Here is a 48,468-nt window from a genome sequence, read left to right as displayed (position 1 = left end):
CACAACCTCTCGAGGCGACTCATATAACTATACAGACCCGTAAACCCTGACGCAACCCAAAACAGGGTGTACTGAGTCACAGTTTAGGGTTTCTCTACCCTAAAACCCCCTACTTCCCTGTAAATACGCGGAACTAGGGCTCAAAATTTCTTTATTATTCTCTCTTCTAGACCCCAAAACACTTCAGAGACTGCAAAAACGAGGTGAACATGCCAATGGCGACGCCCTCAAGACGTCGCCATTGGAAGAAACACCTCGTCCTTACGTCAACACACAAGGCTGCCCTTCAGTACATGAAGGCTATACAGTCAGCACAGGAGAGGAAGCAGAGAAGTTCTCCGAAGCATCAATCGCACGCACCGCATAGCGAGCGCCTTCGCGATGATCCACCGCATACTCCGTTCCATCCACCGTGGCAATCACACGATCATTACGCAGCACCTGGTAGCGCACACCCGACTCCCCCACAGAATTCCACCGCAAAACATCGCGCCCATCGGCAGAAGAAATCTGTGCATTACTCGGAGTAGACGGCGGGGTCACATCGCGCGCAGCAAAACGAGCAAAACCAACAGTGCTCTGCTCACCATAAGCACCCAGGGAACGGTTAATATCGCCACCCACCCACAGGTTACCTCGGGAATCCACAAAAGATTCCCACACGCCAAAGCCGTGCTCGCCCTTCAGCACCGGGTTAAATTCACCCACCACACGGCCGCTATCCTTATCGAAAGCTGCAACCAGACGGATATTATGCACCTGATCGCTATCCTTCCAATAGCCGTGGTAGCTGCTGGTACCCTCAAAAATCACGTCACCACAATGGCAGGCACCGTAAATGGTATTACCGGAGAGGTGCAGATCCTGGAAGTCTCCGCCGTACTTGGTAATGGAGGAATAAATACGCTGGTGGTTATCCTTGCGGTAATTAGAAATCAGATGGTCAGCACCTGCGCTCCAGACGGTATTGCCCGCATCCTGCACATCAAATTGGAAGGCGTAAACAATCTTGTCGGTGATCGCCAGCTGCAAGGAGGGATCCCACTCCCAGTTCAGGGAGGATGCGTCCTGACCGCTCAGAGCAGCCAGGCGGAAAGCACGCTGATTATTCAGCTGGGTGAAATAACCCGCCGCATGCACCACGGAATTATCCTCAGCGGCACTAAGCCCATTGACGGTACCGTTGAAAACCGGACGCCAGGAACGATCCACCAAACCGGTGGAAAGCTTAATACGGGCAGCACCTCGAGAATAAGCGTGGCTCTCGCTGCCCTTACCCTTGACATGGGTAAAATTACCGCCAATGTACAGGTAGTCGCCCTGTACCTGCAGGGTCTTGACCTGTGCGGGGGCACTGGTACTGCGGCGCTGAACCTCAATATTCCAGCTATTATCGATCTGCCCGGTGTGTGCATCCAGCACTACGAACTGGTTGACCTTCTGCCCGTTGACCTCGGTAAATTCACCACCGACCGCCAGACGATTACCGGGTAGCGCCTCCAGAGCCTTCACCTGACCGTTAATTTTCGGGGTGAAGGAGCGAACCAGCTCGCCCGAATCCACATTAAAACCTGCCAGGTTTGCCTGGGCAACCTTCTCGCCGCCGGCAGATTCCAGAGAGGCAAAATCACCGCCGGTAAAGACCGTATCACCCACCTGCGTAATAGCCTGAACATAAGTGTTCATTTCGTTAATCTTGCCGGAGTAAGTCTTCTCCGAAGTACGCCACTTCACGGGCATGGAATAGCTATTGGGCAGGGCACGGCGAGCGCTAGCAGCTGAACCATTGGCACCCAGCAGGTTAAAATTCAGATCCTTCTGAGTCAGCTTCGGGCGCAGGTATACCTGGGTAAAAGGCATAGAGTGGCCGACAGTACCCGCCTTCTGGTAGATATAGGAGTCCGCATTTTCATTACCGAAGGTCACCAGGGAACCGAACGCGAAACCAATCTTATAATCCTGCGCGGGATTGGCGAAGAACTTCACGCTCGAGGTGGTCCCGCCGGGTGCCATCTGCGTGGCGTACGCAGAGTAGGCGGTGCGGTTAATGCCGGCGCCGCTAAAGCGAATCTTGCCCCATTTCTGCGCGTAGGTCATCGCCCAGGACCACTGTTCGGTCTGCACGCGTTCTGCGCGGATCTCCTGCCAGGTGCGTCCATTCTTATCATGCGCGCGGCGCAGGCGCATACCGTCGGGTAGATCCTGAGGCTTAATGCCGTTCAGCAGCGCATCCACAGTATTGGAGGGCAGCTGCACGGGCGCAAATGCTGCAGGTCCGGTAGGGTTACGGTAAATATCTTTGGCATTGCCCATACCGTTATAGGAGTCGGTCCAGCCTTCGCGGCCGCGGGCAATCATAACCCAGCCGCCTCCATCGGTTTCCTGGTCGCAATAAAACTGCTGGGGCCCGGACATCTGCGGGGTGTAGAGCCAATAGGTTCCGGAGCGTGCGCTGCGGTTAATCTGTTTAATTTCGTAGCAGCTGGCTGCGGCGCGTTCGCTGCTGGTGCCGTCGTGAGGGTCTTCAGCTGCGCCTGCAGGGGCTGTCACACCCAGGGTGAGGGCGGTGGATAGTGCCAGGAGCGCACCTACTGGTTTTTTGATCAGGGATGCGTTCAGGATATTTTTCCTGAGATTAGTGAACATGTAGTGTCCTTATCGGTGACGTATTCACGCACGGCTGCGCGCGTGAATACCCTGTTCACTACACTCTATACGGAGATGGCACTCTTTCTCCCCGTGTACACATAGTCGTGTACATATCGGGGATGCTTCGGGTGCCCGGATAGGATTCGGAAGTGGTTTTCGCGCCTGTCGCGGTGAATATGTTTACGGTGACTTGCCCATAATATCAGGATTGAATATCAACCTAAGCTTGAATATTGAAGGGTGGTAGGAAATTTAGCTCACACTCTATAATGCGCGAGTCACCACCACCGCACCCCGTCACGTAGAACCGGGGAAAGATAAAGCTCAAGGGGACGGGATACCCCCGCCCCCTTGAGCTATAATTCATGACGCATCCGCAAGCTCAGCCCGCAGGGACGCATCACGCACTATCAAAATTTTAGGCATCAGCCGAGCGACGCTGGGATACCTCGTAGAGAGTAATACCCACAGCCATTGCCGCATTTAGCGACTCCATTGCCGAATCAATCGGAATGGACACAATCTGATCACAATTCTCGGTCACCAGGCGGGACAGACCCTTACCCTCGGAACCAACCACCAGGCACAGAGGCTCAGAAGCCAGCTCCAGCTGCGGCAGATCAATATCGCCGCCGCCATCCAGACCGATGACGAAAATACCCTGTTCCTTCGCCTGCTGGATTACGCGAGTCAGGTTGGTTGCCATAGCAACCGGCACGCGAGCAGCAGCACCGGCGCTGGTCTTCCACGCACCGGCGGTCACAGCAGCCGAACGACGCTCCGGAATAATCACACCGTCACCGCTAAATGCGGAAACGCTACGAATAATTGCGCCCAGGTTACGCGGATCGGTAATGCCATCCAGAGCCACAAAGAGCGGCGGGGTCTTCAGCTTGCCCGCATGCCAGCGTTCCATAGTATCCAGCACCAGGTCGGTTGCATCCGGGTACTTATAGGGCGGAATCTGCATAGCAACACCCTGGTGCACCGAACCATCGGTCAGACGATCCAGCTCGGAGCGCGGAATTTCCAGCATGGGCAAATTCTGCTTATTCGCGATGGTCATAATCTCGCGAATACGATCGTCCACCTCAACACGGCTCATAATGTACAGGTGCTTTGCCGGGATATCGGTGCGCAGAGCCTCCAGCACAGCATTACGACCGGTGACCAACTCATCGGAGACGCGCTTGCCGCCCAGACGGGTCTGGAACTTGCGGTTGGTGCCGGTTGCCGCACGACGCTCAGCCGCGCGCTTCATCTTATATGCCTTGTGGTAGACGCGATCCTCAGCCTTCGGGGTGGGGCCGCGACCCTCCAGAGCCTTACGGCCGTGGCCGCCCGTGCCCTTGGTTGCGCCCTTCTTCTTGTTCGTCGCACCCGGGCGATTACCAGCTTTAGCCATTACATAATCCTTACAGTAGTATCCCCGCCGCAGCGGGATGGTTCGGGCGGTCGCATTTCTCGCCCTCTATTAATACGCACTCTGTGCGCTTGAAAGTTCTAGGACTCAACGCTCCAGGAAGAACCCGAAGCACCGTCCTTGACGCTAATACCGGCAGCAGCCAGGAAATCACGCATACGGTCAGCGGTCGCCCAATCCTTCGCCTCGCGTGCAGCAGCACGCTCCGCCAGAACGGCCTGAATCAAAGAATCCAGAGCCTGATGCTCCACCGAGGAATCAACACCGCCGGTACCAAAAGACATTAGCTGAGCCAGACCCAAAACCTTCACCATCGCGTAGACGGCATTTGCCTGCTCGGCGGCAGATTCACCGGCAGCCGCAGCGGCATTACCGGCACGAGTGTACTCGTGCAGCACAGCCAGGGCGCGAGGAATATTCATATCGTCGTCCATAGCCGCCGCGAAATCCTCGGGAACGCGCGCATCCTCAGAAATAGAATCCAGGTGAGAAGCCAGGAAAGATTCCACGCGCTCAATTGCCACGCGAGCCTCGTCCAAAGAGCTCGGGCGGTAATCCAGCACCGAACGGTAGTGAGCGCTGCCGAGGTAGTAGCGTACCACCAGCGGGCGAGCCTGCTCAAGCATCTGGGAGGGAGAGATCGTATTGCCAATAGACTTAGACATCTTCTCGCCCTCAAACGTGACCATGCCATTGTGCATCCAGAAATTCGCAAAAGAATCTCCGGCAGCGGTGGACTGAGCCAGCTCGTTCTCATGGTGCGGGAAGCGCAAATCCAGACCGCCACCGTGAATATCGAAGTGGCTACCCAGGTACTTACCCGCCATGGCGGAGCATTCCAAATGCCAGCCCGGGCGGCCGCGACCCCAGGGGGATTCCCAGGAGGCGCTTGCCGGCTCATCCGCCTTGGCGCCCTTCCAGAGAGCGAAATCTCGGGGGTCACGCTTACCGCGGGGGTCAGCGTCCGGAGCGTCCTGCATATCGTCAATGCTCTGGCGGGTCAGGGCACCGTAACGTTCCCAGGAGCGCACATCAAAGTAGACATCTCCCGAGTCATCCAGTGCCGGGTAGGCGTGACCGCGGTCGATCAGGCGCTGAATCAGTTCGAACATTTCGGGAATATGACCGGTAGCGCGCGGCTCGTAGGTGGGCGGGTCAATACCCAATGCCGCATAAGCACGCGCAAAAACCTTCTCAAAACGGTATGCGAGCGCCCACCAGGGCTCACGCGGGTACTCGCCGGAAAAATCCGGGGAGAAAGAATCCGCGGACTTCGCCAGAATCTTATCGTCAATATCGGTCACATTGCGTACCGTGGTGACCTTCAGGCCGCGGTAACGCATCCAGCGCGCGAGCTGGTCAAAAACCAGTGCCGAACGAATATGGCCTACATGCGGTTCGCCCTGAACGGTGGCACCGCAATAGTAGATACGAGCCTCGCCGGGATGAACCGGCACAAAGTCACGAATCTCAGAAGTCGCAGAATCATAAAAACGCATAGTCACCCTTATAGTTTACGTGCCCGCCCGGGCAAAAACAGCTTTGGCTTGTATTCTGAGCCTAAAAGCACCCAGAACGTGCGGGATAGGCCTAACCTTCGGTCGGGTAGACCAGGGCGGTGGCAATGGCGGCAATACCTTCACCACGGCCGGTCAGACCCAAGCCGTCGGTGGTGGTTGCAATGACACTGACCGGAGCACCTGCAGCTTGGCTGAGCACGTGATTTGCTTCTTCGCGGCGGGGTGAGAACTTGGGGCGGTTACCGATTAGCTGCACGCTAATATTGCCAATCTCAAAGCCCGCCGCACGCACAATAGCTGCCGCCTCGGAGAGAATACGCACGCCCGAGGCGCCCGCCATATCGGGTCGGTCTACGCCGAAGTTGCTGCCCAAATCTCCCGTGGAGGAGGCGGCAAAGAGAGCGTCTGCGGCGGCGTGGGCTACGACGTCACCATCGGAGTGGCCGGAAAGACCCAGCGCCCCTTCCCAGTACAGGCCCGCCAGGTGTAGGGGCGTGCCTTCTTGGCCGTAGGCGTGGACGTCAACACCGGTACCAATGCGGGGAATAATCACAGCTCTCCTTATATAGAATAGTTATTCTTGAAAATTCTGTAGTTTATTAACGGTCTAGCGCCCTAGATGTACAGCGCGCGGGCAATACGCAAATCCATGGGAGTGGTGACCTTAAAAGCATCCGCATCTCCGGCAACCGTGAGAACCCTATGGCCGGCAGATTCCATAGCCATAGCATCGTCGGTAATCTTTTCAGCCTCGGCAGCCGGCAGGGTACGGCTATGTTCATGAGCAGCCAGCAGGCTCTCCAGTTCAAAGCCCTGGGGGGTCTGCACCGCGCGCATCTCCGAACGAGCCGGAGTACCGGTGACCTCCCCACTGCTATTGACGGTCTTAATGGTGTCAACCACCGGCAGCACCGGAATAACCGCGAGAGCACCAGCTGCCAGCGCCCGAGCCACACGCTCATAGACTGCCGCCGGGGTAAAGGATCGTGCGCAATCGTGAATGAGTACATGATCAATCTGCGCACCGGAATTTTTAAGAGCATCCAGCGCCGCCACGACCGAGGCGGTACGACTATCTCCTCCGGCGGTCACGAGGGCATTAAAAGAGGCGGCGTCTTCAAGAAGCTGGGGGCATACACTCGCGGCGTTTTCCGGGATAGTCACCACCAGATGATCAGCCACAGCAGATTCAGAGGCGCCCTGCAAAGCGCGGTAGAGCAGGGTTCGCTCCCCCACCGTGACCGCTGCCTTGGGGATAGGCTCGCCCAGACGGGTACCGGAACCTGCGCCGAGCACAATAATGGCGGTGCGCTGCGGGTCCAGACTATTGTGCTGATTAGTAGCGTTGAGTCGGGTGCGGGGCTGTTCAAAAGTACTCACCCTTTGAGGGTAGCAAAGATAGACAGAGCCGAGAAAAGCACACCCCGATATACAGCCCCCGACATGCAGAATAAAGGCTTAAAAGCTGTGCCGCCCGCACAATACGCGCGGGCGGCACAGTGTGAAGCGCCTAGGGCTTACTTACCCTGGTTAGCAACAGCGGCAATTGCGTCCTTTGCTGCTTCGGGGTCCAGGTATTCGCCGGGCTTGATGGGCTGGAAGTTCTCGTCCAGCTCGTAGTACAGCGGAATACCGGTGGGGATGTTCAGGCCGGCAATGTCCTCATCGGAGATGTTCTCCAGGTGCTTGACCAGCGAGCGCAGGGAGTTACCGTGCGCTGCGACCAGAACGGTCTTGCCCTCAACCAGATCCGGCTTAATGTCGGATTCCCAGTAGGGCAGCATGCGGCCCAGAACGTCCTTGAGGCATTCGGTGCGCGGTGCATTCTCAACGTTTGCGTAGCGCGGGTCGTTTGCCTGGGAGTAGGGGTCGTTATCGTCCAAGGCGGGCGGCGGAACATCGTAGGAACGACGCCAGGTCATGAACTTTTCGTCACCGTACTCTTCACGGATCTCGGACTTGTTCTTGCCCTGCAGAGCGCCGTAGTGACGCTCGTTCAGACGCCAGGAGCGCTTGACGGGAATCCACAGGCGGTCTGCGGCGTCCAGAGCCAGGTTTGCGGTGTTAATAGCGCGACGCTGCAGGGAGGTGTGCACAACATCGGGCAGGATGTTGCGTTCCTTCAGCAGCTCGCCGCCGCGTGCAGCCTCAGCGCGGCCCTTATCGGTCAGGTTCACGTCAACCCAGCCAGTGAAGAGGTTCTTTTCGTTCCACTCGGACTGGCCGTGACGCAGCAATACTAGTTTGTAAGTCATAGTTCTATTTTTTCACTTCCGACCGTGTTTGTCATGCCCTAGAGCGCATAAACACGGCTGAATTTTCAGCGATGCAAGAAAGCCTCTAGAAATTACGGTTACGCACGCTCGGGTACACGCCCGCCAGGAATACACCGGAAACCGTTGCGGCAATCAGCTGCAGCAGCATGGAGTTCGGGCCCACACCGCTAAGCGATGCCAGCAGACCCAGCACGGACACCACGGCAGCGCCGCCGGTCATAGCCATCCAAAAGCCCTTGGAGCGCTTACCGTAAAAAGTGTAGGTGCTATCGGCAACCGAGGATGCGCGCAGCAGAGCCATAACGCTCAGTACCGCGGCAATAATACCCAGCAGCAGGTTGACCGTCATCATGGCGTATACCAGCAGAGTATATGCGTTCATTATTCTCCTTCAGCCCACCCGCGCGACCGTATCTAGGCAGCGCGGGCGGGAGTCAGCTTTCAGGGTTCTTAGTCACCCAGGATAGCAAGAGCACGCTCAAAATCAGCGTATAGATCGTCCACATTTTCAATACCCACAGCCAGGCGCAGCAGGGATACGGGAATGGATTCGGGCTCGCTACCGTGGCGACGGCGGCGCTCCACCAGGGACTCCACACCGCCCAGGCTGGTTGCCGGGGTCCACAGCTGCAGAGCCTGCACTACTCGCTCGGTCTGCTCTGCATCAGCATCGAGCACAATGCACAGCACCGCGCCGAAGCCGCCCTTGAGCTGCTTCTTCGCCAATTCGTGGCCCTTATCGCTGGGCAGACCCGGGTAGCGTACCTCGCGCACCATCGGGTGCTTTTCAAAACGCTCCGCCAGTTCCTGAGCATTGGCTACGGCGCGTTCCACGCGCAGGGATAGGGTGCGCAGACCGCGCAGACCCAGCCATGCTTCCATGGGGCCGGGGATGGCGCCATTGGTAATGCGGTGGTGGCGCATTGCCTGGTAGAGCTCTTCGTGATTGGTGGCGGTAATACCCAGCAGTACATCGGAGTGGCCGGAGAGGTACTTGGTTGCCGAGTGAACCACCACGTCAGCACCCAGGCTCAGGGGCTGCTGCAGCAAAGGAGTTGCGAAGGTATTATCCACGGCGGTAACAATACCCAGGCGGCGCGCAGCCTGGCACAGTGCCGGCAGGTCGGCTACCTCAAGCATGGGGTTGGTGGGGCTTTCCAGCCACGCCAGTACCTTCGGAGCCGCATAGTTTACGGTTTCGGCGCTTACGCCAGCGCTTGCTGCCGCTTCTTCAAAGGCGCGGATGCAGCTATCGGTATCTTCAATATCCAGGCGAACCACGGTGGCAATACCGCGGCGTTCCAGGTCCTTCGCCATGGTCACCGACGCCATATAAGTGTGCTTGGGGAGCAGGATAATGGAGCCGGCGGGCACCAGATCAATCACGGAAGCAATAGCCGCCATGCCGGAGGGGAAGAGCAGACCGGGCTGGCTGGCGCCTTCGAGCTGAGCGACGATTTCTTCCATGCCGTCCCAGCTGGGGTTGGCAAAACGCGCGTAGACCTTATCGGTGGAAATATCTACGCTACCGGCGCCACGGAAGGTGGAGCTAAAAACAACGGGGGGATTGACGGGCGCGTCGTGCTCATGGGCGGGGCGACCGCCGGAGACAACGAAAGTATCGGGTGCATAATTCTCTGTCATGGTTTAACCGTGGCATAAATGGGGCGCGAGCGCATCTTTGAGGGGCTCTTTGTGATGGCTGCTAAAGCATAGAGAGTAATTTTTCATCATTACGCCTCTCGTACACTGCCGGGCGGTGGAAGACTCACCCTGGATAAAAGGGTACCCTTATAGGGTGAGTGATTCTTTGCGCTATAGCCCCGATTCTTCTGTATCTGTCTCTGCACGCCCCGGCCTTTTTATTGTGGTCGAGGGCGGTGATGGTGCGGGTAAAAGCACCCAGCTAAGCCTGCTGCACCGTGAATTGGAGTCTCGCGGTTATACCGTGATTTCTACTCGTGAACCCGGTGGTACTGAGCTGGGTGAGGCTCTGCGTGCACTGGTGCTGCACGGGGATCATCCGGTGGATGCACGCACCGAGGCGCTGATTTTTGCTGCTTCCCGCGCCGCTCATGTGGCGCAGAAAATTGCCCCGGCGTTGGACTCCGGTTCCATTGTGCTCTGCGATCGCTATATTGCTTCCTCTGCTGCTTATCAGGGTGCCGGGCGAGAGCTGGGCGTGGAAAGCATCGTGGATCTGAGCCGCTGGGCTACCAACGATTTTCAGCCGGATATGACCCTGGTTTTTGAGCTGCCCGATGAAGAACAGGCCCTGCGTCGCGCCGAGCGCGGTACCGTGGATCGTATTGAGGCGGAAAATAGCGAATTTAAGCAGCGTATTGCGGGCTTCTTTAAGGACTATGCTGTATCTGAGGATCCTTCGGTGCACCGTGTGGATGCCTCTGGAAGCATTGAGCAGGTTGCTCAGCGCGTATGGGCGTTGGTTGAGCCTGCACTGAAGCACGCGAGCCTAAGCCATGTCAACAGCGTTGAGGGGGAAAAATAAATTGAGTCTTTGGGATTCTTTGCTGACCTCCCCCGAGGTGATTGAGCGTCTGCGCCGAGAGGCTGCCGCGCCCTCGCCGGCTCATGCCTGGCTTTTCTGCGGTAGTGCAGGCGCCGATCCGGCGCGCGCTGCCTTGGTATTTGCTGCCTCCCTGCTGTGCGAGCAGACTGACCCGAATTCTCGCGGCTGCGGTGTGTGCAAATCCTGTGTCACGGTTCTGAACGGTTCGCACGCCGATGTGACTGATTTCCGTACCGAGGCGCTGAGTATCTCCATTGAGCAGGCGCGTGATTTGGTGGTCAAAGCTCAGGACCGTCCTGCGGTAGGTCGTCATCGCATTATTATTTGCGAGGATGCTCAGCGTATGCCCGAGCGCACCTCCAATGTGCTGCTCAAGGCTATTGAGGAGCCCCCGGCGCATACCATTTGGATTTTGACCGCTCCGGCACCGACCGATGTGCTGATTACCATTCGTTCCCGTTGCCGTACCGTGCTGCTGCCGGTGCCCGGTGTTGAGCGTGTGGCTCAGGCTCTGATCTCTCAGGGCGCCGATGAGCAGACTGCCGCGGCTATTGCGCGCATGACCCTGGGGGATGTCTCCTTAGCTCAGCTGCTACTTTCTTCTCCCGAGGCGCGGGCACGTTTTGAGCGTCTACCGCGCACGGTGCTTTCTCTGCGTTCTGTGGCTCAGGCTATGGATGCTGCCTCGAAACTACTGGATGCTGCTTCCAGCACGGCTGAGCAGATGAGTGCCGCCCGTAATGAGCGCGAGCGCGCCGAGCTGCTGGCGGTTCTGGGTATTGCTGAGGGTGAGCGTGTTCCTGCTCATATGCGTGCGCAGATTAAGCGTCTTGAGGATGATCAGAAGCGCCGCGCTAAGCGTGTGCAGACGGATTCCCTATTGCTAGCGGTCTCTCAGATTCTTTCGGTGCTGCGTGATGTGCTGGCTCTGCAGCTGGGTACCGGCGCTCCCCTGGTGAATGCTCACGCTCTGGAGCAGCTGCAGGCTTGGGCTGATGCGAGTACCCCGGCGGCTAATCTTGAGCGTGTGCATACGGTTGAGACGGCTCTGAAGCGTTTGCGAACCAATGCGCAGCCGCGTCTGGTCTTGGAGGGTCTGCTGACTCGTTTTATTCAGCACTAAGTCTATAGAAAATCACTGAGATAATAGCTCGCGGGGCGTGTATTAAGAACAGTTGTTCTTAATACACGCCCCGCGAGCTTATACCCGCTCAACTAGCAGGCTAATTCCTAAACCCGTGCACCGGCGAGGGAATACGACCGCACCGGGCAATAAACGCTTCGGAGCTGGGGGTGTGTACGGGCATGACGGGCGCGCGACCGAGCAGGCCGCCAAACTCAACCATATCGCCCACGTCCAGACCCACGGCGGGAATCACGCGTACCGCGGTGGTCTTGTGGTTCATCACGCCAATGGCTGCCTCATCGGCAATCATGGCTGCCAGGGTTGGCGCGGAGGTATCGCCCGGTACCGCCACCATATCCAGACCCACCGAGCAGATCGCGGTCATTGCCTCGAGCTTATCGAGGGTAATATGGCCGGCTGCTGCGGATTCAATCATGCCAATATCCTCGGAGATCGGGATAAAGGAGCCGGAGAGACCGCCCACATTGGAGCATGCCATCAGGCCACCCTTTTTCACGGCGTCGTTCAGCAACGCCAGCGCCGCCACGGTGCCGTGAGTGCCCACGGTTTCCAGACCCATTTCTTCCAGAATATGTGCCACGGAATCACCAATTTCGGCGGTGGGTGCCAGGGAGAGGTCAATAATATTGAAGGGCACACCGAGGCGCTCTGCAGCGAGGGAGCCGACCAGCTGACCCACGCGGGTAATTTTAAACGCTGCCTTTTTAATGGCTTCGGCGCATTCATCGAAGGAAGCGCCGCGCACTGCCTGCAGGGCGCGATGCACCACGCCGGGGCCGGAGACGCCCACGGAAATGGTCACGTCGCCTTCTTGCACGCCGTGGAAGGCACCCGCCATAAAGGGGTTATCGCTGGCTGCATTGGCGAAAACCACCAGCTTGGCGCAGCCAAAGCCGTGAGTTTCAGCGGTGGCGTCGGCGGTGGCACGAATGACCTCGCCCATGGTTTTTACGGCGGACATATTAATACCGGCGCGGGAGGAGCCGATATTGACCGAGGAGCAGACCACATCGGTTTCAGCCAAGGCGCGCGGAATGCTGAGCATGAGCGCCTCATCGGCGGGGGTTATGCCCTTATCCACCAGGGCGGAGTAGCCGCCCACGAAGTTCACGCCTACTTCTTTAGCGGCGCGGTCCAGGGCGCGTGCGAAGTCTACCGGGTCGGCGCCTTCGCTGGCTGCCAGCACCAGGGAGATGGGGGTGACGGCAATACGCTTGTTAACGATCGGGATGCCCAGTTCCGCTTCAATATTTTCGCAGACGGGTACCAGCTGCGCGGCGGAGCGGGTGATTTTGTCATAAATATTCTGGCAGGCGATAGCCGGGTCGGGGTGGGCGCAGTCGAGCAGGGAGATGCCCATGGTGACGGTTCGGATATCGAGTTTTTCGTGCTCAATCATGTGAATGGTTTCGAGCACGTGATTATCGAGAGTGTGCATTCTTATTCCTTCAAGCTATAGGTACGCTAAGAGCTGCGGGCTCTTTAGATGGCGTGCATTGCCTTAAAAATGGCTTCGGACTGAATGCGGATTTCCACCTTCTGGCTGTGCTCGACCGGCACAAAGGCTTCTTGCAAATCGATCAGGTTCAGCTGGGTTTCATCAAAGCTGCAGTGCATAATCATGGTGAAATATTCACCCATGAGGGTCTGGGATACATCGCGAATATTGACTTTAAATTCGCTGAGCTTGGTGGCAACGGCGGCGATAATGCCTTCGTGGTCAATGCCGGTGACGGTCATAATAATATCCATGACGGGGCCTCATTCTCTGGGGTCTTAACGGTTCTTTCGTTTGCTCCTGCGGGTGGGTTTGGCGCGTATATCGTGCAGATACGCCAAGCACCCGTAGAGCAATACTATCTAGTATTACTATACGGGTGCTTGAATAATTTATCTAGTTATGTCCAGTATACGGCTTAGAGCACGGGTTGCCCATCTACCGGATACGCGCCTTAGACATAGGCTGCAATATAAAGCTGTGCGGGCTGATCACCAGCTCGCAGGGTCACCGTATCGGCTTCACCGGCGTGCAGCAGGGACTCGGTACCCGCCAGTTCATACTCAGCAGATGCGGTAGCGACCTGCGCCTGACCGCTTACCACCAGTAGGGCGCTCGTGCCAGCAAAGGTGTACTCCAGCTCCTGACCGGCATTCAGGGCAATACGGGTCACGCTCATGCGCTCATCCCACATAGCATATACACCCACCGGGCCTTCCTCGGGCGCCGGGCGAGCAATAATCGGGGCGCTCTGCTTCTCACCGAGCACCTTAATGAGCTCCTCGCTATCAATATGCTTAGAGGTCAAACCCGCGCGCATCACATTATCCGAGGGGTTCATCAGCTCAATGGCGCTACCGGAGACATAGGCGTGTACCTGACCATCCGGGGTAAAGGCGGAATCGCCGGGAGCCAAGTGCAGCAGGTTCATGACAAACGCCACGAGAAGGCCGCGGTCACCCGGGTACTTAGCATGGACATGCTGTACCAGGCGTGCGGCGTCGGCAACCAGCGCATCCTCGCTATCAACTAAAGATGCGGCAGCAGCAACCAGTGCCTCCACGGCGTCATCAGCCTGAGTCTGTTCCATACGAATAATCTCGGTCAGCAGCGCCTTGGGCTCAAGCCCCAGACGCTCAGAGAGCCAATGCGCTTCAAAGAAACGAGCCAGTACGCGCAGCTGCTCGGTTTCACGCACGCCGGTCAGCACCTGCATATCGGTCAGAGCAATCACGGTCTCGGGCTTGGAGTAGCGATCCTTGTAATTACGATTCGGCGCATCCAGGGCAATACCGCGTGCCTGCTCATCCTCAAAACCGGCAATAGCCTGCTCGGGGGTGGGGTGCACCTGAATGGACAGAGGAGCCTCAATCGCCAGGATCTTAAAGAGGAAAGGGAACCAATCGGCGGCGCGCTCAGCCGGCAAGAAACGATCGGGCTGGTCCGCCACCAGGGTGTTCAGCGCCTGAGCCTGCTGGTCCACGGTTGCTACCGAGGGGGCGGCGGGGTGGGCGCCCACCCACAGCTCTGCTTCGGGCTGTTCGGTGGGTACGGATACATTACGCATGCGTCCCAGGATGGTGTGAGAGCCCCAAGCATAGTTCTGAATGGGGTTCTTCAGGGGAAATATTTCGCCCATATTGCTCCTTGACGGTTCGGCCATAGATTGGCTTAGTCTCTAGTTTGTATTTGATAAGTGATAGAAAACCCAATAATTTCCAGTGAATTTACAGGCAATATGTACCCATTATAGGGGCGTGAGCTGGGTGTTTACCCTAAAATAGATGCGTGACTACTATTAATTTGAATGATTCTTTCAAGGCGTACGATGTACGCGGTATTGTCGGCGAAACCATTACCGCCGAAACTGTTCGCGCAACCGGCGCAGCATTTGTTGACGTACTGGGCCTGGCTGGCCAGAATGTTCTGGTCGGTGGAGATATGCGCCCCTCCTCCCCCGAGTTCATGGATGCCTTCGCAGAAGGTGCAACCGCTCGCGGCGCAAACGTCATTAAGATCGGTCTGATTTCCACCGACGTGCTCTACTTTGCATGCGGCGTGGAAAACGCAGCGGGTGTTACCTTCACCGCTAGCCACAACCCCGCCGAGTACAACGGCATGAAGATGGCTAAGGCAGGCGCTGTTCCCGTTTCTTCCGAGACCGGCCTGTTCGATATTCGCGACCTGGCTCAGAAGTACCTGGACGAGGGCGTCATCCCCGCCGTTGAGAACCCCGGCACCGTATCCGAGAAGGATATCCTCAAACCCTACGCAGAGTACCTGCGCTCCCTGGTGGATCTGTCTTCCATCCGCCCCCTGAAGGTTGTTGTTGATGCCGGTAACGGCATGGGCGGTATGACCACCCCCGCAGTTCTGGGCGACACCCTGCTGGCAGGCCTGCCCCTGGAAATCGTTCCCCTGTACTTCGAGCTGGACGGCACCTTCCCGAACCACCCCGCTAACCCCCTGGAGCCCGCTAACCTGGTGGATCTGCAGAAGGCAGTGGTGGAGCACGGTGCAGACATTGGTCTGGCATTCGACGGCGACGCTGACCGTTGCTTCGTGATCGACGAAAAGGGCGAGCCCGTTACCCCCTCGGCTATTACCGCACTGGTCGCTGAGCGCGAGATTGCACGCGCCAAGGCAGAGGGTAATGAAGAGCCCGTCATTATTTACAACCTGATCACCTCCAAGGCTGTTCCCGAACTGGTGGAGCGCTTGGGTGGCCGTTCGGTCAAGACCCGCGTGGGCCACTCCTTCATTAAGAAGGTTATGGCTGATGAAAAGGGCGTCTTCGGTGGCGAGCACTCCGCTCACTACTACTTCAAGGACTTCTTCAACGCTGACACCGGCATGCTGGCTGCAATGCATGTGCTGGCAGCTCTGGGTGGTTCCCAGGAGCAGCTCTCGGCTATTGGTGCTAAGTACTCCCCCTACGTTGCCTCCGGTGAGATTAACTCCGAGATTGAGGACAAGGCGGGCGCCGTGGATCGCGTGCGCGCTTTCTACGCGCAAGCTCCCGTGACTGTGGAGGATTCCGACGGTACCACCTTCACCAACGCTGAAGAGGGTTGGTGGGCAAACCTGCGTCCCTCCAACACCGAGCCCTTCCTGCGCCTGAACCTGGAAGCACCCGATCAGGCAACTATGGAACGCGTTCGCGATGAGATCCTGGGCCTGATTCGCCAGTAGTCCACTTCTCTCGCTCAAGCACAGCAAAGACCCCGCCGCGTACTACACGTGGCGGGGTCTTGTGCTTGTGGGAAGTAAACGAGACCGGGCTAATAGCTTTACTCAGCCCGGTATCGCTCTCCTACGCTTACTTAGCGTTATCGTGCAGCATCCACTGATCGGGGCCGAAGATCTCGTAGTTAATATTCTTGCCCTCAAGACCTGCGTCCACCAGTGCCGAGCGCACGCCCTGCATAAAGGGCAGCGGGCCGCACAGGTAAGCATTGGCATTGGCGGGGACATTGAGCTTGGCGACATCCACGAAGCCCTCGTAGGTGCCTTCGCCGTTTTCGATGAAGGTGACCAGTTTGCCGTTCTTCAGCTGGGCAACCAGTGCCTGAAGCTCTTCGCGCAGGGGTACGGTGTCCAGGCGGCGGTCGGCGTGAACCACCACGACCTCGCGCTCGGAGCCGGCGTCTACCAGTTCCTTGACGAAGCTAATCATGGGGGTTACGCCAATACCTGCGGAGAAGAGGTACAGGGGTGCATCGGGGGTACCGAAGCCCTCCAGGGTCAGATCACCGTAGGGGTTGGAGAGCTCAACAATATCGCCCACCTGCAGTTCGTGCAGAATGGGGGTCATTTCGCCCGCCGGGTCCAGCTTAATGCCGATGCGGCGCTGGTTTGCTTCGCTGGGCAGCAGGGTGAACTGGCGTGCCTGACGCAGGCCGTCGCGTGCCGGGACGGTAATGGAGACGTATTGGCCGCTCTTTGCTGCGGTCATGGGAGTTTCATCGGCGGGCTCGAAGGTGTAGACCACAACGTTTTCACCGGTCTCTTCGCGAGCAACGACCTTAAAGGGTGCGCGCATGACGTCATTTGCCTGGGATGCGTACAGGCCCTTTTCAATCTTAATCAGGGCATTACCCATCAGCCAGTACACTTCGGTCCATGCGTCTACGATTTCCTGGGTTGCCAGCTCGCCCAGGTTCGCTGCAATAGCTTCGAAGAGGTACTTGTAGACGGTGGGGTATTCTTCTTCCTTCAGGCCCAGGGAGGCGTGCTTGTGCGCCACGCGGGAGAGCACCTCATCAGGGTAGGAGTCGGGGTGCTCAACAATGTAGGAGGCGAAGACAGCAATGGAGCCTGCCAGTGCCTTGGGCTGGGTGCCTTCCAGCTGGGAGGAGCGGGAGAACATGCCGTCCATCAGATCGGGGCGAGCGGCGAACATGCGCTTGTAGAAGTCGGGGGTGATGTCGTTAATGCGCTCGGCGATAATCGGAAGGGTTGCCTCGATAATGGGGCGGGACTTTTCGGAGAGCATTCTGTCCTACTTTCTTCTGTGTCGGGGTCGTCCCCGAGGGGTGATGCGGGATTGGAGCAACTACAGATTGTCACTAAAATCCTTACTTCATACCTTACCCGTATTCTGAGACTGTGAATAGCATTTTCCGGTGATTTTCGGGTGAAAAGTGAAAATTTTTCCGACTTTTATTTAGGGTCTTTATGACCTAAAACCCCTAGTCAGAGCGTAAAAAGGAAACGGACTACGCCTCTTTACCCTGTGAAGAAGCTACGCTGCACCCGGAATGGAATCCGGGCATAGAAAAATCCCCGTCAGCTTCTTTTCTCTGCTAGCTACCCAATCAAAAGAAGATAGTCCAGTCGAAAGAAGATAACGGGGATTCCCCTGTCCAATAGTCGCCTCTGGCGCCGATTTTAGGAGCTCTGCCTCGCCGGTTCAGCGCTGGCGGTACTCACAAAGGCTTCATCGCCTACCGGGCTTAGAGGCCCCAAACCAATTTCCACCGGTACGGGACCTGCCGGACGAGCGGGGCTTAGGGGCAGATCACTAATAATGACCGTATCTAGGGAGGCGTAGAATGCCTCGCGAGCGCGACCGAGCACATTGCGCAGCTTACAACCGCCATCGAGCGGGCAGTAGCCGTTTTCGTCCTCGCACTCGATCAGGGGAATATCGCCCTCTGCCTTGCGCAGCACCTCACCCACGGTAGCGGTGCGTCCCTTGGAGGAGAGCATGACGCCGCCGGAGCGACCGCGGGTGGAGTCCAGCCAGCCCATATTGACCAAAAAAGCAACGGATTTAGCCACGTGGTTATAGGGGGTATCTACCCCTTCGGCGATTTTCTGGGTGGAGAGTTTCTCCCCTTCGTCCAGTGACGCCAGGAGCATCATGACGCGCAGCGACACATCGGAAAAAGCTGTCAGGCGCACGATATCATCTCCCTTAGTTTCTCGGGACCCGCAATCGAGGGGGTCTAGGTGTATTCTACGCTCGTTGTCTGTCTGTTTATTTCAAGCGTGCGGGTATTTTCCCTGTCTGAGTGTATTTTACGCATTGCGCCCGAGGATACATAGGTTTACCTGCATAAATGATGCATATTTACACCTAGAGGCTTAAATCCCGGCTCTCAGCTCAAAAACACGACCGCTATTACCCCGGGATAAGGGGCAATAGCGGTCGTGTAACTCATAGCCCGCTGGGGGCTAGAGCATTAAATTATGCGAGCTTTTCAGCCAGAGCGTCGCGCTCTGCACGAATCTCTGCCGGCAGCTTATCGCCGAAGCGAGCCAGCCACTCGTCAATGCTGGGCAGCTCTTCCTTCCATTCCTCGGTGGAAACCTTCAGTGCTGCATCCAGCTCCGCCTCGGTAATCTCCAGGCCGGTCAGGTCCAGATCCTCGGGGGTGGGAACGGTGCCCAGGAAGGTCTGCTGACCGCCGCCCTTGCCGTCCAGGCGGTCGAAGATCCACTTGACCACGCGGGAGTTCTCGCCGAAGCCGGGCCATGCGAAGCCGCCCTCGGGGGTGCGACGGAACCAGTTGACGTAGTAGACCTTGGGCATGTTCTCGGTGCCGTGCTTCTTACCCATATCGATCCAGTGCTGGAAGTAATCCGAGGCGTTGTAACCGATGAAGGGCAGCATAGCCATGGGGTCGCGGCGGATCACGCCAACGGCACCCTTAGCTGCAGCGGTGGTCTCGGAGGAGAGGGTAGCTGCACGGAAGACGCCCTGCTCCCAGGTGTCTGCCTCAGCAACCAGGGGCACGGTGGTCTTACGGCGACCGCCCAGAACGATGGCATCCAGCGGCACGCCCTCGGGGTTGTAGTACTCGGGTGCGAGCATATCAACCTGGGCTGCGGGGGTGCAGAAGCGGGAGTTGGGGTGCGCTGCGGGGCGACCGGACTCGGGGGTCCAGTCCTGGCCGGTCCAGTCGATCAGGTGTGCGGGAACCTCGTCGGTCTTACCCTCCCACCAGACGGAACCGTCATCGGTCAGAGCAACGTTGGTGAAGATGGTGTTGCCCTTGGAGATTGCCTTCATAGCGTTGGGGTTGGTGGAGTAACCGGTACCCGGTGCTACGCCGAACAGACCGTACTCGGGGTTAACCACGTGCGGCTTGTCGTTTTCGTCGAATTCAATCCATGCAATGTCGTCACCAATCATTTCAGCCTTCCAGCCGTCAATGGTCGGGTCCATCATTGCGAAGTTGGTCTTACCGCAGGCGGAGGGGAATGCTGCGGAGATGTAGCGGGTCTTGCCCTCGGGGTTGGTGACCTTCAGAACCAGCATGTGCTCTGCCATCCAGCCCTCATCGCGACCGATTGCCGAGGCAATGCGCAGTGCGTAGCACTTCTTGCCCAGCAGCGCGTTGCCGCCGTAGCCGGAGCCGTAGGACCAGATCTCGCGGGTCTCGGGGAACTGCACAATGTACTTTTCGGGGTTGCAGGGCCAGGGCACATCGTCCTGACCGGGCTCCAGAGGAGCACCCACGGAGTGCAGAGCCTTAACGAAGAAGCCGTTGGTCTCGTTGAGCTTCTCGAGTACCTCAGAGCCGATCTTCGCCATAATGCGCATGGAGCACACCACGTATGCGGAGTCGCTGATTTCCACAGCGATCTTGGGGGTGCGTGCCTTCAGGGAGCCCATGACGAAAGGAATAACGTACATGGTGCGGCCGCGCATGGAGCCGGAGAAGAGAGGACGCAGAGTGTCCTTCATTTCCTTCGGGTCGCGCCAGTTATTGGTCGGGCCTGCGCCCTCTTCGGTTTCGGAGCAGATGAAGGTGCGCTCTTCGACGCGAGCAACGTCGTCCGGATCCGAGAAAGCTGCGTAGGAGTTCGGGAACTCGGGGCTGCTCAGGCGGGTGAAGGTGCCTGCATCGACCAGTTCCTGTGCCAGGCGGTCATATTCTTCTTCGCTACCGTCAACCCAGTAGATGCGCTCGGGCTGGGTCAGCTCCGCTACTTCGCGCACCCATTCGAGCAGGCCTGCGTGGGTGGTCGGCGCGTTCTTGAGATCTTCTGCCAGCTGTGCGGACAGAGTACCATTCAAATTGTCAGTCATTGACGTATCCCCTTGTGAGTTATGTCAGTGGATCCGGCACGTCTTGGGCCGTGTGGTGATACATGAAGGAGGGAAAACGTTAAAGTGCGTACAGCTCGGGACCATCCGAAAAATGCACGCACTAGAAGTTTTCACTTCCTCGTGTAGTACAACCATAACCCATAGATGCGAGTATGACGGGCGAAAATGGGCGTTTTAAGATGTCAGATTCTGAAACATATATGCCGATTGCTGATTTTTCGCCCCTGGCACACTTTTTCTTACGAGGCAGACCATGTTCTAGCCGGCAAGCACGATCCTCATAGAGCCGAGCGAGAGATCTTTAGGGAAAATCCGGGGCATCTATGAGTAGTTATATCTAGTTTTGTGCGAGCCCATTACCCCTCTTTGTGCACTCTTGGCACCCTTAAATGGGGCCTTTGGGAGGGAAAACTAGCTTTTTTCAAAGTTTTTTGAAGTTTTTTGAAAATTCTCTGTTCCTTGATTTTCCAGGGCAAAACGGGGCATTTTGGCTGCCCGAAACCCCTAAAAATAGCTATTTGAGACTCAGGTCACGCATTTTCAGCTTGCAGACGGTTCAGAAGGTGCGTATAGTTATATGAGTCGCCGGGACGAAGCGAAAAACTTCGGAACGAACGATATGCGCCTGTAGCTCAACGGATAGAGCATCTGACTACGGATCAGAAGGTTGGGGGTTCGAATCCCTTCGGGCGCACCACTCAAGCGAGGTGAAACATAATGTTTCACCTCGCTTTTTTTAGTATTCTATGCCATGCTGGAAGGTGCATAAACTTTCGTGTGCTCCCGCCTATGACCGAGGCGGCGGCGAAAGTCCATCCGAATACACAAAGGAGTTCCGCGTGGCAACACTGGATATACCCCAGGCTCTGACAGGCCCACTGATTGATATAGCCGACCTGGGCGATCTGACTATCTTCAAACCCACCGAACGCTGCCAGCACTGGGGCGTATACACCGCTGCCCAGGATGAGCTCGCCTGCCCCTGCGCCGGGGTTGATGAGCGTCTGCGTAAGGTTTTCTATCTGGCGAGCGAAATTCTTCAGGCGAATTTCCCCCTGCTCATTGCCAATCAGGTACTTAGCTTTAGTCAGGAAGAAGTAGCCCAGGCCTATGAGCTGGCTCAGGCGCACGCTGCCGGCACTCTGCCTCGTGATGAAGAGCCGGGTCATGAAGGACCGGGTGAAGAAGAGCCGCGCGAAGAGAGCGCAGAAGAAGCCGAAACTACCCAAGAACAGGCACCCAAGCCCGCTATTCCCTCCCCTGCCGCCTTTGCTGCGCGCTTTGCTCCGGCTGCCTCCACGCAAAGTGAGAGCGGCGCAGAAGATACACATGAGCAACAACAGCCTGCAGCTGCAAACGCAACGCCCAAGCCCGCGCCCGGTATGTTCGCCAAGATTAAGAAGAGTGAACTGACCTGGCGTAAGCCCGTGTATCTGCAGGAGGCCGAAGAGCGCGAAGAGGCCGCCGAGAGCGAGCGCATTATTCAGGCTCAGGAGCCCGCCGTTGTTTCCCCGGCTCTACCCACTCCGCTGACCGCTTTGCCCGGTGTTGCTACCCGCACGCAGAGCGATTCGCTGATTATTGCTGAGCCCGAGACGGATGATGCTCCCGTGCGTTATATTGTGCGCCCGGAGCTGCGCCGTATTATGGCGGATATTGATATGAGCCATGAGAAGCTGGTGGAGGTCATTGAAGAGGGCGAGCGCGAGGAGCTGACTCCCTGGTTGAGCCTGTACCGTCACGATGACTACCTGGTGGAGGTTAATACGGTCTCCCACGAGGTGATTTTGATTGTGGATGAGTACGAAGATGAGGAGGAGCTCTAAATGATTTCTAAAAACCTGACTATTCCGGTTGAGCTCTACTCCCGTTTGCGCGAGCTGGTTCATTTGGCTCCCTACCGTTATGAGGAGAAGAACGGCTCGGATTGGAATCTGAGCGCCGAGAATGCGCCCGATGTGCGCGATGAGTCCGGTCGCCTGGCTCCGGATGCTTTTGAGCTTTATTTTGAGCTGCTGCCGCATCTGGCGAAGCTTTTTGTGCAGCAAAATCCCCAGCAGGTTGCTGCCTATAAGAATGCGCCCAAGCCGGCGGCGGTCAAGCCCAGTGCCCAGTTGATTCCTCTGGAGAAGGTTCCTGAGGAGCACGAGAAGCAGGCGCGTGAGATTGAAGAGAAGTTCTATGCGGGTGTGCCCGAGTCTGAGCGTGTGCACCATGTGCTGCCGGGCGTGATGGATCATATGCTGCGCCATGATCTTTCTTATTCCATGATTCTGGATATTTTGCACGCTGAGGATACCGTGATGAGCTCCGAGAGCGCTGCGGAGAACCGGTATGGTCGTGCGGTGACTCTGTACTCCAATGAGCGTATTGGTTATGTGCTGGTCATGAATGCCAATGCGCCGGATTTGCTGTCCATGCGTCCCTGGCGTGCTGATGCTCTGATTCCCTATCATCTGACCGATGAGGCTCTGGCAGATATGGATCGTCTGGGTCTGACTATTGATATGGTGCGCCGTATTCCTCAGGAGGCGCAGGAGCGTTACCCCGTGCCGGGCACTGCCTATACCCTGTACTATTTCCAGGGTTATTCGGTGAAGTATCATCCGGCGGATTCGCGTATTGTCAGTATTTCTGAGGGTCTGCCGGGTGTGCGTAATCCCCTGGCTCAGCCGAAGATGCGCGGTGTGAAGCGTCAGCCGGCGCGTAAGATTCCCAGCGATGTGTCCTCTCTGAAGACTCTGTTGGAGGATCACGGTTTTACGGTGACTGTGGGTGGCAAGCATTACGATGTGCGCCATCCGGTGCTTGATCCTGCCCTGGGTAAGAAGGTAACCACCTCTATTACTCCCTCGGATTCTCAGCGCTGGCATTTGAATACGGCGCGTCAGATTCGTCAGAGTTTCGGTTTGGATTTGCGCTATGCTGACCCGGCGGATTCGCGTGCGGGTATTGTGCGTGATTCCAAGAGCGGTAAGGTGCTGAGCGAATTTTCTCGTGCCGATGCTGAGAAAAATCAATCGACTCAGGCTGATTCCTAGTCTTTCCTCGGCGGTTTCGTCTTTTCTTCAGGCGGGTACATGTAGTTGTGCCCGCCTGTTGGTTTTAGGCGAAGGCGTGAACGGTGAGCTAAATTATGTTCTCTTGGGCTGTAAATATAGTGAACCTCATCTGGATTTGCAGCCCTCGACCTTTACAATAGATAGAGCATCAGGCACGAGATTTATGCACGCAGGAAGGGGCGCAATGAGCATCACTATTAATGTGACGGACGAAGCGGGCGATAACCGCGATATTAGCTGGGAGGATTACCAGACTCTACTGGAGGCAGTTCAGGCTGCCGGCTTCCCCGTTCTTGCAACCTGCGGTGGTAATGCTTCGTGCGCAACCTGCCATGCTTTTATCGATCCGGCACACTATGAGGCTTCAGGTGAGCGCACCGAGGCAGAGTCTGACCTGCTGGATATGGTCGACGATGTGGCGAATGATCATTCTCGTTTGTGCTGCCAGGTAGAGTTCGCACCCGGCATGGACGGCGCCGAGATTCAACTTCAGGCGGCAATGTAATTATGGGTTCTTTGAGTCGTCGTGTTTCTGCGGGTGTAGTTGCAGCGGCTCTGATGCTAGCGGGTTGTTCCTCTGCATCTCAGACCAATAGTTCCGACCAGGCAGGTGCCGGTTCTGCCTCCACGGTAGCTCCCGGCACTGTTTCCTACGCTTCGGGTTCTGCCCACCCCTATAGCTCCTCTTCGGTGGCTCCGGGCGATATTACGGTGGATCCGAACTCTCCCGAGGGTCAGCGTATAGCGCGTGAACGCCGCGAGCGTCAGCAGCGTGCATCCGGGGCCAATGACTCCCAGGATTCTACTGAGACCGAGCAGGTGAGCCACTATGAGAAGGTGCTGCCCGATGGTAGCACCGTACGTACTCGCGGTAATGCTCGCCAGGGCGAAAGCGGTGTGACCGAGGCAGGCTCGGATTCCTCCAGCAGCAAGGAAACCCGCGCTGAAGAGCACCACTCGAGCGAGTCCTCTTCTGAGAGTTCCTCTAAGGATTCTTCCTCGAGCAATAACGGCAGCGGTTCGGATTCTTCCACGGATTCTACCGGTCAGAGCAATGACACTGTCACCCCGGCAACCGTGGTGCAAAAGTGCCTTGCCAATGACGTGGATATTACCGTCTCGAGCCTGCAGGATCTGCCCGAGGGTAATACCATGATTGTGCTGGATATCGTTAATACTTCGGCAGATCCCTGCCGTCTCTCGGGTCCGGCGAAGGTTACCTTCTACGATTTTATGTCCGCTAAGGGCGATCCTACCGGCTGGTCCACTCCGCACGCTCAGTGGAAGAACCCGGGCGGTGTGCTGCTGACTTCGGGCGCGCACACCAGCGTGAAGGTTCTGCAGATCGGCCAGGATTTGGCGACGTGCCCGGCGCACGATATTAGCCACCTGCTGGTGGAGCTCGCAGAGGGTAATCTTTATGCGGTGGAGTACGGTACGGTTGCCTGCCGCGGTGCGCAACCGGTGCTCTACGCGGGTGATTACGGAGCCTAGGCTCTACAGCTCCTGTCCCAGACATAACTAAAGCCCCGGATAGCATTGCTATCCGGGGCTTTAGTCTATGCGTTTATCTCTGTGGTGAGATGTAGCGAGGTAGATGAGTCGCTTTTATTCATCGCTTAGATAGAGCGGGTGACATCCTCAAAGCCAAAGCGGGGTGCACGGTCGTAGACGGGTGCTTCACCGTGGCCAATATTGACCACCATAAAGGACTGCTGCTCGGAGCCGGCGAAGAATTCCTGCTCAATACCGGCGAAATCTGCACCGGTCATGGGGCCGGCGTCCAGGCCCAGGGCGCGGATTGCGGTCATAAAGTAGCCTGCCTGCAGACCGGAGTTGAGGGTGCCTGCGGGAATACGTGCCTCTTCGGCTTCGAACATTGCTGCTGCCTCTGCCATGGGGGGCATGAAGGTCGGGAAGAGCTTGTGCCACTGCTTATCGAAGGAGAGGATTGCGGTCAGGGGTGCCGCTGCGGTCTTCTCGCGGTTGCCTTCCATCATGTGGGAGACCAGGCGCTGGCGTGCCTCTTCGCTCTCAACCCAGGTAATGCGCAGGGGCTGGCTATTGAAGGCGGTGGGGCCCATGTAGGTTAGTTCCTGGATGCGGCGCTTCTGCTCTTCGGTGACCGGTTCTGCGGTGAAGGCGCTGACGGTGCGGGGTTCGTGAAAGAGGCTGGTGATCTGTTCTTCGCTCAGGCGAGTCATTGTATTGTCCTTGTATTTGCAATCTTTTACTTTACTCGTAAAACATTACCCTCTTGGCTTTCCAGAGTCAAGACGCACAACCCGTAATACGAAACACAGCCCCTCACATTTACCCGAACTTCAGAGCACGCTTTAGAGCACCCGCGACCCTTCCTCAAAAGCAAAACGGAAACCACGCTCGCGCGCAGCGGGCAAACCGTGACCCACATTCACCACCAAGAAGGGCTCCTGATCCAGCCCCTCCAAAAACTCAGCCTCAATACCATCCCAAGCCGAGCCGGTCATCGGACCGGCATCCAGACCCACGGCGCGCACCGCAGCAATAAAGAAACCCGCCATCACCGTGGCATTAAGGCGACCGTAGCCCATACGCACACTCTCAGGCTCAAAAATTTTTTCCATATGGGCAGCATGGGGTGCAAAACGCTCAAAATGCTTCTGCCAATTGCGGTCAAAACTCAAAATTGCAATCACCGGAGCCGTTGCCGAATTTTCTCGATTACCCTCATTCAAATAGGGCATCAGGCGCTGACGTGATTCATCAGAGACCAGCCAGCTAATGCGCAGGGGCTGATTATTAAAACCGGTGGGAGCCAAAAAGGTTAGCTCGTGAATTTTCTCAATCTCCTCGGCACTGACAGGAGTCGATTCAAAGGCATAGGCGGTTCGAGCCTTATAGAAAAGAGTGTCGAGAGCTTCCTGAGATAAACGAACGGTCATTCTAAAATCCTTTCTACTGTCCGCACACGACATACCCTCTAAGCATACGCCCGCACCGAACATTTTCGCCCCGGCAACACAGAGAAAAATCAAGAGGCGATAATAGAACTATGAGCAATCCCCTCGCCCCCTTCTCACCAGAAACCGCCGCCTGGTTTAGCGCCGCCTTCGGCTCACCCACCGCCGCACAGGCAGGCGCCTGGGAATCTATTAGCCGCGGGGATAACACCCTCATTATTGCACCCACCGGTAGCGGTAAAACCCTTGCATCCTTCCTCTGGGCGCTGGATAGTCTGCATAAAGAACCCAGCAAGGGCGAGCGCACCCGCGTGCTCTATATTTCTCCCCTGAAGGCTCTGGGCGCCGATGTGGAGCGCAATCTGCGCGCACCCCTGGCGGGTATTGCCCGCTACCGCACCGAGCGCGGCCTGGAGCCCCTGGACATTAGCGTGGGTGTGCGCAGTGGCGACACTCCCGCCCGCGAGCGCCGCAGCCTGATTGCGCATCCGCCGGATATTCTGATTACCACCCCCGAATCCCTATATCTTATGCTCACCAGTAGTGCGCGCAACGCCCTGGCGCATGTGGATACCGTGATTATTGATGAGGTACACGCCCTTGCCGGAGATAAGCGCGGGGCGCATTTGGCGCTCTCCCTAGAGAGGCTAGATCAGCTACTTGAGCGTCCGGCGCAGCGTATTGGTCTATCGGCAACCGTGAACCCGGTCAGCGAAGTGGCGCGTTTTCTGGGAGGCGCTCAGCCGGTCACTATTGTGCAACCGGTTTCTGAGAAGAGCTGGCAGCTGCTGCTGAGCGTACCCGTGCCTGATTTGAGTGCTATTGGCGGCGCCAATGACTACGGTCAGGGGGAGCATTCGCCCTCTGCCGCCAGCACTCCGAGTACGAAGGCGCCCGGTCTTCAGGCTCATGGCGCTCGCGGACAGCGTCCGCAGACTAAACGCCCGGCTTCTGCGCGTCCGAATGTACCCGCCCCCGTTTCTGCAGGCTCTGCCGCCAGCCCCTACGGCTCTATATCTTTGGAGCAGGCACTGGGTATTTTCCCGGGTGAAGAGCAGAACAATATTGAGAACAACACCCGAGAGCTCGAAGGGCTCACGAGCGCCATTGGCCCCGAGGCTTCCAACTCCCAGCTAACCCCTCGCGAAGAGACTGCACAGATTGATACAGTGCAGATTGATACCAGCGGTTATAGAGCCTCCATTTGGCCGCATGTGCAGGAGAGCATCCTACACCGTATTCAGAATAATCGTTCTACGATTGTCTTTGTGAACTCCCGCGGCCTGGCGGAAAAACTCACCGCTGCCCTAAATGAAATGCACGAGCGCAATGAACTGCTTGCCATGCAGGCGCGCGGTGAAAAACTACCCGCCATTGGGCAAGAGAGCCCCATCCCTCCCCTGGCGCGTGCCCACCACGGCTCCGTGGCAAAGGATCAACGCACCCTGATTGAAGAAGCCCTAAAATCCGGTCAGCTGCGCTGCGTGGTGGCGACCAGCTCCCTGGAACTGGGTATTGATATGGGCAGCGTGGACGAGGTTATTCAGGTGGCGACCCCGCCCTCGGTGGCAAGCGCCCTACAGCGCGTGGGACGAGCCGGTCATAATGTGGGCGATATTTCCCGGGGTACTTTCTACCCCAAGCATCGCGGCGATAATCTCACCAGTGCCGTGGTGCTCACCGGCATGCGCGCGGGCATTTTGGAGCCCCTGCGCGTGCCTTCTAATCCTCTGGATGTGCTCGCCCAGCAGACGGTTGCCGCCGCAGCTCTTGCACCCATTGATGTGGATGCCTGGTATGCCACCGTCACCCGCGCTGCTCCCTTCTCTTCCCTGCCGCGCGCCCTTTTTGATGCCGTATTAGAAATGCTTGCCGGCCGCTACCCCAGCGATGAATTTGCCGAGCTACGCCCTCGCCTGATTTGGCATCGCCCCAATGACGAAGAAGAAGGCTCCGGGGCTTTAGAGGCGCGCCCGGGTGCTCAGCGTCTGGCGGTCACCAATGGCGGAACCATTGCCGACCGCGGTCTTTTTCCCGTATTTCTTGCCGGCCCCACCGACGCTAAGACACCCAAGCGCGTGGGTGAACTGGATGAGGAGATGGTCTATGAGTCGCGCACCGGGGATGTGATTGCTCTGGGCGCGAGCGCCTGGCGTATTGAAGAGATTACCCACGATAGTGTGCGTGTCAGCCCCGCCCCGGGTGAGATAGGGCGCCTGCCTTTTTGGCACGGTGAGCGCACCGGGCGCCCCGTGGAGCTCGGTCACCGCATTGGTGAGTTTGTGCAGCGCATTGTGCATGCCCTGGGCGATGAGAGCCAGCTGCAGGCTCTGCGCGCTGAGCTGAGTGCCCTGAGCCTGGATGAGTGGGCGATTGATAATCTTTTTGACTATATTGCCGAGCAGCGCGCCACCACCCAGATTGTGCCTACCGATAAGCGCCTGGTGATTGAGCGTTTTAGGGATGAGCTGGGAGATTGGCGTATTATTCTGCACTCTCCCCTGGGCTACCCGGTGCACGCACCCTGGGCGCTGGCTCTCTCGGCGCGCGTACAGGGGCGTTTTGGTCTGGATGCTTCGGTGCTTGCCAGCGATGACGGTATTGTGATGCGTCTGCCCGCCACCGCCGAAGACCTGCCGGATGAAGATATCTGGCTTTTTGACCCTGCGGATCTGGAATCTACGGTGCGTGAGCATGTGGGCGATTCGGCACTTTTTGCCGCGCGTTTCCGCGAGAGTGCAGCGCGCGCCCTGCTGCTGCCTCGCCGCGATCCCGGTAAGCGCACTCCCCTATGGCAACAGCGTCAGCGAGCGGCTCAGCTGCTGGATGTTGCGCGTAAATTCCCGGATTTTCCGATTCTTTTGGAGGCGGCGCGCGAGTGCCTGCAGGATGTCTACGACCTGCCTCAACTGCTGGCTCTGCATAAGGATATTGCAGCCGGTTCTGTGAGCGTGCACCGTATTGTGACCGATTCTCCCTCACCTTTTGCGCGCACTCTGCTCTTTGAGTATGTTGCCGAGAATCTCTATAACACCGATGCTCCGGCGGCCGAGCGTCGCGCGGCGGCTCTTGCCCTGGACCCCACGCTATTGGCTGAGCTGCTGGGTTCTACCGAGCTGCGTGAGCTGCTGGAGCCTGATGTGCTGGTGGCTATGGAGCAGCAGCTGCAGCGTTTGGGCTCTTCGGCGGCGCGCCTGAAAACCGATTCTTCGGGTCGCTGGATTGTAGAGCCCGTGGTGGAGCTTCTGCGCACCTTAGGTCCGCTCTCTGCCGATGAACTGCTGGATCGTGTGCGTTTAGCGCCCTCTACCCCTTTTAAAGAGAGCGGTGCGGACGCTCTGGAGCCCGTACCGCCTGCTGTGCTGCAGCGCATTCTTCAAGAGTTGCAAGAGAGCCGCCGTATCTTTAGCCTGAGCTCTTTTGCGCAGGTTGTCGAGGGTACGAATAATCAAGAACGACCGCTCTACTACGCCACGGTGGAAGACGCCGCGCGCCTGCGTGACGGCCTGGGTATTGCATTGCCCACCTCCCTGCCCGAGGTTTATATTCAGCAGGTTCCCGCGCCCCTAGAGGACCTTGTCTCCCGCTATGCGCGCACCCACCTACCCTTTAGTTCCGCGCAGCTGGCAGAGCATCTAAGTCGACTCATGCCCATTACCCCGGCAGCTCTGGAACCGATTCTGCGAGAACTGGCTCAGCAGGGTCGTGTGCAATTCGGCGAATTTATGCCCGAGCAGCTGCGTGCAGGTACCGGGGTCGAGTGGGTGGATGTTCAGGTGCTGCGTAGCGCTCGCTTGCGTTCCTTGGCGGCTCTGCGCCGTGAGATTGCGCCGGTACCCGCGAGGGTTTACGGTGCCTTTCTACCCGCCTGGCAGCAGGTGATAACCCGCAGGGTGACTCTGAGCCAGGCGCACGCCCACACCCGCACCTATGGCGCCTATAGGGCTCCTGAACGTGTAGCGCAGCTTTCTGAGCCCGTGGGTGAGCCTCTGCGCGGCATGGATGGGCTGCTCACGGTGGTGGACCAGCTGGCGGGTACCCCCATTCCGGCATCCGCCCTGGAGCAGCTGGTACTGGCGGCTCGTCTTGAGGATTATTCGCCTCAGCTGCTGGATTCGGCTCTGGCTGCCGGTACGGTGCTGCTGACCGGTGCCGGGACCTTAGGTGGCGGCGGGGACGGCTGGGTGTGCCTGCACCTGAGCGAAAGCGCCCAGCTGACGGTACCCGATGCCGCCACGCGCGCTCAGGCGGTGGATGAGCTCAATTATGTGGCTCGTGCCCTGTATCGTGTGCTCTCAACCGGTGGCGCCTTCTTCCCCATGCTGGCTCAGCGTGTATATGAGGATTTACGGGCTGATTCTGCCCCCGGTGAGGTGGTAGAGGCTCCGAGCTCTTCTGAGCTGGCTGAGGCGCTCTGGGAGCTTTTCTGGGCGGGGGCAATTACCAATGACACCTTTGCTCCTTTGCGCGCTCGTCTGCAGGGCGCTCGCACGGCTCATGCGGTGCCCAAGGCGGCGGCGAGCTCTTCGCGCCTGAGCTTTGGGGGTATGGGATCAAGCGGTATGAGTTCTTCGGTGGGTTCGCGTTCCATGCGCGGTGCCTCCCGCCTGCGTTCGGCGCGTTTTGCCTCGGGTGCTGGTGGTTTTTCCTCGCGTTCTTCCCGTCTATCCGGTACTACTCAGGCTCCGGCGGCAGATGTTTCCGGTCGCTGGTCGGTGCTGGATGAGCACTATAGCGCTGAGCCCCTAGAGCCCACGGTGGCGGCATGGGCTCGTGCTGAGCTGTTGCTGGATCGCTACGGTGTGCTCACGCGCGGTTCTGCCGCTCTGGAGCAGGTTCCGGGTGGTTTTGCGGCGCTCTATAGGGTTTATGCCGCTGCGGAAGAGCGTGCCCTGGTGCGTCGAGGCTATTTCATTTCCGGGCTGGGTGGCGCTCAATTCGCTTCCCCCTCTACGGTGGATGCTCTGCGCTTAGTGGGGGATTCCCTACCCGAAGATCCCGCCTCCGAGCGCCAGGTTGAGATGACTGTGAGCGAGAGCGTTTTTGGTTCTTTCCAGGCGGTACTGCTGGCGGCGTGCGATCCGGCTCAGCCCTACGGTGCGGCGCTGGATTGGCCGGCGGTTCTGCCCTTTAGCGCAGGGTCTTTTAAGCATCGTCCGGGTCGTAAGGCCGGCGCCTGCGTGGTGCTGCTAGATGGCGAGCCAACCCTCTATATTGAGCGTGGTTCTAAGACTCTGCTGGCATTTACCCATGACCCGCTACTACTGGAAGCTTCGGCCCCTCTGGTGGCTCAGCTGGTGCGTGCCGGGGCGATGGATACGGTCACGGTGGAGAAGGTCAATGACCTCTCTATCCTCGATAGCCCGGAACCTGTAGAGCCGAATCGGGAGCATCCTGTGATTGCTCTGCGCCGCGCTCTGCAAGCTCAGGGGTTCTATGCTATGCCTAAGGGCCTGCGTCTGCGTAAAGAGTTCTAGCCCGGGAGTTCTAACCCCGCTGCACGAGCAGCGTTAAAGGCAAAAGCCCCGTGCTTCTCATGGCTGAGAAGTACGGGGCTTTTAGCGCAGAATTTTCATGTACATTACCGGAGCCACATCCGGTCTTGGCACGGCTTTGCTTACCGTCTCACCCTTAGAGGGCGGGCGGTGGGCGCACCGTGCGGTACTCGACTGGCGGGTCGTCCCGCCTAGAATCCGCTGGTCATGCTGGTGACGGCGCCAATGCAAATATCAATGGCTTCGTCGGTTCGCATGCTGCGGCGGTTATTATGTTCGCCTTGGGCGACGTACTGGGCGAAGTAATCGACCATGCACATCCACCCGGTGAGAACCACTCGAGTTCGTTCGTTGACGGTCATTCCGCTGGATTCAATCAGCCAGGAAATGAATGCTTCGGGAGTGTTGGGCATATCCGGGTTGTGGCCGGGGGCGCCTGCGACTCGGGCGAAGTATGCCTCGACGGTTTCGCGGATTGCTTCCGCGTCATCGATTCCTTGTTCGCTCAGCGTTGCCAGTACGATGCGTGCCTCTCGACGAGTTACTGCAGCGGCAAGGGATTCCTTACCCGGGAAGTAGTGGTAGAGCAGGGCGCGGGTGATACCCGCATCCTCAGCAATAGCCTTCATGGAAGAGGCAAGTACACCGCGGCTGGCGAAGTGCTTAATTGCGACTTGCAGAATCTGGTCCTCGCGGACGGTCGGGTCAAGACGGAGGTTGGTGCCGGTTTCCTTTGCAGCAGACTGCTCCGCCGTTGCCGGGGTTTCATTCGCTGCATTGCGCTTGTTCAGTTCCATACGCACCTTAGTCTTTTGGTCTGTACATGACCTCTTCTTACTTTTAATTCTACGTTCTGGAAATGATTTTAGCCGGATATAGGGGTGTAGTACCCCCTCAAAATAGGCTGTGTACAATACTTTTTGATTGTTGCTTGAGTTTAAGGATTAATCCTACTATTTGATGCAATTTAGCGTGTTTTAGACACTCATCCAGAGCCCCTAGGAACAGCCAGAGAGCGCGAAGTCTACCTTATATATGCGAACACCGTGATTCGAGAATCTACGATCCTTTTTCACGGGGTGATAATGGAAGTATGGCTCGTCGCGTTTTAAAGAATCAGAAACGCCCTCCCCTGCCTCAGAGGGACGGCATTGACCCCGTAAGTCTCATTCTGCCCGAAAATCCGGGCGAAACGCTCGAAAACTTGGGTTTAGCTCTCAATATCCAAGAGACACTTCTCACAATTTCGAATTATTTGACACTTAGATTTTATCCGGGGCATCCCGAGGTGATTTCAGCCCGTTTTGAACGCCGTGAAGTAGTCTCTGACACGGGGGAAATCCTCAGCGAGTCCACACCCTACCGTCCCGGCGAGAAGATCTGGTACTACCGAGAGCTAGCGGATGAACCCACCCTCTCCGATGATATTCCCATTCTCTACGAAGATGAGCATATACTCGCCGTAGATAAGCCACATTTTTTGCCCACCACTCCGCGCGGATCCTATATTGCCCAAACGGCACTGACCAAGCTGCGGGTGCGCGAGCGCAATCCCCTGCTCATTCCTATTCACCGTCTGGATCGCCCCACCGCGGGCGTACTACTTTTTGCAAAGACTATTCAAGCGCGAGCTCCTTTTCAGACTATGTTCCAGGAACGCCGGGTTTCTAAAAGCTATGTGGCGGTAGCTCCCCTTCTTCCCGATGCGCACGCACTAGCTCAAGCACGCGCTGGCACCCTGCAGGTTGCCAGCCGTATTACCAAGGTGCGCGATGAACTGCAGGTGCGTCAGCTGAGCGCCACCCAATGCCAAGAGAGCGGTGAACAGAGCAATACCCTGAGCCGTATTGAGCTACTGGCTAGCTATAGCCTTCAGAACACTCCGGGCGCCCGGCAGCTACCATCCAAGCCCCCAGGGAGCGAGCGCATTCATCCCGATAGTTTTTACCCCGCGCCCAATACGCAGCTGGGCCTGTACCGCCTGCACCCGCATACCGGCAAAACTCATCAGCTACGTGCCCATATGAATCTGCTGGGCGCTCCCCTACTGGGGGATGTGCTCTACCCGGATATCCTTCCTGCCGCCCCCGATGAGCAGATTCTACCCCTGCAGCTATTGGCGGATACCTTAGATTTTGAGCACCCCATGACGGGGCAGTCTATTCATCTACAATCCCAGCGAAATCTGGCGTTCGCTCCGCTTGGTGAGCGCTAAAAGCGGCTATCCATTGCGAGTGCTGCACGCTGTCGTCATAGTGTCATTTTTAGCCTTATCCTGTCCCGGGGCGTGCAATAATGAGAGTGCCCTTATTCTCAAGCGTGGCGTATGCCCAGAAAGCCATCCATTGTGACTGATTTTTCTTCTGCTGCGGCTGCCGCAGCGCATTCTGTCATGTACCGCTATGTTGCCCCGGTGGCTAAGGTTCCGGGCACTCTCATTGGTGCCACTCAGGAGCCGGATCCTCGCCCTCTATCTCAGCGTATAATGCACTGGAATTATTGGTGGCAGGCCCATTTGATGGATGCCATGGTGGATGCCGGTATGCGCCATGCGCGCGAGGGGGATTCTGAGCAGGCGCATGTATGGTTTAAGCACGCGCAGGCGATGATTGCCGGTATTCGTGCCCGCAATATGGGTAAGGTTGCCACGAGTTTTTATGACGATATGGCGTGGCTTGCTCTGGCGGTGGAGCGCATGGATTCGCTGAGTGTGCAGTTGAAATCTTCTGGTTCTCGTATTGCCCAGGATGCCGGTACTGCGCTCATGTCTCAGCTGCGCGGTGGCGTGGCGTCGGGCTTGGATTTTGCCGGTGGTGGCGTGAGCTGGGCTAAGCAGCATCGTGATTTTGTGAATATGCCGGCGACCGCTCCGAGCGCTCTTGCTTTTGGCCAGGCGGCCGACCACGAGACTGCTTTTGCGCTCTGGCAGTGGGCTAATGAGCACCTGTGGGATAGCGAACGTTCACTCTATATTGATGGTGTACATGCAAAGAACGGCGGTTTAGAGCCTGAGCGTTCTATTCATAGTTATAACCAGGGTACGGGCTTGGCGGGTCTACTCTATCTGGATTCTCTTGATTCTTCGTTTAAAGATCGTTTGGATTTTGATCCCCTGCAGCGCGCTCAGGAGCTGGTGGTCTCTATTGCCCGTTCCTGTTCTACGCCCTATGAGCGTGCCGATGGCACGGTGGTTCGTGTTATTTCTTCTGAGGGTCGCGGCGATCGCGGTCTTTTTGATGCGATTTTGGTACGTCATTTGGCGCAGGCTGCCCTCTATGAGCCTCTGGATGAGGATGTTCGTCAGCTCTGCTCTTTGCTGGTGCGTGATAGTGCGCAGCTACTGTGGGAGGGTCGCCGTGAGTTTGATCCAACTCTGCCAATGAATGAGCCCCATATTGATCCTACGGAGATTCGTAATGAGCGTGTGAGCATTTTTTCTCCGGAGGCTATTCGCCCCGCTTCCGAGGTGCTTAAGCCGGGGGCTCCTGTGGAGCTATCTGCTCAGGTGGGTGCATGGATGATTATTGAGGCTGCTGCACTGCTGGAGAGTGAGGGCAGGTAGAACACTCATAGCTGCAAGGATTGTAGAGTTCTTCTATAAACGGGGTGCTGGGATATATTCCGGCACCCCGTTTTGCATACCTTCTCAAGAATCTTAGACTCTTATCACATATAACACATAAATACCAGCTATACGATAGATTTTGAGATGAATGTCGCTTAAAAAGTGGTTGATTTAAAAAGAGTTCGATTCTAGCCTTGAGGAAGACCACATATATCACGCGTGAATGACCGCAGTGAAAAGATTAGAGTAACTCGGCCGCTTTGTGAAGCACACAAAGTCACTCACATTCCATACCAGGCAATAAAGCCTAGAGCGCTGTACCCATGACCGTTACAGCACCGCTCACGAAAGGTAAAGAGCCATGACTCTTATACGCAAAGCCACCCTCCTGGGCCTGGCAACCATCTCAGAACTCTCCCTCTCACTCCCCGCAGCATCCGCACATGACGTCAAGGGAACCATTGACTGCGCATTCCGCCATGTTTGCGTCTGGGAGCATAAAGAATTTCAAGGAGCCAAACAACAAATCAGCAGCTTCTCACCTTACACCGATTTAGATGGTGCGCTTCATGACCGCGCCTCATCATGGACTAATGCTAATGGTGAGACTACGGAATGCCTAGGAGACTGGCGTAGCAGCTGGTACTCACGTAAGGCAGTAGCTCTATCCTATCTCAAGGCAGGATGGAGCGGTACGAATCTTCAACACGATGTGCATTACGACGGCACCGATTCAAATGACCAGGCTGACTTTGTAGCTCGATGGGATTGGAATGGTTGGAATGGGAAACCCCGTTACTCGCAAGATTAGGCTTATACTCGCGGGCTGTCTCTGCCTCACAGCATGTTCCGTCAACTCACCAGCACAACAGTCTCTGGATTCTAGTTCTAAACCTCGAGCTATTAAAGCAGCTACAGTGGTAGATCACCAGGCAGTGCAAAAGGTTGATGAGCTCACCGACTACCCCGAAGCGCTCAGATTAGCCTGGCAAAAAGGACTAAAAGACTGCATGGCTAAGAAAGGATTCACCCCTCAAGGCGAATATTACATGCCGTACAACGCTACAGTTCGCAGTACTCTACCACCGGGTGAACTCACTATAGAGGAAGCACGACAATATGGATATTCAAACCCTGCTGCCCAAGCACAAAAAGCTAAAGAACAGCAGTCAACAATAACTGAGGAAGAGATTCGAGCGCTCCGAGGATACGGAGAAGAGAATCAGAACAATAGTTGCGAATATATAGTGTCTATCAAAATATTTGGAGATATAGATCTAGCCGATACGCTCTTTACCGCTGACAAGCACCTCTTACCCTATGCGGAAGCAGCAGGTATGTCAGATGAGCTCATTCATATTTATATGGATTGGGCTCAGTGTATGAAAGATAAGTATCAATTGCCGTACAAGGCTCCTGATGAAATCTTTTATACGTATCGCGCTGCTGAAATCCCTGCCAATATACCGGTAGCTGATGCTACCTGCCGTGAGCAGGTGAACTATGAGGATCGAGTTATGGAGTTGCTGAACGCCTATATGACGTCTTTCTTGGAGGATAATCAGGCACTTATTGAGCGTATTACCCAGGCAAAAAAGAATGCCGAAGAAAATGCACCCAAGATCCTCGACGGCACCCTCTAAACACAGATATTGGCGATTATCTAGCCCCCTAGATAACCACCAATATCTTTTAGGACCGAATCCTATGACTGATTAATAATCTTATTAGCACGATCCTTAGCAAATAATTCAATATCTCGAATCTGGAGAATATAGGCTTCATGATCCTTAAGCCACTGACCCACTCGATCATAAAATATATCCTCTGCTTTGCGGACAATATTACTTGACTCCTGACAGGAATAATCTGCCTGAGCCATTGCGCGTTCCTCAGCATGAGGCCTCTGATCCTTGGTGCGATATTGCCCGAACTTCTGAAGGGCAATCTTCGGGGCAAGACCAAATGCAATCACATCGGGATAGCCTGCATCCTTCATGCACTGCGGATACTCTTTATTATCTGAGTACAGAGACACAATCTCATCGATTGCTTTATACTGACGTGCAGAAAAGAGAATATCATTGGCAAAATCTGAATACTTAAGATAATTCTCTACCGAGCCAAATACCTTCTCCGCAGCACGAGCAGTACATGATTTTGAGCTAATAGACGTTTCCACCCCAGAGAGAGAAATATATTTAATCTCATCTGCAGGGTTATAATTTTCTTCCGTCACATCCGAATCGCTGCGCTCTTCAGTGGGAAGCACTGTCTCTTTATATCCAGCCGATACTGAATCCATAGAGTAAAACACAGAGCCAGAGTTTACAATATCAGCACTTCCAAGGGAAAATTTATATCCACCCTTAACATATTTTTTATTTTTCTCCGACATACATTTTTCCATCTCAATATCGATGGCAATTACAATTTCTGGAGGAGAAGATTTATACGAATTTAATATAGAGCGGACATCTTCAGATACAGAAATCTTTTCAGAGGAACCACACCCACTGAAAAGAAAAATAAATATAATTAGTATTATATAAAATTTCTTCATATCAAACCCTTTACAAATTTTTAAATACCTCACATGGGAGGATACATACAGTACCCTCCCATGCGAGAATATTTAAAGTGAATGATTAGCACCGAGAGAAAAAGTCGATGCGATCACTTGCGCCCCAAAGATTAGCCTTATGATCATTGGGGTGAATACGTATTACCTCAATAGAGGTAACCCAAGAAGTCTCATCACGCCCCGACCAACACGTATCAGTCCAGTTATGCACAGACGAGACAACATTATCGGGTACATCAATCCACGATACATACCCAGGTACACGCGTTACCTCAGCGACATAGTCAGCATGAGCATACGCATGGAAATCAGCACCGGCAGGTGCTACGGAAAGCAACAGAACGGACATCATAGCCAGCCCTGCGCTACCAATCTTAGATACAACAGACATTATTCCTGTCCTTATGCGAGTGTGTGTCCTATAGCAGTCATGGGTATAGAACATGAGCATTCGCCCATTACCATCGGTTGGCAACCTTCTGTTCTGCAGAAAGCAGTCGAGCTACTCCATTCTTTTCACAACGACTATCCACCGCCAACCACTATATATGTGGCTTAGCTCAAGTATATAATGCACAAACAACTCATTGCAAGCATATTTACTCCGTTCATCATCCTCTGCCCCCAGCGACCTTCTAGAGACAGAGCAATGCCCGCGTGCATAGAGTGCACGCGGGCATTGTATAGAACACGTCAAAGAATTGCGCTCTACCTACAACCTATGAGAGGTCATCCCTCCGGGATTCAAAAGCGCATCCAAACGAATAAACGCCGAACGCCAGGACTGAGCCACCGACTCGTGTACATTCTGCGGCAGAGGTCCAATCTCCACGCGCACACGAGTACCGGCACCCACACCGCTAGAGGTCAGCACCGTATCATTATCAAAACGGAACCGAGAATAAATGAGCACATCCCCGGGCTGACCGGCAGGATCAGGCAGCTGCTCTGCAAGTTCCAGCTGAGCATTCGGCTCAAACGCCAGAAAACGGCTCTGCATAATGCACGATGCCGAAAGATCCAGCTCATTGACCATCGTCAAACGCTGCATACCGCCCACCCAGGGTTCAACCACCGTGTCGTGCTCGCGAGCATGCCAACCCGCCGGGCCGTACCAGGCGCTGAGCAACTCGGGAACTACAAAAGCCTCAAAAACGCTCTCCACGTCAAAGGCCAGTTCCGCGGTAAAGGTCAGCAGCTCATGCTCTTCTACTCGCGTAATACTCATATTTAATCCTCACTCGGGCAAGACCCGATATTTAGGGCTTCTGACCCGAATAGTAGTTGCCCAAGAACTCATCACGATACTCAAAATAGGTGCCATTGGCAATAGCTTCGCGAGCGTCATCAACCATCTTCACAATAAAACGCTCATTGTGAATAGACGCCAGGGTTGCCGCCAAACGCTCATCCGCCTTGAACAGATGACGCACATAGGCACGAGTATAGTGCTGGCAGGTGTAGCAATCGCACCCCTCATAGAGCGGGCTAAAATCAGCCTTAAAGCGGGCATTGGTCACGTTGTAACGACCGGTCGGCGAATAGATAGCGGCATTACGTGCCACACGCGTGGGAGAAACACAGTCGAAAGTATCCACACCGTTTTCAATACCCACAAAAATATCGTCCGGTTCAGAAATACCCAGCAGGTGGCGAGGCTTAGACTCGGGCAGCTCCTCAGCACACCAGCGCACAATGGTACCCAGGTTTTCCTTCTCCAGAGCGCCGCCAATACCAAAACCGTCAAAAGGCATAGAGCCCAAGTCACGGCATGCCTTACGGCGAAGATCCTCATACTGAGCACCCTGAATCACGCCAAAGAGAGCCTGGTAGGGCTTAGTGGAGCGCTCAACGGTCAGACGCTCATGCTCAGCAATGCAGCGCAGAGCCCACAGGCGGGTACGTTCCAGGGCTTCTTCCTGATAGCCGCGGGAGTTGTACAGGGTGGTTAGCTCATCAAAAGCAAACATGACATCCGCACCGATCTGGTGCTGCACCTGCATGGACACCTCGGGGGTGAAACGGTGAATGGAACCGTCAATATGGGATTTGAAGTTCACACCGTCATCGTCAATATGTGCCAAGCGTTCCTTGCCCTTGGCAACATCATCATCGCCAATAGGGCGGCCATCAGCGCCCTTGGCGTTTGCCACGGTGCCCATATCAATCACCTTTTTAAAGCCGGAACCCAGGCTCATCACCTGGAAACCGCCGGAGTCGGTGAAGGTCGGGCCGTCCCAGTTCATAAAGGCACCCAGGCCGCCAGCTGCGTCGAGAATCTCCGGGCCGGGCTGCAGGTACAGGTGGTATGCATTCGAAAGCAGCGCCTGTGCCCCCAGTTCCTTCATGGATTCGGGCAGAACGGCTTTAACGGTTGCTTTGGTACCCACGGGGGTGAAGGCGGGGGTTGCAATATCGCCGTGCGGGGTGTGAATAATGCCGGTGCGCCCCTTAAACTGACCGCCATTTGCTGCAATGCGCTCTTCGCTAATCTGCGCGGTCTCTGCCAGGCGGCTGGTGATTTCGAAGGAGAATCCTTCATGGGGGAATGCGTTATCCGGGGTGGGGTGGGGTGTAGACACGGTTCACCTTTATCGTGCTGGGATTGGGTCTTCTCCCGCTCATGTCACCTTGCGGGCACTCCTATTTTACCCCTTCGCCCGACAGTGCCAGACACTGGAACGTTTAACGCATTGCATATAGAGCTTAAGTTGTCAATAAAGGCTATACTTATGCCTATAGATTCTCTAGGCGTTCCCGGTACCAGCAACCGGGGAGGAGGGCTCTTATGCGACGGGTATTACTCTATCTGATTGTAATTCTTACCGTTGTGTCCTGTGCCCGGATTGTTCAGCCTAATCGCGATACGTCGGCGCGGGCTTTTCTCGACTACGAGAATGGCGAAATTGTTTATCCTCTGGATTCATACGGTCAAAGTATGGAAGATTTACGCTTTGATATAGCATATAACGCCTATCTCTATGCTGAATGCATGAAACCCCATGGATATACAATGCCGGGTGCCTCAAGTCTGCAGCACATCTCTCATACTGTTCAATTTGATAAAATTTACGGGCTGTGGAATGTAGCAAAAGCGCAAAAAACCGGTCTTGTCGAACGAGATAAACCAACATCCTCACGCATGGAAACCACGGCTGATTTTGAGCGCATTATGGATGAAACCTGCATACCCCAGGTACGCGATCAGCTCAACGCAGAAGAGGACTATAAAGCCTCAGAAAAAGCTCAGAAGCTGACCCAGGAAATTCGCAATCAGGCCTACAATAAGGCAAATTCCCACCCCGAATGGAAACAAGCCCGTTCAGAGTGGTGGGCATGCCTCGAATCCAAAGGTTTGCACCCTCGAAAGGGAGAGCATGAATGGGGAGTCCAGGAAGAGTTCAACTTTGTGTCAGCACCCGAACTGACAGAAGCAGAAATTAAACTTGCTGTGACCATGGCACAGTGCAGCCAGGATACCCGCATGGCTCAGCGCCTCGGCGATTTAGAAGCCTCCTACCAGATGCCCCTTATTCGCCAGCATCAGCACGAGCTCAACGAAGCTAAAGACGCCATTAAAAAGCGTAGCGAGCGCATTAAAAAGATTGTGCTCACCCACCAATAACAGATAGGTGCGGTATACATCGCGTATACCGCACCTATCTGTGCCCCGACAGAATCTACTCCTTGGCACCCGTATCAATGGAAACACTACCGCGGATCTGCGCACCCGGCTTACCCTCAGCAGCACGCTGTTCCGCCGCCGCATGAGCACGCGCACGACGCAAATCACGCGTAAGACGCAAAACCGGAATGGCCTGCGTATCCTGACCGCGGTACTCAGGATTCGGCACCAAATACACAGCCACCACAGCCACAATAGCGCCAATAATCGTCTCCCAAATACGCGCAGTCATCAGCACAGAAGCATCCGTAGGGAAAACCAAATAAATCATGAGCAAAGCAACCGGAGTCACAAAAAAGACACCAATACCGTAATGGCGCTTAATATACAGCTCAGCATAAAACTGAGAAACAACCACCAACACCACCACATGCCAGGGGCTAGGACTCATCGAAACAAAAAATGCACTCACCACAATACCGGCAATCGTGCCGTACACGCGGTGAATACTGCGCAGCACCGTCATACGAGCCGTAATACCCAGCATAATCGCCGCGGCGCTAGTCATCGCCCAATAATTATTCTGCACACCCGACAGCTCACCCCAAGCGCCGGCAGCAAACATAGCTACAGCAAAAATAGCGCCCTGCGCCAGAATCTCAGAGGTACTCAAACCGTGATGGGGGCGAGGCGGAACCGCAGCCTCATTAGTACCCTCACCCACCAGGGTACCCAACCAGCCGGTAAAAAGAGCACAAAACACAGCGAAACCCGTAGCACCCAAAGACAGCCACGGCTCGTGGTTATAGGGCAGGAAAGCCACCGGGGCAATCGCAAAAATATAGAAAAGCGGGCCGGGCGGGAACAAATCCAGGTAGATTGAGATAATTCCGCCCACGCCGCCCACCAGGGCACAAATGGTGACCTTCAGCCAGGAATTCATATCAATAGCGCTCATCCACAGACCCAGGGCAACACAGATAATCTGCAAAATACCTATCTGCAGCTGATGCTTAAAACGCAGAGCGGGCAGCTCGTGGCGCCCATAGATTGCGGTAAAAGCACCAAAAATAGCGAAGAAGGTCAACTGAATCTGACCCAGCGCCACCAGCACAGAGAGCGGGATTGCCAGGCTGAGCGCCACACGCGCGGCGGGAATGTACTCGCGTCGCATGGGTGCGATGGTAAGAAAGGGCGTGAAGTCGATGCGTTGGGGCATAATGCTCTAACCTTTCTGCGAGTGTGCCTGCCGGCACGGTGTATTTATAGGGATTATTGTGCACCCAATGGGTGCACGTGTCTAGGCTCGCTCGCCCAGCGAGCGGGTACCGGTACCGTTATCGCTCATTTATCGCTCATTTATCGCTCATGATGGAGTCTAGGGCGCTTCTGCGCTACCGGCTAATCGGCATACAAAGCCAGCAACTCACGCTGCTCCTTCGTCAAACGCACCAGGCTACCCGCCTGAGCGTCCCAAAAAGCCAGCACGGTAGAAGCGCGCACGCACTCGCGACCATCCTTGGGGCTCACAAAGGAATACGAGAGCGTAATCGAGGCGGCACTGATTTTCTCCAACGCCATACGCACCATCACCGGCTCACCCGTATAGGGCAGCTGTGCCTTATACTTCACGCTATGTTCAGCGATCAGAGCCTGCACGCTGGACCCCATCATTTCAAATAGGGGGATAACAGCCTGGATCTTCTCGTGGTTCGGCTCGCCCGATGCAGGAGGCGGGCCAAAGAGAGCAATACGTGCCTCTTCCATCAGCGCCAGCATAGCCACATTATTGACGTGCCCGTAGGCGTCCATATCGCCCCAGCGTACGGGGATCTTTACCTCAAAAGTACTCATAGCACCACTCTACTCGCGCCCGCTCTGAGAACAAACCCGCCGGGAGTGAGTATCAAATTACATAAAACATGTAGTTTATGGATAGTCATGGGGCAAAATGATACGTCCTGCTAGCTTCAGCGCTAGCAGGACGTATCCAACACACAGACATTTGAACGCATACAAGATCATACGGTTCTCTTCTATTCTAGCGCACGGGTAGACCTTCGCCTCAGAATATGCGAATATTTCGCGAAAATACACAAATATTACGAAATATACGGTCTAAACTCGAGTCATAACCCACATAACCACAGGTAAACCCACAAAAATCCCACATACTCCAATATAAAACCACATAATTTTTCTCTACTATTCCCCACTAAACAGAGAAAACCCGCCGCACGCCCCATACAGGGCATACGGCGGGTGTGAAGAAAACTCCAGAAAAGGATCCTAGTGCTCAGCATCCAAAGCGCGCTGCGCCTCAGCAAAAGCCTCTTCATCCACGCGCAGAGTACTCTTAACCACCGCGAAATACACCACGGTCAGCACCACAAAATACGCCACGCCGGCAATCGCCGCGAACTGGCTAATGGGAGTGCGGAAAAGAGCAACCCACACCGCAAAGAACACCAGAATCGCCACGCCTGCAGTCAGGCGGCCGCCCCATAGATTAAAGGAGGTCGAAGGGCCCTCAACGCGACGGTAAGCAACATAAGCGAAGAGAATCAGCACCCACACAATCAGAGCGCAGACCATAATCAGACCCAGCATCCACATAAATGCAGACTTGGGGTAACCCACGCGCAGAATAATCGCCAGCACAATACCCGGGGTGGAGATCCACAGAGCCGCAGCGGGAACGCCACGAGAATTCACGCGAGCAAAGGCGCGAGGAGCCATACCGTCCACTGCCAGAGAATGCATCAGGCGGGTACCTGCATACAGGTTCGCATTCGCGCTGGACAGAGCAGCCACCAGCACCACAAAGTTCACCACATGGGCAGCACCGCTAATATTGAGCTGCTGGAAGACCAACACAAAGGGAGAGGTCTCCACGCTACCGCCCAGTGTAGTAGCCTGCTGCCAAGGAATCAGCGACATGACAATAAAGAGGGAAATCACGTAGAAGGTCGCCAGGCGAACCATCATTGCCTTGGTGCTCGAACGCACCGAACGCGCCGGGTCCTTTGCCTCCGCGGCAGAAATGGAGAGCATTTCAATACCGCCAAAGGAGAACATGACCACAGCAAGAGCCAGCCACACGCCCTCAAAACCATTGGGCATAAAGCCGCCGTGATTGCTCAAATTACTCATACCCACCGCGGCGTGACCGGGCAGACCGAAGAAAATCAGGCACAGACCCACCAGCATAAAGAGCAGAATCGCAAAGACCTTAATGGAGGAGAGGAAAAACTCCAGCACACCAAAAGACTTCACGCTGGAAAGGTTCAGCACAATAATCGCGGCACCAAAAATAGCAATGGGAACCCACAGGGGCAGAGAGGGGAACCAATAGCTCAAATAACTGGAGACAGCCACCAGCTCAATACCGGCAATCAGCACGGTCGCCGTCCAATAGGCCCAGCGGGTCAAAAAGCCCGCGTAGGGGCCCAGGTAGCGGGTAGCAATCGTGCCAAAGCCACCGCGCACCGGGTAGCGAATCGCCATTTCACCGGTCGCACCGGCAATCACAGCCGCCAGCGCCGAACCGATCGCGTAGGTCAGAATAACCGCCGGGCCCGCCAGAGCGATGGCATCGCCCGAGCCCAGGAAAAGACCGGTGCCCAGCGCCGAGCCGAGCACAATCATATTCATCTGGCCGTGAGAGAGCGAGCGCTTGAGCTCGGTCTGTCCACCAGTATTTTTAGCCATTATGTCCCTTTCAGAGAGGGTGAGATTACACCCTTATACGGGTACACCCTAACATATCTATGCCAGCTCATGCGCCCGGGCGCTGAAGCGAGGTGTGTAGGTGCCCCTCCAGCCCGGTAAAGGCGGGCACTAAACCCCGCTACAGCGCTGGGTACAGCACACGGTACAGCGCGATGTCTAGTTGCCGGGCTCGGCACTGCTCCTGCCCGAGAGCGCCTCCAAATCTGCCGGTTCAAAACCGCCGCGGCGGGATGCCAGCACACGATACGCCAGGCTAATAATCAGCACGAATACAAGACCTACGCTAACCGATGTCAAGGTGGTTTCATCAACCACAAAGAGCGCACTAAAGGTTGCTGCAATGCCGATCAGGCCAATCCACGCGGTGATCCTGCCGCCAAAGATCTGGAAGCCGATGCCCTGCGGGTGAGCTTTTTTCACGCGCAGGTAGGTTATGAGGATCATTGACCAGACCAGCAGCATAGCGAAGGTCACCAGACCCATAAAGAGGCGGAAAATATTATCGAGGCCCAGCAAAGCCATCAGCAGGGCGATCACGGCGCCCAGGGTGGAGACAGCCAAAGCACCAACCGGAACACCCGTTTTGCTTGTCTTGGCGAGCACACGAGGAGCCATAGAATCCTGAGCCAGAGCGTGCAGCTGACGGGTCGCCGCATACAGCGCCGCATTACCGCCGGAAAACGCCGCAATCAGCACCACGAAATTAATAATGCCCGCAGCCGCCGGAATACCCGCCTGGCTAAAGACCATGACAAAGGGAGAAGCGGTCAGATCCTTACCCGCCTCCGCGGCACTACGCCAGGGCATCAGGCACAGAATAATCAGCATGGACAGCACATAGAAAGAGCTCAGACGCCAAATCATTGCCTTCACACTGGAAGAAACCGAACGCGCCGGATCCTTCGCCTCAGCAGCGGAAATGGAAATCAACTCCACGCCGCCAAAGGAGAACATAACCACCGCAAGAGAAAGCCAGAGAGAAGAAATGCCATTGGGCATAAAACCGTTATCGCTGGTCAGGTACTCCAGACCGTGGGGCTGCTGACCGGGCATACCAAAGATCACGAAAATAGCACCCACCACAATAAAGCAGAGCACCGCACCCACCTTAATAGCCGAAAGCACGGTTTCAGTGGAGCCAAAGGAACGCACGCTAATAATATTGAGCATGACAATCATCGTGCCGAACATGAGCGCCCACACCCACAGATCCACCTGCGGGTACCAGTAGCCCATATAGTGGCTGGTGGCGATAATTTCAGCACCGGTCAGGGGCACCGTGGTAATCCAATATGCCCAGCGGCTTAGGTAGCCGGCGTAGGGGCTCAGGTAGCGGGTGGCGATAGTGCCGAAACCGCCGGGCACAGGGTAACGGATCGCCATTTCACCCGCGCAGGCTGCAATAATTGCCGCCACCAGCGAGCCAAAGGCGTAGCTTATAAGTACCGCAGGTCCCGCAATGCCAATAGCTGCGCCCGAGCCGAGGAAAAGACCCGTACCCAGAGCAAGACCGAGGGCAATCATGGTCATCTGGCCGTGGCTGAGGGAGCGTTTAAGTTCGTTCTGGTTAGTTTCTCCCGAAGGAGTATCCGTAGAGGACATGAGTTTCTTTCGTGAATAAATAGTGGTCTACGAGTGAATAGTACGTGCGCGTGGACTCTCATAAGCGAAACGGCGGCACCAAGTGCGTGCCGCCGTTACGCCAAGCAGTCACAAGCTATGAGAAGACTAAGCCTTGGTGTCTTCTTCCTGCTGTGCCAGTGCCTCCAGATCGGCAGCCTTAAAACCGCCATTGCGCTTAGCCACCACGAAATAGGCGACAGTAATCAGCGCGAAGAAGCCCAAACCGAATAGCACGGAGTTCAGGGTGGTATCGTCCACCACGAACATTGCGGCAAAGGTTGCCAACACGCCCGCCAGAGCAATGCAAGCGGTCACGCGGCCACCGAGCACCTGGAAACCATCGGCAACCGGGTGCATCTTCTTAAAGCTCAGATAGGTCAGCAGAATCATGACCCACACAATCAGAATGGACAGGGTCACCAGGCCCATAAAGAGCGCGAAGATATTCTTCAGGCCGCCCAATGCCAGCACAATAGCCACCACAACGCCCACACTGGAGACGGTCAGGGCACCCACGGGCACACCGGTCTTGCTGGTCTTTGCCAGGGCACGAGGCGCCATACCGTCCTGAGCCAGGGCGTGCAGCAGGCGGGTTGCCGCATATAGCGCAGCATTAGCGCCCGAAAGCGCAGCAATAAAGACCACGAAGTTAATAATGCCGGCAGCACCGGGGATACCCACCTGGCTAAAGACCGTCACAAAGGGGGAGGCGGTCAGAGCCTTGCCGGACTCCGCAGCCTGACGCCAAGGCACCAGGCACAGGATGACCAGCATGGAGAGCACATAGAAGCTGGAAAGGCGCACAATCATACCCTTAACGCTGGTGGAAACCGAACGATCCGGGTCCTTCGCCTCGGCAGCGGAGAGGGAAATCATCTCAATACCGCCAAAGGAGAACATCACCACAGCCATGGACACCCAAATGGAGGAGACACCATTGGGCAGGAAACCGCCGTCGTTGGTCAAATACTCCACGCCGTGAGCGCCTTGGCCGGGCAGACCGAAGATCACGAAAATACCGCCGATAACAATAAAGAGCAGCACGGCGCCGACCTTAATAGCGGAAAGAATGGTTTCGGTCGATCCAAAGGAACGCACGCTAATAATATTGAGCATGACAATCATGACGCCGAAAATAACCGCCCAGACCCACAGGTCAACATGGGGGTACCAATAGCCCATGTACTCGCCCACGGCAATCAGCTCGGCGCCCGCCAGGGGCACGGTAGCAGCCCA

At 56.0% G+C, this 48,468-nt stretch carries 38 protein-coding genes and 1 tRNA gene (1 of these 39 running past the window's edge); 14 read left to right on the top strand and 25 right to left on the bottom strand.

Features of this window, described 5'->3' with window-relative positions:
* Window positions 1–300 precede the first annotated feature (300 nt).
* The 8 genes from Q4P78_RS05220 to Q4P78_RS05185 all read right to left on the bottom strand — a co-directional run bounded on the left by Q4P78_RS05220 (window position 301) and on the right by Q4P78_RS05185 (window position 9,512).
* Entirely contained in the window at window positions 301–2,646 is a 2,346-nt protein-coding gene (locus Q4P78_RS05220; RefSeq protein ID WP_303339292.1) for a fibrinogen-like YCDxxxxGGGW domain-containing protein, read from the bottom strand.
* Between the two features lie 421 nt (window positions 2,647–3,067).
* Window positions 3,068–4,054, bottom strand: coding sequence for a 23S rRNA (guanosine(2251)-2'-O)-methyltransferase RlmB (rlmB, locus tag Q4P78_RS05215; RefSeq protein ID WP_303339291.1), 987 nt, complete (start codon window positions 4,052–4,054; stop codon window positions 3,068–3,070).
* A gap of 98 nt (window positions 4,055–4,152) precedes the next feature.
* A complete protein-coding gene (cysS, locus tag Q4P78_RS05210) occupies window positions 4,153–5,577 on the bottom strand; it encodes a cysteine--tRNA ligase (RefSeq protein WP_303339290.1) in 1,425 nt (474 codons plus the stop codon).
* 85 nt (window positions 5,578–5,662) lie between these two features.
* Window positions 5,663–6,145 (bottom strand): 2-C-methyl-D-erythritol 2,4-cyclodiphosphate synthase, encoded by a 483-nt coding sequence (ispF, locus tag Q4P78_RS05205; RefSeq protein ID WP_303339289.1) that lies wholly within the window; start codon window positions 6,143–6,145, stop codon window positions 5,663–5,665.
* Window positions 6,146–6,207: 62 nt separating this feature from the next.
* Entirely contained in the window at window positions 6,208–6,972 is a 765-nt protein-coding gene (gene ispD / locus Q4P78_RS05200; protein WP_368660895.1) for a 2-C-methyl-D-erythritol 4-phosphate cytidylyltransferase, read from the bottom strand.
* Window positions 6,973–7,109: 137 nt separating this feature from the next.
* Window positions 7,110–7,847, bottom strand: coding sequence for a phosphoglyceromutase (locus Q4P78_RS05195; RefSeq protein ID WP_303339288.1), 738 nt, complete (start codon window positions 7,845–7,847; stop codon window positions 7,110–7,112).
* Between the two features lie 85 nt (window positions 7,848–7,932).
* Window positions 7,933–8,250 (bottom strand): DUF2516 family protein, encoded by a 318-nt coding sequence (locus Q4P78_RS05190; RefSeq protein ID WP_303339287.1) that lies wholly within the window; start codon window positions 8,248–8,250, stop codon window positions 7,933–7,935.
* A gap of 68 nt (window positions 8,251–8,318) precedes the next feature.
* Window positions 8,319–9,512: a PLP-dependent aspartate aminotransferase family protein gene (locus tag Q4P78_RS05185; RefSeq protein WP_303339286.1), complete on the bottom strand. Its 1,194-nt coding sequence runs from the start codon at window positions 9,510–9,512 to the stop codon at window positions 8,319–8,321.
* Window positions 9,513–9,666: 154 nt separating this feature from the next.
* Between Q4P78_RS05185 and tmk the strand changes: the two genes are divergently transcribed.
* Entirely contained in the window at window positions 9,667–10,377 is a 711-nt protein-coding gene (tmk, locus tag Q4P78_RS05180) for a dTMP kinase (RefSeq protein ID WP_303339285.1), read from the top strand.
* 1 nt (window position 10,378) lies between these two features.
* Window positions 10,379–11,521, top strand: coding sequence for a DNA polymerase III subunit delta' (locus tag Q4P78_RS05175; RefSeq protein WP_303339284.1), 1,143 nt, complete (start codon window positions 10,379–10,381; stop codon window positions 11,519–11,521).
* 100 nt (window positions 11,522–11,621) lie between these two features.
* Here the strand turns inward: Q4P78_RS05175 and Q4P78_RS05170 are convergent, their stop codons facing one another.
* The 3 genes from Q4P78_RS05170 to manA form a co-directional block, all read right to left on the bottom strand.
* Window positions 11,622–12,983, bottom strand: a complete 1,362-nt coding sequence (locus tag Q4P78_RS05170; protein ID WP_303339283.1) for a PFL family protein — start codon at window positions 12,981–12,983, stop codon at window positions 11,622–11,624.
* Window positions 12,984–13,027: 44 nt separating this feature from the next.
* A complete protein-coding gene (locus Q4P78_RS05165; RefSeq protein ID WP_303339282.1) occupies window positions 13,028–13,297 on the bottom strand; it encodes an ACT domain-containing protein in 270 nt (89 codons plus the stop codon).
* Window positions 13,298–13,497: 200 nt separating this feature from the next.
* A complete protein-coding gene (manA, locus tag Q4P78_RS05160; protein WP_303339281.1) occupies window positions 13,498–14,682 on the bottom strand; it encodes a mannose-6-phosphate isomerase, class I in 1,185 nt (394 codons plus the stop codon).
* A 149-nt stretch (window positions 14,683–14,831) separates the two neighbouring features.
* On the opposite strand from manA, the gene Q4P78_RS05155 reads away from it, so the two are divergent.
* Window positions 14,832–16,235 carry a phosphomannomutase/phosphoglucomutase gene (locus Q4P78_RS05155; protein ID WP_303339280.1) on the top strand — a complete coding sequence of 468 codons (1,404 nt, stop codon included), beginning with the start codon at window positions 14,832–14,834 and terminating at the stop codon, window positions 16,233–16,235.
* Window positions 16,236–16,362: 127 nt separating this feature from the next.
* On the opposite strand, the gene Q4P78_RS05150 is transcribed toward Q4P78_RS05155, so the two are convergent.
* The 3 genes from Q4P78_RS05150 to Q4P78_RS05140 all read right to left on the bottom strand — a co-directional run bounded on the left by Q4P78_RS05150 (window position 16,363) and on the right by Q4P78_RS05140 (window position 20,583).
* Window positions 16,363–17,538, bottom strand: coding sequence for an FAD-binding oxidoreductase (locus tag Q4P78_RS05150; protein ID WP_303339279.1), 1,176 nt, complete (start codon window positions 17,536–17,538; stop codon window positions 16,363–16,365).
* 395 nt (window positions 17,539–17,933) lie between these two features.
* A complete protein-coding gene (locus tag Q4P78_RS05145) occupies window positions 17,934–18,449 on the bottom strand; it encodes an Rrf2 family transcriptional regulator (protein ID WP_303339278.1) in 516 nt (171 codons plus the stop codon).
* 286 nt (window positions 18,450–18,735) lie between these two features.
* Complete coding sequence (locus tag Q4P78_RS05140) at window positions 18,736–20,583, bottom strand: phosphoenolpyruvate carboxykinase (GTP) (RefSeq protein ID WP_303339277.1); 1,848 nt, start codon at window positions 20,581–20,583, stop codon at window positions 18,736–18,738.
* Window positions 20,584–21,225: 642 nt separating this feature from the next.
* Here Q4P78_RS05140 and Q4P78_RS05135 point away from each other — a divergent pair.
* From Q4P78_RS05135 to Q4P78_RS05115, 5 genes are all read left to right on the top strand, one after another.
* Window positions 21,226–21,301, top strand: a tRNA-Arg gene (locus Q4P78_RS05135).
* Between the two features lie 142 nt (window positions 21,302–21,443).
* Window positions 21,444–22,430 (top strand): hypothetical protein, encoded by a 987-nt coding sequence (locus tag Q4P78_RS05130; RefSeq protein WP_303339276.1) that lies wholly within the window; start codon window positions 21,444–21,446, stop codon window positions 22,428–22,430.
* Window positions 22,431–23,645 carry a cell wall biosynthesis glycosyltransferase gene (locus Q4P78_RS05125; RefSeq protein ID WP_303339275.1) on the top strand — a complete coding sequence of 405 codons (1,215 nt, stop codon included), beginning with the start codon at window positions 22,431–22,433 and terminating at the stop codon, window positions 23,643–23,645.
* A 205-nt stretch (window positions 23,646–23,850) separates the two neighbouring features.
* Window positions 23,851–24,171, top strand: a complete 321-nt coding sequence (locus tag Q4P78_RS05120; RefSeq protein WP_303339274.1) for a 2Fe-2S iron-sulfur cluster-binding protein — start codon at window positions 23,851–23,853, stop codon at window positions 24,169–24,171.
* 2 nt (window positions 24,172–24,173) lie between these two features.
* Window positions 24,174–25,160, top strand: coding sequence for a hypothetical protein (locus Q4P78_RS05115; protein ID WP_303339273.1), 987 nt, complete (start codon window positions 24,174–24,176; stop codon window positions 25,158–25,160).
* Between the two features lie 125 nt (window positions 25,161–25,285).
* Here the strand turns inward: Q4P78_RS05115 and Q4P78_RS05110 are convergent, their stop codons facing one another.
* On the bottom strand, window positions 25,286–25,870 hold the full coding sequence (locus Q4P78_RS05110) for a malonic semialdehyde reductase (RefSeq protein ID WP_303339272.1): 585 nt from the start codon (window positions 25,868–25,870) through the stop codon (window positions 25,286–25,288).
* A gap of 132 nt (window positions 25,871–26,002) precedes the next feature.
* Window positions 26,003–26,590, bottom strand: a complete 588-nt coding sequence (locus tag Q4P78_RS05105; RefSeq protein ID WP_303339271.1) for a malonic semialdehyde reductase — start codon at window positions 26,588–26,590, stop codon at window positions 26,003–26,005.
* Between the two features lie 110 nt (window positions 26,591–26,700).
* Between Q4P78_RS05105 and Q4P78_RS05100 the strand changes: the two genes are divergently transcribed.
* Window positions 26,701–32,085 carry a DEAD/DEAH box helicase gene (locus Q4P78_RS05100; RefSeq protein ID WP_303339270.1) on the top strand — a complete coding sequence of 1,795 codons (5,385 nt, stop codon included), beginning with the start codon at window positions 26,701–26,703 and terminating at the stop codon, window positions 32,083–32,085.
* Window positions 32,086–32,294: 209 nt separating this feature from the next.
* On the opposite strand, the gene Q4P78_RS05095 is transcribed toward Q4P78_RS05100, so the two are convergent.
* Window positions 32,295–32,900: a TetR/AcrR family transcriptional regulator gene (locus Q4P78_RS05095; RefSeq protein WP_303339269.1), complete on the bottom strand. Its 606-nt coding sequence runs from the start codon at window positions 32,898–32,900 to the stop codon at window positions 32,295–32,297.
* 491 nt (window positions 32,901–33,391) lie between these two features.
* Here Q4P78_RS05095 and Q4P78_RS05090 point away from each other — a divergent pair, with 491 nt between their 5' ends.
* The 4 genes from Q4P78_RS05090 (at window position 33,392) to Q4P78_RS05075 (ending at window position 37,311) form a co-directional block, all read left to right on the top strand.
* Window positions 33,392–34,318: a pseudouridine synthase gene (locus Q4P78_RS05090; protein ID WP_303339268.1), complete on the top strand. Its 927-nt coding sequence runs from the start codon at window positions 33,392–33,394 to the stop codon at window positions 34,316–34,318.
* Window positions 34,319–34,450: 132 nt separating this feature from the next.
* Window positions 34,451–35,665 carry a glycoside hydrolase family 76 protein gene (locus tag Q4P78_RS05085; protein ID WP_303339267.1) on the top strand — a complete coding sequence of 405 codons (1,215 nt, stop codon included), beginning with the start codon at window positions 34,451–34,453 and terminating at the stop codon, window positions 35,663–35,665.
* Between the two features lie 364 nt (window positions 35,666–36,029).
* The gene (locus Q4P78_RS05080) at window positions 36,030–36,479 is read left to right on the top strand and encodes a peptidase inhibitor family I36 protein (protein WP_303339266.1); all 450 of its coding nucleotides are present in this window, start codon (window positions 36,030–36,032) and stop codon (window positions 36,477–36,479) included.
* Window positions 36,480–36,585: 106 nt separating this feature from the next.
* Window positions 36,586–37,311 carry a hypothetical protein gene (locus Q4P78_RS05075; RefSeq protein WP_303339265.1) on the top strand — a complete coding sequence of 242 codons (726 nt, stop codon included), beginning with the start codon at window positions 36,586–36,588 and terminating at the stop codon, window positions 37,309–37,311.
* A gap of 62 nt (window positions 37,312–37,373) precedes the next feature.
* On the opposite strand, the gene Q4P78_RS05070 is transcribed toward Q4P78_RS05075, so the two are convergent.
* The 3 genes from Q4P78_RS05070 to tgt form a co-directional block, all read right to left on the bottom strand.
* Window positions 37,374–38,231 carry a hypothetical protein gene (locus Q4P78_RS05070; protein ID WP_303339264.1) on the bottom strand — a complete coding sequence of 286 codons (858 nt, stop codon included), beginning with the start codon at window positions 38,229–38,231 and terminating at the stop codon, window positions 37,374–37,376.
* A gap of 733 nt (window positions 38,232–38,964) precedes the next feature.
* Window positions 38,965–39,480 carry an SRPBCC domain-containing protein gene (locus Q4P78_RS05065; protein ID WP_303339263.1) on the bottom strand — a complete coding sequence of 172 codons (516 nt, stop codon included), beginning with the start codon at window positions 39,478–39,480 and terminating at the stop codon, window positions 38,965–38,967.
* Window positions 39,481–39,511: 31 nt separating this feature from the next.
* Complete coding sequence (gene tgt / locus Q4P78_RS05060; RefSeq protein WP_303339262.1) at window positions 39,512–40,834, bottom strand: tRNA guanosine(34) transglycosylase Tgt; 1,323 nt, start codon at window positions 40,832–40,834, stop codon at window positions 39,512–39,514.
* 206 nt (window positions 40,835–41,040) lie between these two features.
* Here tgt and Q4P78_RS05055 point away from each other — a divergent pair, with 206 nt between their 5' ends.
* The gene (locus Q4P78_RS05055) at window positions 41,041–41,877 is read left to right on the top strand and encodes a hypothetical protein (RefSeq protein ID WP_303339261.1); all 837 of its coding nucleotides are present in this window, start codon (window positions 41,041–41,043) and stop codon (window positions 41,875–41,877) included.
* Between the two features lie 55 nt (window positions 41,878–41,932).
* On the opposite strand, the gene Q4P78_RS05050 is transcribed toward Q4P78_RS05055, so the two are convergent.
* The 5 genes from Q4P78_RS05050 to Q4P78_RS05030 all read right to left on the bottom strand — a co-directional run.
* Window positions 41,933–43,096: an FUSC family protein gene (locus Q4P78_RS05050; RefSeq protein WP_303339260.1), complete on the bottom strand. Its 1,164-nt coding sequence runs from the start codon at window positions 43,094–43,096 to the stop codon at window positions 41,933–41,935.
* A 182-nt stretch (window positions 43,097–43,278) separates the two neighbouring features.
* On the bottom strand, window positions 43,279–43,731 hold the full coding sequence (locus Q4P78_RS05045) for a thioesterase family protein (RefSeq protein ID WP_303339259.1): 453 nt from the start codon (window positions 43,729–43,731) through the stop codon (window positions 43,279–43,281).
* A 435-nt stretch (window positions 43,732–44,166) separates the two neighbouring features.
* A complete protein-coding gene (locus Q4P78_RS05040) occupies window positions 44,167–45,588 on the bottom strand; it encodes an amino acid permease (protein ID WP_303339258.1) in 1,422 nt (473 codons plus the stop codon).
* Window positions 45,589–45,765: 177 nt separating this feature from the next.
* Window positions 45,766–47,211: an amino acid permease gene (locus Q4P78_RS05035; RefSeq protein ID WP_303339257.1), complete on the bottom strand. Its 1,446-nt coding sequence runs from the start codon at window positions 47,209–47,211 to the stop codon at window positions 45,766–45,768.
* Window positions 47,212–47,337: 126 nt separating this feature from the next.
* Window positions 47,338–48,468: the 3' portion of an amino acid permease gene (locus Q4P78_RS05030; protein WP_303339256.1), read on the bottom strand. It continues 300 nt past the right edge of the window; the window shows 1,131 of its 1,431 coding nt (coding positions 301–1,431); its start codon lies off the right edge, out of view — the gene reads right to left on this strand; it ends in the stop codon at window positions 47,338–47,340.

Origin of the sequence: Rothia sp. (in: high G+C Gram-positive bacteria) (assembly GCF_030540545.1) — a bacterium.
In the GTDB taxonomy this organism is placed as follows: Bacteria; Actinomycetota; Actinomycetes; order Actinomycetales; family Micrococcaceae; genus Rothia.
The sequence above is the reverse complement of the archived record's forward strand: the minus strand, read 5'-3'. Positions and strand labels throughout refer to the sequence as shown.

Bases quoted from the DNA above. Each gene is read 5' to 3' on its own strand.
- manA (WP_303339281.1), bottom strand. From the start codon at position 14,682: ATGGGCGAAATATTTCCCCTGAAGAACCCCATTCAGAACTATGCTTGG.
- Q4P78_RS05150 (WP_303339279.1), bottom strand. From the start codon at position 17,538: ATGCTCTCCGAAAAGTCCCGCCCCATTATCGAGGCAACCCTTCCGATT.
- Q4P78_RS05125 (WP_303339275.1), top strand. From the start codon at position 22,431: ATGATTTCTAAAAACCTGACTATTCCGGTTGAGCTCTACTCCCGTTTG.
- Q4P78_RS05140 (WP_303339277.1), bottom strand. From the start codon at position 20,583: ATGACTGACAATTTGAATGGTACTCTGTCCGCACAGCTGGCAGAAGAT.
- Q4P78_RS05035 (WP_303339257.1), bottom strand. From the start codon at position 47,211: ATGTCCTCTACGGATACTCCTTCGGGAGAAACTAACCAGAACGAACTT.
- Q4P78_RS05055 (WP_303339261.1), top strand. From the start codon at position 41,041: ATGCGACGGGTATTACTCTATCTGATTGTAATTCTTACCGTTGTGTCC.
- rlmB (WP_303339291.1), bottom strand. From the start codon at position 4,054: ATGGCTAAAGCTGGTAATCGCCCGGGTGCGACGAACAAGAAGAAGGGC.
- Q4P78_RS05070 (WP_303339264.1), bottom strand. From the start codon at position 38,231: ATGAAGAAATTTTATATAATACTAATTATATTTATTTTTCTTTTCAGT.
- Q4P78_RS05045 (WP_303339259.1), bottom strand. From the start codon at position 43,731: ATGAGTACTTTTGAGGTAAAGATCCCCGTACGCTGGGGCGATATGGAC.
- Q4P78_RS05195 (WP_303339288.1), bottom strand. From the start codon at position 7,847: ATGACTTACAAACTAGTATTGCTGCGTCACGGCCAGTCCGAGTGGAAC.
- Q4P78_RS05165 (WP_303339282.1), bottom strand. From the start codon at position 13,297: ATGGATATTATTATGACCGTCACCGGCATTGACCACGAAGGCATTATC.
- Q4P78_RS05190 (WP_303339287.1), bottom strand. From the start codon at position 8,250: ATGAACGCATATACTCTGCTGGTATACGCCATGATGACGGTCAACCTG.
- Q4P78_RS05065 (WP_303339263.1), bottom strand. From the start codon at position 39,480: ATGAGTATTACGCGAGTAGAAGAGCATGAGCTGCTGACCTTTACCGCG.
- Q4P78_RS05120 (WP_303339274.1), top strand. From the start codon at position 23,851: ATGAGCATCACTATTAATGTGACGGACGAAGCGGGCGATAACCGCGAT.
- Q4P78_RS05095 (WP_303339269.1), bottom strand. From the start codon at position 32,900: ATGGAACTGAACAAGCGCAATGCAGCGAATGAAACCCCGGCAACGGCG.
- Q4P78_RS05050 (WP_303339260.1), bottom strand. From the start codon at position 43,096: ATGCCCCAACGCATCGACTTCACGCCCTTTCTTACCATCGCACCCATG.
- Q4P78_RS05185 (WP_303339286.1), bottom strand. From the start codon at position 9,512: ATGACAGAGAATTATGCACCCGATACTTTCGTTGTCTCCGGCGGTCGC.
- Q4P78_RS05115 (WP_303339273.1), top strand. From the start codon at position 24,174: ATGGGTTCTTTGAGTCGTCGTGTTTCTGCGGGTGTAGTTGCAGCGGCT.
- Q4P78_RS05100 (WP_303339270.1), top strand. From the start codon at position 26,701: ATGAGCAATCCCCTCGCCCCCTTCTCACCAGAAACCGCCGCCTGGTTT.
- Q4P78_RS05105 (WP_303339271.1), bottom strand. From the start codon at position 26,590: ATGACCGTTCGTTTATCTCAGGAAGCTCTCGACACTCTTTTCTATAAG.
- Q4P78_RS05110 (WP_303339272.1), bottom strand. From the start codon at position 25,870: ATGACTCGCCTGAGCGAAGAACAGATCACCAGCCTCTTTCACGAACCC.
- Q4P78_RS05080 (WP_303339266.1), top strand. From the start codon at position 36,030: ATGACTCTTATACGCAAAGCCACCCTCCTGGGCCTGGCAACCATCTCA.
- Q4P78_RS05170 (WP_303339283.1), bottom strand. From the start codon at position 12,983: ATGCACACTCTCGATAATCACGTGCTCGAAACCATTCACATGATTGAG.
- Q4P78_RS05040 (WP_303339258.1), bottom strand. From the start codon at position 45,588: ATGGCTAAAAATACTGGTGGACAGACCGAGCTCAAGCGCTCGCTCTCT.
- Q4P78_RS05220 (WP_303339292.1), bottom strand. From the start codon at position 2,646: ATGTTCACTAATCTCAGGAAAAATATCCTGAACGCATCCCTGATCAAA.